The following is a 57,671-nucleotide window of genomic DNA, read 5'->3' as shown; positions in this document are numbered from 1 at the left end:
TTTGTCGACGACGGTGTAGGCCAGAAGATCCGCGTTCACCATTTCAAGAAGATCTTCATCCTCGAGATTTTCGTCCATAATCCGTATGCTTATCTCGGTCTTTCCCCGCGATTTCAAATCGGCATTCAGTTTTGAAAGATGCTCGAAATAGCTGCTTGTCTCCCGCACGGCGACCTGTCTGCCCGAAAGGTCATCGAGATCGACGACGCTTTCGGCAGAAGGTCCCATCACCAGAATTTCGCTTGCTTTGTCGTAAACGGGAACGGTGAAATCGACCTGCTCGAGCCGGGCCGGTGTTATTGTGAGGTTTGCCATCACCACATCACCCAGTCCGTCATTCAATGCATAAATCAGTTCGTTGCGGCCAACCGGGATGAACGCGATGCGCACACGGTCGAGTTCTCTCTTGGCTCCGGCATTGAGCGCCGTCTCGAGCGCAGTGCCGAACTCGACTGCAGTGCCATACTGTTTGCCCTGATCAATGAAATAAATCGTCTTGCTATAAGGAACAAGAATTCGAATGAGCCGCCTCTGCTTCATCCCGTCCAGATCAAGAATGTGGCTTGAGAGGAACTTTGACTCGGCCAGGGCCGGCGCGGCGATGGACAAACAAGCGATCCCGATGAGACCCAGAACAAGCCGGCTCAATGCGTTGCTGAATGCCATTGCTACCCCGCCCATATCAGAATTCATCGACCTTGGTTCAACTTTCCCCGGCTTTCGCGGCATCCGCCGCCTTCTTGCGGTGGATCGCATCGTTCGTGGCCGCTGCGGCGACACTGCCTGAATGATCGTCACCCGCAACCTGCACGGTCGGCGAGGCAAATTCGATGCCGGTCGCTGTAAATGCATCGCGTATCATGGCGTAAGCCCGTCGCCTGATGGTTGATTGATGCCCGGGTTTGGTCATCATGGCGAAGCTCAGATTAATGCCATAGTCGCCGAATGCCTCGACGCCCTTCATCTTCACCGTCTCGATGATTTGCGGACCAAATTCCGGATCTTCCAGGAGCGTTGCGCCCACGGTCTTGACCACCTTTTTGACCTGCGCAATGTCGGTGTTGTAGCTGACTGAAATCAGGAACTTGTCGATGACCCAGTCGCGGCTCATATTCTGGACCGCACCAAGCATGCCGAACGGAACCGTGAAGATCGGGCCACGGTGATGGCGCAGCTTGACCGAACGGATGCTGAAGGACTCTACGGTGCCCTTATAGCTCCCGCTCTGGATATATTCACCGACGCGAAACGCGTCGTCCATCATGTAGAACACGCCGCTGATGACATCCTTGACGAGCGTTTGGGAGCCAAAACCTATTGCAACACCAAAAATTCCTGCACCGGCAATCAGCGGTCCGACCTCCACACCGAGCCCCGAGAGCACCATCATGATGGCAATAACCGCGATGAGTACCGCGAGGAAATTGCGCAGGATCGGCAATAGGGTCAGCAGTCTGCCGCTGCGCGCCAGTTCCGCGGCATCGCTGCTTGTTTGCCGGGCCCTCTCAAGCCGATGGTTTATGGAGCTTTTGGCGACGTGCCACAGCATGTCCGCAACAAGAAGAATAATAACACCGCTGAGGACGCCGCGGATCGCTTTGCTGGCCGCGGCATCTTCGGTCAGAACTGTCGGATGCAGGCGCACAACCATGGCGAGCCAAATTACGGCAAGTGTTATGATGAGGGCTCGCGCACCGCGATCGACCAAAACTTCGAAAACCGGTTTGCTCTCATCCGCATGATACTGGTCAAACACGGTTTTAACGATTGCACTGGTCGCTCTCAATATGCCGGGCAGGACTATCGCGTAGATGCCGAGCCACAGCAGAATGTTCATGCCCGCGATCCAGAAGAACCACAAAATGCAAAAGGAAGCGACGAGCAGCCAGCCTCCCGTGCCCATATCCCTGGCGTCACGACGAGGCCCGGGGCGATGCCAAACGGCTTCCACCGCTACGGCCAGCAATCCGATACCAATGCAATAGACGATCAGGCTCTTTGTGTCGGCCGGTATCGCCAGCGCCGCCAGAACGCCGGCTGCAGCCCATCCGGCGAACAATATGATTGTAAAAGCGCTGGTGCGACGGCTCCAGAACCGGGCAGAGATATCCTCCATCGGAAGAAGCCGGATGTGGGCCTCGCCTTTGGCAGGCGCGAGCAGGAGTTCGCTCAGGCCAATGATCATCCGGCATCCGATCAACGCCAGCAACAGTGGGACGACGAGAGCATTGAACAGAGGCGGCAATGCCAGGATCAGAAAACCGCCGAAGCTTACAATGCTGAAAACAGCAATCGGGGCAATTTTTACGAAGGCCGCCTGTGCCAAGTCTTCGTGAAAGATCACCTTGTCGTCCGGCGGTTGGTTTGAGTTCGATCCCGCTGTATTTTTTACCCATTTCCTGAAAAGAACCTCCAGGCCCATCCCGCAGAAAATGGGTATCAGGAGTAAAAACGCTGCGGACCAGAAGCCATATTCGCTGACCTTGGCAGCCAGGATTCTGCCTGCGTTCAGCAGATCGCCGGGGAGAGCCGGAACGGCATGAATCACCGCACGAAGATGTTCACGTATGCCATTGGTCCAAAGCGTAAAACCGCTTGGAGCGCCATCGATGGCAGGTGCAGGTACTGTCTTCGGTTTGGTGGCAAGCCATGCACGGATTTCCGGATCGTCGAGCAATTTGATCAGTTGCTGGACCTTTTCAGGCGGCAATGCCGCCGCCGCGGGCTGTGCGGCACTGTTCGACCCGGAGGCAAACCATGCGGCGAACATCAATCCGACGATCAGGCAGAGATGGATGGCAGTCCTTTGAATTGCAATGATGTGCATCACGACCACTCCGACCGTGCGCCCCGGACAGTTGCCGCAACGGCCTTCGCCATTTGTAAAAGCGGATATACACCTGAACCGACCATTGCCGCCCCCCCACTGCGCCACACTCCCTGGCTTGATGCCAATCGGCTCAGAACGGCACGCCCCCAAGGTAATACGTGGAAAATTACGGACGCACAGGTCGTTCTAGGTCATTGGGATCAAGCATTGGCTCGGCAGAACGCGCGAACCAATTCTGTCTGGATTGTTGGGATAAATCAGAGGCCACGTCAAAGTTGTTACAGTTACATTGTTGCATTACCGGAGTGCTCAAAGCATCTTCTTATCAGTAACTTATGCGAGGTAACGGATGAAACGTATAGCCCAGGGCCTTTGTCTCCTCGTCGCTCTGACAGACGTTGCTGCTGCACAGTCATTGCAGGTGCGCATACTTGAGCGCCAGACAGCGCGCGCAATACGGGCGGCAGGATTCTGGTGCAACAAGATCAGCGACGCAAGAATCGATCACGTCCTGTCGGCAGCAGGCCCCACGATTGTGCTGGTAACGTGTGACGACAAGACAAGGTTTGCCCAATACAAATTGACAATGACCCCAGACGATAAAATCTCGAAGATCGAAGTTTGGAACTGATTTCAGCCGCCAGATTTCCGGCGGCATAACGGAAGCGTTGAAGCAGCGCCGGTCCAGGCGCTCCGCCGCCGATGTGTCCTTACCCGGTTGCGAAGCGAGCGTCCGTCTTATTCGGAAGCAGCCAGCTGCGTTTTCGGCTTGTGCTGGCCAATCGGTATGGAGAAAGTGATATATCCTGCATCGCCTTCTGCCCGATTGTCCGCCGCAAACTCATGGAAATATTTCAACCGCGCCGCAACCGGTGTTTCTCCGACCTCGAAATTGTATCCCACGGTTGCGCCAATGGCCGCGACACGCCCTTCAAAGCCGCCAAGCACCGCGCCCGCGCCGCTATCGCCTGATATCTGGTCATAATAATATCCGGTCAAACCTGCAGAGAACTTCGGCGAGAAGGTTTTGGAAACTGCCCATTCAATGTGAAGCTCGTCACCCGTACGATAATTCGTTGCAGGGTTTTCAGCGTTGAATGTAACGCCTATCGCGCCGGAGATGTCGATTCCCGATGTGGGATCTATCCAGGATGCCGCGGCATAGAGGTCCGCCCCCCAATGGTTGAACGAGAGATTTGCCAGCGCGCCATCATGATAATCGCCGATCGGAACATTGACCATGACGCCTGTTTGCCAATGGAAGTTACCATGGTGCCATCCGATCATTCCGCTGATAACGGGGTCGCCAACGGTGAATATGTCGTCAGACTGGCCCCGTTGGATTGCAGTGCCAAATCGCGGACTGACAATATCAAGCTTTGCAGACGCGCTCTTGTATCCCACCGGCACAGTTGCCGAAAGGCCGAAGTTCCCGCCCAAAATCTCCCAGGGTGTCACCCATATCCCAGTGGGCAGTTCTACAGCCACCGATCCATCAACATCACCGACGACCTTGCCACCCGTCGGAAGACCACGGCCGCCACCGAGGCTTCCGGAGTATATATAAATGTCATTCTGGAAATAGATTCCAGGAGGCGGAAGCGCGCCGGCGGCAGGGCCGCGTGAACCGAGAAGGTAGAAGCCTGCCCCGCCTTCTGCAGCAAACGCCGCGCCGGCGAAAGCCAGCGAGAGCGTTGCTGAAACCGCGACGATCCGCTTTAACTTTTGGTGTGACCACATTCGTACCGGAACGGTGAAGACCCTGTGTACAGTCATTTTAACAGCTCCAATACTGGCAGTTTCCAATACCCATCAACCGCCTTTGGTTTGCGGCCACGGCAACGCGAACAATGAAGCAACAGCCGCGCGTCGTTCATGAATGCATGAGCGGCTGAGTTGGCCGCAAGGGCAAGTACGTAACAGTTAATTTGTCGAACTAACGAGAGGAGACGTTGTGTCCAGTGCTCCCCCTTGGGGCCACTGAGGCAGCGCAAGCCCGGCCTTCATCAGGCCGGCACCAAGGTTGTCTACAAGGACCGGCGCGTACTGGCGGGCGGCCATTTCGGCGCGAAAAGTCGTCCAGAATTGCCGGTCACGCGATTTGAGACGGGCTGCAACCTCGCCAACCGTTGCCGTATCGCCAACTTGCGCTGCAGCCGCCAACTCAAGAATATTGGCAACATAATCGTCCGAACGGCCCATTTGCTGCACGCGTAAAAGCGCTTCCGCAAATTCACCCCGCCGATATGCGTCGAGGGCCAGGGTCAGACCTGCGTCGCTGTGCGGAACATCATCGATCAGGCCTGCCTTGATCGCCAGTCCAGAACCTTCGGCCCATCGCCCCGCGGCAAAGAGCATTGCACCCAATCGGGCCGGGATGGCGCTATTTTGCGGATTAAGCGCCATTGCCCGATAGCCGGAGACGAAGGCCGCTTCCGTTTGACCATTGCGGAATTGTGCCAGCATTTGCGCGTAGTTGCTCAGCTCCGACATTGGCGCAAGCGATACGGATTTGTTTGCAAGGAGGAGTGCGCGTTCCGTCGAATCATTGGCAATGTCCGGCGCGGTCGACTCCAGCAAAAGTACCGCCAATTGGGCATTCACGTCGGCATCGTTCGGGGCGACACTGAGCGTGGATTCAAGACAGGTCCTGGCTTCCCACATTTCATTGCCATTGTGCTGTTCGATGGCGACAGCAGCGCGAAGTATACACCCGTTCCCAATGGTCGGGGCTGCCAGTTCCCGCGTCAGTTCCGTGCTGTTGATCACGCCCCGCGCGCCGGCAAAGCGATTGGCCAGATTGGTCACAAGTTCGCGGCGCAAATCTTCATTGGTTTTATTGCCGACAAGAATCTTCTCCACCCCGGATCGCAAAGCCTCGCCGGTGGCCGGATTGACGACCTGCCACCAGACCGCGCGTTCGCTCGCAGTGGAATGATATTTCAGCTTCACATGGTAACGGCTCATGCGCCGGTCCGACGTAAGGAAGGTCACATCTGCCGTCTGCCTCGAAACATCCCGGCCCAAGGCTTGCGGCTGGTCAGGCGCGGACAGTTTGAGCGTATGAAACTGCGACAGGGCAATCATCAGATAGTCGCGAATGAAAACGGCCTCGCCATCGGACGGATCACCGGCGAGTTTCATCTCGATCGCAACATTCGGTTTATCGGAATAGATGGGCCCCCGCGCCAGGAAAGCCCAAAGGCCAAGGCATCCGGCAGCGATCGGCAAACCGAGCAGCAGTAAATTTCGCAGGGAAACGACTTTCGCAGGTTTAACGACATGGGGTGCATCGTCTTTGACCGCGGCATCCTCTGCCTGACTGGCGCCGCTTGCCAGCTCCGCTATTCTTGAGAAAACGGGGATGTATCGCCCCCGCGGCAATTCAATGTGCACGCTTCCAATGTCCGTGCGCGCCTCGTAATACTGAACCAGCGACGCACGAAGGCGCGTGGCTTCTATTCTGACGATGGGATCGGTGGAGGGATCGAAACTGGACGGACGGCCGAAAACATCAACGGCGATGGTATAGGCCTTCACCGAGGCTGAGTTGCCTTCGAAAACCGCGTTGGCGACGTATTTCAGAAAGTTCCTGTTGCGCTCCGTGGAATGAAACTGTGCATCCGATAGAAGCCGTTCCAGCTCTACTTTGGCATCTTCATCGGTTACTCCTGCGGGTTTCCGCGCGTCGACAACCTCGTCAACGTTCATTGCACTCATCCCCCATGAAAAACAACAAAGTACAGTTAGAGTGTATTTTATACTTGCGGTATAGGGGGAAACCCTTGGTTCAAACAGTGAATTCCCTTAATATTCAAACGAAACAATATAATTCTTAATTACAGCGCACGCCGCCTAATCATTTGTAATTACTCATCGCCAATTTCAGCAGCAAAACCTAGATCACATCATTTTTGATTCACTGAGGCGCACATCTTGATGACTTCTTCTTCAAGTTCCGTGCAAAGATCTTGGTACTCCGCAATCAATTTGATATCGCTTGATCCATTCCTTCGCAACAAATCCAGCATAGAGCTTGCGTCGTTGTATGCCTCGCATAAACTCAGCAATGTGGCATTCCGCGCACTGAGAACCTGGAGCTTGCCGCGCAACGCGGGCAGCTTGAGCATCAGTTTCCACAGTCCCCGCCGTTCCGATACCTCCGACATGGCTTTGTCTGGTCTCGCTCCCTTTGATGACCCTCCAATTATCGCGTCTGGATGAGACGTCGAAGCAGCCCGTTGTTTTCCGGCGGCTTTGTCATCCAATGCAATGAGGAGTGGCAATGCGTGGTGGTCAACACCCTGGTCGTGTTTCACCGGCGTCAATTTCCGGCGTGCTCTTGGCGAATGCTTGAAGCCATCTTCGATATCCTGGAGCGATCAGCTAAGTACGTAACGGTTACAAGACCACCGCGTCTCGCTTGCCCTTTGCCGTTCCGGCATCGCCTTCGATACAACGCCGGGCGTCAGATCTCGTCTTCCGAACGGCGTCATCGTCGACTGCCTCCATCCGTATCAACAGACGCGTATGCGCGATTGTTGTGTTCGGAAACGCCCGGATCGGGATTTGTTACTGTAACGTACTTCAGTCAGCCCTTCTTCTTCTTGATGCTGCACTCGATGCATGTGGAGGCGAGACAGGATGACCGTGGCAGTTCAACGGGAAGATGTAAGCGAGCCGTCGATATCCGAGGACGGTCTTGTCTGGATAGCTGGCAAGACCTTCACCATGGGTTCCGACAAGCACTATGCCGAAGAAGCTCCAAGCCACCCGGTCCGGGTCGACGGCTTCTGGATCGACGCCGCACCTGTCACCAATAGGCAGTTCGGGGAATTCGTTGCAGCGACTTCCTACGTTACGCTTGCGGAAAAAGCGCCAGATCCGAAGGACTATCCCGGGGCGTTGCCGCACATGCTCAAGGCAGGGTCGCTCATGTTCGATCCTCCCAGCGAACCGGTCACCAGCTCGGACATAAACCAATGGTGGACCTTCAAATTCGGCGCCGACTGGAGACACCCATACGGGCGCAAAAGCGATTTGAAACGGAAACTCGATCATCCGGTCGTCCACGTTGCCTGGTGCGATGCCAAGGCCTACGCCGACTGGGCCGGCAAGGATCTGCCGACTGAGGCTGAATGGGAACTTGCCGCGCGCGGTGGGCTTGACGACGCTGAATTTGCCTGGGGCGACGAACTTACACCGGACGGCCGACTGATGGCGAACACCTGGCAAGGTATTTTTCCCCACCACAACCTTCGCTCGAAAGGAAACGACCGGACCTCCCCCGTCACGAGCTTCCCGCCGAACGGATATGGTGTCTACGACATGATTGGCAATGTTTGGGAATGGACGAGCGATTTCTGGTCGACGCGCCATCCCGAACCTGCAGCCAAGGCGTGCTGCATCCCTGTCAATCCCCGCGGCGGAGCGATCGAAATGAGCTATGATCCGCGGCAGCCTGCAATCCGGATACCGCGAAGGGTCCTCAAGGGCGGCTCGCACCTTTGTGCCCCGAATTACTGCAGGCGTTACCGTCCGGCGGCCAGACACGCCGAGCCGGAAGACACCTCCACCAGCCATGTTGGCTTCCGGTGCGTCAAGCGCCCTTGATTGCCTAGAATGGAGCACTCCATGATCAGACTTGCCAGGCTCGCCGGGCTGTTCGCAGCCATTCTGATTGCCGCTGTCCCAACACTGGCGCTCAGCCAGGATGCGCTGCCTTCGTGGCGCGAAGGCCGCGCGAAAGCTGCAATCGTCGCATTCGTTCAAAAGGTGACGACGGAGGGAACGAGTTTCGTTCCGGTTGCGGATCGCATTGCCGTTTTCGATAATGACGGAACCCTCTGGTCCGAGCAGCCATACTATTTTCAGCTCGGTTTCATGATCGATCGCGTCAAGGTTCTCGCTCCGGAACATCCGGAATGGAAGGAGAAGGAACCATTCAAATCCATCCTGGAAGGCAATCTTGCAGGCCTGGCCAGCGCGGGCGAAAAGGGCATTGTCGAACTGGGTATGGCAACGCATGCGGAGATGACAACGGACGAATTCTCCAAGATCGTTACCGATTGGTTCGCGACGGCAAGACACCCAAAGTTCAAGCGCCCTTACAATGAAATCACGTTCCTGCCGATGCGCGAACTTCTCGACTACCTGCGGGACAATGGTTTCAAAACCTACATCGTCTCTGGCGGCGGTGTCGAATTCATGCGTCCGATGACGCAGAAGATGTATGGAATTCCGCCGGAACAGGTGATCGGCAGCAGCATAGAAACCAAGTACCTCCTGGAGGGCGACACGCCCGTCCTCACGCGTGAACCGAAAATCGACTTCATCGACGATGGCGCAGGCAAACCCGTCGGCATCAACAAGTTCATCGGTCACCGCCCGATCTTCGTCGCGGGGAATTCCGACGGCGATTACGAAATGCTGCGTTGGGCAACGGCAGGCGACGGCCCTCGATTTGGGATGATCGTGCACCACACCGACGCAGACAGGGAATACGCCTATGATCGCGACTCTCACTTCGGCAAGCTCGACAAGGCTTTGACAGAAGCCGGCACCCGCAACTGGCTGCTCGTCGATATGAAGGCCGATTGGGGCAGGATTTACAGCTTTGAAGATCAATGATCTATTTCGGCACGGAAAACGTCAGCAACCCGCGGCATCTACTGGAGGGAATTGATGAACTGGATTCATGAAGTTTTTCGCCAATCACCTGAAATCGCGCTTTTCCTGTCGCTGGCCGGCGGTTACGCGATTGGTAAGATCCAGTTCGGCAAGTTCCAGTTGGGCGGCGTTGCAGGGTCTCTGCTCGTCGCGGTTTTGATCAGCCAGGTCGGAGTCTCCGTTGACAACGGGGTCAAGTCGGTTCTCTTCGCACTGTTCATCTATGCGGTCGGTTTTGAAAGCGGCCCGCAATTCTTTCGCTCGTTAGGCCGCCAATCCCTGCGCGAAATTGCCATGGCTGTCGTTCTCGCCGTCAGTGGTCTTATTACCGTTGTGGTGCTTGCGCGGATGTTTGGTCTCGATAAGGGGCTGGCAGCGGGCATCGCATCCGGCGCGCTCACGCAATCCGCTATTATCGGCACGGCAAGCGCGGCCATCGGCAAGCTTGGTCTGGCAGCAGACGAGGTGCAGAGACTGCAAGGCAATGTGGCTGTCGGATATGCGGTCACCTACATCTTCGGTTCTTTCGGCGCCATCATCGTCTGCGTCAATATTCTGCCAAAACTCATGGGCCGCAGCATCAGAGACGATGCGATCAAAGCGCAGGCAGCGCTGCTGGCTGGCGCACAGATGTATGGCCCGGGAGAACACCCGGCTGCACCCGATCTTGTTGGCCGTATCTATCGTGTGGGCAAGGCAGCAGGGCGGACCGTTGCTGAGGTTGAGAATGCCGGCGCGAGCGACGCGACGTTTACAATCGAACGGATCAAGCGAGCCGGCGCACTGATCGGCGTGCAACCCAATCTCACGCTTCTGGCCGACGATATCATCCTTGTTGTTGGCAGACGGGCCGGTGTCGTGAATGCGGCCGAAGCAATCGGAACCGAATTGCAGTCGTCCGAGGGCATGGATATCGTTGTCGTCACACGCGACGTGACAATCAACAGCCCGGCATTCATCGGCAAGACCGTGGGCGAGATCAAGGAGGCCGCGACAGCGGATTTGCGTCACGGCATCTACGTGACGGGCATCAAACGTGCCGACAAACCCCTGCCGCTTGATCCCGACACCAGAATTGAGCCTGGCGATGTCGTCACTCTCTATGGCACGGATCAGGATTTGCAACGCGCTTCCAGATCGATCGGCACGGTCATTCTGCCGAGCGACAAGACGGATTTCGTCTTCCATGGATTGGGCCTGGTTGCCGGCCTGCTTGTCGGCCTGATTGTCCTTCGTATCGGCTCCATACCGTTGACGCTCGGCAGCGGCGGCGGCGCTTTGCTGTCCGGTCTTCTCTTCGGCTGGTATCGCAGCCGAAACCTCGCGATCGGCAATATGCCGACCGGCGCATCGACGCTTCTGCGCGATCTCGGGCTGGCAGGTTTTGTTGCGGTCGTGGGACTTCAATCCGGCCTGCAGGCGGTGCAAACGATCGCAACGAGCGGCCTTTCCATTTTCCTCATCGGCGTCGTTGTGACGATCCTGCCGTTGATCATCACCATGCTGTTTGGCCGCTATGTCCTGAAATATGACAATACAGCTATTTTCGCCGGTGCCCTTTCCGGCTCACGCAGCGCCAACCCGGCCTTCGGGGAAATTCTCGACAAGGCTGGAAATTCCATTCCCACGGCACCCTTTGCCATAACCTACGCCCTTGCCAACGTGTTCCTGACCCTGCTCGGCCCTCTGGTCGTCGCATTTGCTTGAGGAGACAATCATGCCCCGCACCGATTACAGCCAATACGCCAAGCTCAGCCCCTTCGAATTGAAGGATGCCCTTATCAAAGTTGCCTCAGCGCGGGAAAACCGGTTGATCCTCAATGCCGGACGCGGCAATCCGAACTTCCTTGCAACTTTGCCGCGGCGCGCCTTTTTCCGCCTCGGCTTGTTTGCGGTTGCCGAAGCAGAATTGTCCTTTTCCTATATGCAGAATGGCGTTGGCGGCCTGCCGAAAATTGAAGGGATCGAAGCCCGTTTCGAGCGGTTCATTTCCGAGCATCGCGCGCAGCCCGGTGTGGTTTTTCTGGGACGCGCCCTCAGCTATGTGCGTGACCAGCTTGGCCTTTCAGCCTCCGACTTCCTGCACGAGGCTGTCGAGGGGATTCTCGGCAGCAACTATCCGGTGCCGCCGCGCATGCTTCGAATAAGCGAAGAGATCGTCAAGCACTATATCGTCAAGGAAATGATCGGCGGGTTCCTGACCTCAAGCGATATCGATCTGTTCGCGACCGAGGGCGGAACGGCTGCGATGACGTACATCTTTAACTCGCTGAAACAGAACAAGCTCATTGCGGCCGGCGATAAAGTCGCAATCGGCATGCCTGCCTTTACCCCCTACATCGAAATACCTGAACTGAACGATTATCGGCTGAAGCAGGTTCACATCAATGCCGATCCCGGTGCGGGGTGGCAGTATTCCGACGAAGAACTGGACAAGCTTCTCGACAAGGACATCAAGATCTTCTTCTGTATCAATCCAAGCAATCCTCCATCGGTCAAGCTCGACACCCGGAGCCTGGAACGGATCACAAAGATCGTCACGGAAAAGCGCCCCGATCTGATGATCCTTACGGATGATGTCTACGGCACCTTTGCCGATGACTTTAAATCTCTCTTTGCCACCTGCCCGGCCAACACGTTGCTGGTTTATTCATTCTCCAAATATTTCGGCGCAACCGGCTGGCGTCTGGGCGTCATTGCGGCCCAGCAGGGAAACATCTTTGATGCAAAACTGAAGGCCTTGCCAAAATCGGACCGCAAGGAACTGGAAGAACGGTATTCGACATTGGTGCCCGATGTGTCGAAGCTCAATTTCCTCGACCGGCTGGTTGCCGACAGCCGCACCGTGGCGCTGAACCACACCGCCGGCTTGTCGACACCCCAGCAGATCCAGATGGTCCTGTTCTCGCTCTTTGCGCTCATGGACGAGAGCGATGGCTACAAGGCGGAGCTGAAGAAGCTCATCCGCCGCCGCGAGGCCGCCCTTTATCGTGAACTCGGCCTGTCACCCCGGCCGGACGAGAACGCAGTCGACTATTACACATTGCTCGATCTCGAAGACATTACCAGAAGACTATATGGCGATGCCTTTGCCGATTGGGTCAAAAAGAATGTCGCGCCCACCGAGCTCCTGTTCCGCATTGCCAACGATACCGGCATTGTCCTTCTTCCAGGCAGCGGTTTCGGCACGCGTCAACCCGCAGGGCGTGTGTCGCTGGCCAATCTCAATGAATATGAGTACGCCAATATCGGACGTTCACTCCGCCAAATGGCGGACCAGATCTACGCGGACTTCACGAAAAAACCGAAGAAATAGACCTTATTCAGCAAACGGCGATCTCGCTACACCTAGCCAGGCACCTGTACCGAGATCGTCGTACCCTGTTTGTTTGTCGAGATATCGAGCGTGCCGTTCAACGGACGAAGACGCGCCTCCATGCCGGACAGGCCAACACCTATGCTAACGCGCTTCCGTCGTTCGATGCCGACACCATTGTCTCTCACCGTCAACGAAAGGCGCGAATCTGTCGTCGTGCTGTTCCGGACGAGCCTGATGACAGCTTTTGTCGCCTTGGAATGCCGGTAGATGTTGGTCAGGGCTTCTTGCACAATGCGAAAAAGCGCAAGTTCGACACCCGCCGGCGGCCGTTTTACGCCAAGAACGGGATCGACCCGCAACTCGATGTCCATGCCGCTTCGTTCCTCAAATCCTCCGATGAGGAGCTCCAAAGCATTCGGCAGCCCGGATTCATCCAGCATGGGAGGATGCAGCAGATAGGAAAGCGTCCTCAATTCATTGTTGCTGAGCGAAATCAGTTGGGCCGTGCGGGACAATGCCGACGACGATTCCGTGTTAAGCTCTGGCAGGGTGGATCGAAGATTTTCCAGTTCCATGGCCGCGCCAGTCAGATGCTGACCTGTCGAATCGTGCAGGTCTCTTGCAATGGAACGCCGCTCTTCATCCTGCGAAACGAGAAGCTTTTCGCCAACCTCCCGGAGCGATTGGTTTGAGCGCAGCAAGGCGATTGAACGACTGCGCGCGAGCCATGCCGTCGTTATAAAGGCAGCCAATGCCGTCCCCAATACCAGGCTGTAGATGCGAACCGATTGCCGCCAGCCCTCCATCAGGGCGTTCTCATCAATTCCGTATGTTACATAAAACGGGAAGTCGAGAATTTTTCGGTAAGCGACGATGCGGTCGATGCCTTCCGACGACGTAACATGATGAACTTCGCCCGACTCCGGGTTCCCCGCAATTGCCGCCGCAAACCATGCCGGCGCGGCCGCACTCCCCTCCCAGAACGGAACATTCACCACGACGTCGCCGTTCACACGCAGCAATTGGGTGGCATCCGTTTGGGAGGCAGCGCCATTGAACAATCTTGAGAAATAATCGATGGGCATTGTGATCAATATCAAGCCATCGAACGTGCCGTCGGGACGGCGCACCGCTTTGCTCATGGTCAAAGACGGCTTTCCATACACGCGGCCAATCAACGGTTCGCCCATGAACGTAACGTCGGATGTATCATCCCGATGGAAACGGAAGTAATCCCTGTCGGATACATTCAGGGACTTTGCCGGAAAGCCTTCGCTGTAGGATACAAGCATACCCTCAGCGTTAACCAGCGCAATAACGCCGGAGTGTTTCAAATACTGTTTTTGCGTTGCCAAATGTTGTGAAACCCGCGCTGAACCGGCAATTTCAGCCCAGGGGATCGCACCGACTTCAGTCGTAATGTCGTTCAGCACCATGTCGTTGGCTTCCAGAATCTTGCTGACATAGGCTTCAAGCAAAGCTGTTTTCTGGCGCAACTCGATTTCCGCCTGGGAGATTATCCTTCCCCGGCTTTCAATAGCGCCGACGACGAAAACCATGACGATAACAAAAACGCTTAACAGCATAAAAAAGCCGTAAGACGACAGCGGCAATGCCGACGTATCGGCGTGAGTGCCGTTCGAGAGCGCGTTTCCGCGTGGAGCTATCAAGCCGCAACGTCGAAGCAGATCGGGTATCAGTTTAACGCTCCAGCGGTCGCCATGTCTGCGCAATATCCTCAATTGTCATATCCGAACAAAATCATGGGAGCTTTCGTGATTCGATGTCCCTTGCTGGCTCTATAAAGTAGATCTATCCGTATATGAAAATATTACATTATAAAGCGGCGGCGTTAATCAGCACAAAATTTATTATGAAGTCTATACATAATTAAGCTGATAGCCCTTACTGGTGAAAAAGCCACATATTCCAGTAAATACAAAACAGTACCAACCGAAATTTACTGCCACAAAAGCAATATCCCTAATTGTGGGTTGGCAGGAATCCGTACTGTCTTCCCATCTCCGGAGCGAGATGGATTACCTTCGCGCTTCAACCGGTTCCCAGCTCTTGTCGGGAACGAGGGTCGTGTCGCCGGCCATTTGCCGGACGCGCTGCGAATGGTCGCACTCACCCGCAGCGCGCATCTTCTATTTCTTCACCGCGGTAAAAGTCCCGAGGTTGAAGAGCTGGACCCGGCGGTTGTCTGCCGCTGTCGGATTGGACCCTTCAATCGGATATTCCTGTCCGACACCGACCGCAAACAGCCGTTCAGGCTCGATTGCAAACGTCGTTGCAAGGGCGTCTTTGATGGCGTCCGCTCGTTCCTGGCTGAGCTGAAGATTATGCTTGGCGTCACCGGTCGAACTCGTGTGTCCGACTATGAGGAACTTGTACTTCAACAGGTTGGGATGGTGGAGTGCATCGGCGAGCAGTCCGATTGTCCGGTAGGAGCGCGGCTCGATCGCAACGGAGTTGTTGTCAAAATTGAGCTCGACGAGCATCTGCGGAAGTTTGCTGACCTTCTTCCAGTTCGGCAGCGTTTGCAGGTTCTGTCCGGGGTTGCCCAGCGCCTCCTGCCGAAGCAGTTCGACATCGATGATTGGAGCGGCTTTCGTGACCTTGCCAAGGCTGGCGGTGATCCGCTGCTGGGTCACTTCCTGCGCAAAGGCGCCGATGGGCTGGAACATGATACCGGCTGCGATGATGATGCCAAGTCGACGAGCGGACATTGTCTTTTCTCCTGTGGGGCGCATGGTTCACCGCCATCCGGCGTTGGTGATTGCCTGATTGCATTCGCCGCTGACGATCTTCTGTGTCTTGATCAGGCAGGACAGCTGGTAGCCGTCGCCCTTGATACCGCGGCAGTGCCGGGCGATGTCGCCCTTGCAGACATTGAAGTAAGCGGTCTGGGCCTCCCGGCGCTGCCCGATGGAACCGGCCACCGCGTTGAACGATGACGTACATTTCGGCGAAATCTTCGCAGCGTTCTTTGCAAGACAGTTTGCAATGACCCCGTTGCCAAGGTTCAGGCCGGCACAGAACTTTTTGATATCCGGACCGCAGTCATTGGCAAGCGTCGTTACGGCATCGCCATAGCTGATAGTCTCGGCACGCCCGGCGGCGCTCAGTGCAAGAAAGGCGATGACGGCCGCCCCACCCAAAACGATAAATCTGTTTGACATGTCTCGATCCTATCCACTCAGTTTCGCGTGCAGTCCATAGGTTGATCCGGTGCTCCGGTTCATCGGCTGGCCGTAGCGATGATGGCGTGCGACATGGCTTCCAACGATCACCAGCAGCTTCAGATATTCCAAGCTGAACGAAGCAAAATCGCGCGATGTGCGAAAGTACGTAACCGTAACAGCAAGCGTAGGTGAGAGATTGCATCGGGTGCGAAGCGATCCCGCAACACGGGCGGATCTTTGCGCTATGGCTTCGGCCGGCCGCTGGGGAACAGGAAGGTAATTCCCGATTTTATGCCCCACTCCGGCGACTGATCCGGTCCTTCAATCCAATATTTTCCGCCGATCGAAAGGCTCACCGTCTGCTCGCCGATCTTGACAATCTTGGAAAAGGATAAGGAGGCCGGGAGGCTCCAGTTGTCACCGGTCCAGTCATAGGACGCGTCCAGGCTGGCGGATATCGTCCGGCCCTTGCCGATATGCCACGCGATGAAAGGCTGGACCTCCGACTGGTTGACATCGGGCCTTCCGGATGACCCAAAGAGCGACCACATGTGATCGAAGGACGCTCCGGTCGTCACATTCTCGGTTTGAAGCAGCAGCAGTCCGGATGGCCCCGCCGAAAACTTGCCGGAGCCGAACATGGCATTGGTCGCGGTGGGGAACGACAGCTGTGGTCCGAATGCCCAGATAAACGCCCCGTGCGACGAGGGGGTGAACGACAGGTTCTGGCTTATATCCCCCAACCCAAAACGGCTGGCGTCAGGTCCTGCCGGGTCGGAATAGGCAAATGGTATGTCCGTGTGCGAGATGAGATTCCAGTCCGCATTGAGCGAGAACGGGATCACGGGCTCGATGTCCAAGGTCTGATAGAAGCCGTGACCGGCACTACTGTTCGCAAAATCACTGTCACCGTGAACCGGAACACTGATCATAAACGAAGCAGGATTTGACACCTTTTTCGCCAGTTCGTCAGCGTCATCGGCATGGGCACTGATCTGGGCCGTGACAAATCCGGACACCAGCAGAACCGTTGCTGACAAAGAGTGTCGAATACGCATCATTATCAGCCCTGCACCTGAATCCTGGGATAGTCCCCGTTTCACGGTTCAGGTTGCCATCCGTCCGCCCTCGGTGAAAAGTACGTTACGGTTACGCTCAAATCCCGAGCGCGACGGTTCGGTTGAATGTGTAATCGTAACGTACTTCGGAGGCTCATGCCTGCTGCACGATAATCCCAACCTTTTCCGGTTCTCGAGCGGAAGGGCTGGGCGTTCGGTGTCGGTCCCCTGTTCAGTTTTCCCACCACAAGCGAGGATCGCTTCGGCAGCGGCAAATGGCAGACAGGTGCGGCGGGCGCGTTTGTCGTACTGCGCGACTGGAAGGTCTTCTTCGGGCTGACGTTCTCCTATTCACCGGATAAGTTCATCAAGAAGCAATAGCGGCTGCCATACGGCGCAAGCCGGCTTGGAAAAACCCGCCAGCCGGGAGCTGGCGCCCCCCCCTTGCCCGATCCACAAAGCGGTGGCGTAAACGTCCGCCTCCCTGACAAGCGTACTTTCCGCTAAATGGACCGGCTTTTCAGATTTATGCATAAATCAATGACTTCGCTCTCGATTTCAGAGCAGATGGTTTCATACTCCTTGATCAGGTCTGCATTTGACCTTGGATCACGGTTCAGTTCGTCAAGGGCAGTCGTCGCATCATCAAACGCGTCGCATAGTCCCACAAGTGCCTTATTTTTCGCGCTCTCCATTTGCAGCTGCCCCCGCATCGCGGGCAGCTTCAGCATCAATTTCCAAAGTCCTCGCTGTGCCGACGCCATCTGAATCACTTTCGTCTGACCCGCCCCTATCAGTCAGGCATGCTCCAGCGAGCAGCCAGGCTGATACATGATGTATCGGCAAAAATAATATGGCAGTACGTTACGGTTACTTATCCGGACGATACACATCGATTGAATGTAACAGTTACGTACTCACATCCGGACAACGCCATGAATATCCTTCCGCAATCAAACGCGGGGAGCCATTCATGAAATTTATCGCCCTTATGACAGCCGTTGCGGCCAGTATTCTCTCCGCTACCTGTTCTTTTGCTCAACAACATGAGGATGTGAATGCTGCCAACAACCCGCTCACGCCCAAAATAACGATCAATTTGCATGATTACTATGTTCCCGAGCTTTCCGGGTTGCCGGGCAACCGGTATGCCAATCAGTTCCTGCTGCGCGGCCTGATACCATCAGACATGTTCGGCGCTCCGCAGTTGCTCCGGTTCACGCTGCCTGTGGCGACAGCGCCTGAATTTCCGGCGGGATACAGCACGGGGCTCGGCGATCTCACGCTGATGGACCTTTTTCTGGTCCCCGGAAAAAAAGTGTCGTTCGGCTTAGGCCCTCTCGTCGTGCTGCCGACCGCCACGGATGACGTGCTTGGATCGGGCAAATGGCAGGTCGGTGCTGCAGGTGTTGTTGTCGCTCCGCAGACCTGGGGGTTGATCGCCGGACTGGCCACCTATCAAACCTCGTTTGCCGGCCCGGATAGCCGTGAGGATGTTTCCCTTGCGACATTCCAGCCGATCGTCAATTTCAATCTGAAAGATGGCTTCTATCTCCGCTCCACGGCCACCTGGAACTTTGATCTGGAAAGCGGAAACTACTCGATCCCTGTCGGGCTCGGCGTCGGCAAGGTGTTCCAGGTCAACGACAAGGTCACGATGAATGCGTTCGTCGAGCCTCAGTATACGGTGTTCGACCATGGCGCCGGCAATCCCGAGTGGCAGGTATTCGCCGGGGTCAATTTTCAGTTTGCGCTCGGGAAATAAAATCCAATCGTTACTTCATGCGTGTCAGCCGCTTTGCCGCGGCAAACCACGGTTGGCCGCGCTCTGAGCCTCATTCGTAACAGTAACGTACTTCCGGCAACTTCAAGGGTACGAAACGGTGCTTCCACCCGCGCTTTGCGGCCGGTTCACCAACCTTACCGGGAGACCACGACGTGAGCCACACCACAATCTGCAACAGGAGGTTGAATCATCATGACAGCTGACCCCGAGCACAAGCGCGCGTCCCTGTGGAGCGCCTGCATGCCGCGAGGAATCAGAGCCAAAACAGTGCTTTTGGCAACCGCAGCGGCCTTTACCGCCATCTCGTTCTCGCAATGGCAGGGCACGCAGCCTGCATATGCGCAAGAGGCGGCCAAACCCAACATTCTTGTCATATTCGGTGACGACATCGGCCAGTCCAATATCAGTGCTTACACGCGTGGGCTGATGGGCTATCAGACCCCGAACATCGACCGCATCGCCAAGGAAGGCATGATGTTCACGGACTATTATGCCGAGAACAGCTGCACTGCAGGCCGCTCGTCGTTCATCACCGGCCAATCACCCTTGCGCACGGGCCTCTCCAAAGTTGGCGCGCCCGGCGCTCCTGTTGGCCTGCAGGATCGGGACATCACTATTGCCCAAGCCCTCAAGCCGCTCGGCTACAACACGGCCCAGTTCGGCAAGAACCATCTTGGTGACAAGGACGAATACCTCCCGACGAACCACGGCTTCGACGAATTCTTCGGCAATCTCTATCACCTGAATGCTGAAGAGGAGCCGGAACGCCCGTACTGGCCCAAGGACCCGAACGATCCGTTCGTGAAAAACTTCTCGCCGCGCGGCGTGCTGAAGGCGACCGCCGACGGCAAAATCGAAGACTCCGGCGCGCTCACCACCAAACGTATGGAGACGATTGACGACGAAACGACGGGCGCTGCCATCGACTACATCAAGAAGCACGGCAAGGAAGATAAGCCGTTCTTTGTGTGGATGAATACCACCCGCATGCATGTCTTTACCCACGTTCGCGAAGAATACCGCGGCAAAAGCGGTATGCCCGGCAACGAATATGCCGACGGCATGTGGGAGCATGACCAGGATGTTGGCAAGCTCCTGAAGACGCTTGATGACGAAGGCCTCACCAAGAATACGATCGTCGTCTATGCCACCGACAACGGCCCCAACATGTTCTCGTGGCCAGATGCCGCAATGAGCCCGTTCCGAAGCGAAAAGGATTCCAACTGGGAAGGCGCGTTCCGTGTGCCGGCGATGATCCGCTGGCCCGGTAAAATCAAGCCCGACAGTGTGAGTAACGAGATATTCTCGGGATTGGACTGGTTTCCCACACTTCTCGCAGCGGCTGGCGATAAAGACATCAAGGATCGCCTGTTGAAAGGCACAGACATCGGCGGAAAAACATTCAAAGTGCATCTCGATGGGTACAATCAATTGCCGTACCTGGAAGGGCAACAACCCAAGGGTGCGCGCAACGAATTTTTCTATTTCGACGATGATGGGCAACTCGTCGCTATTCGTTGGGATAACTGGAAAGCCGTCTTCTGCGAGCAACGTGCACCGGGTAATCTCAACATCTGGCAGGATCCACTGATTTGCTTGCGGGTGCCAAAGCTCTTCAATCTGCGCATGGATCCGTATGAACGGGCCGATATCACCTCCGACCAGTACAATGATTGGCTGACTAAGAATGTCTATCTGACCGCCATCGCCACGATGAAAGCGTCAGAATTCCTGCAGACGTTCATCCAGTATCCACCAAGCCAGAAGCCTGCGAGCTTCAGCGTCGATCAGGTCGAAAAGGCTGTCCATAAACAGATCGATTCGATGTTCGAGAAAGCTGCGGAACAAAAGAAAGCCAAATGATCCTGGAGAGGCCGCCCCTGGCGGCCTCTTCCTCTCACTATGCAAGGAGGCTTCCTGATGACCGCCAATGCGGACCTGCAGCCGAACAGGCACTTTCGCGACAACGCAAGCGACATGGCTGAAAGCCACGCTGCCGTCGGCGCATCGCTCTATATTGCCATGTTGCTGCTGTTTCTCTCCGGTTTCTCGTCTCTGGTATTCCAGGTCGTATGGATCAGGCAGTTGTCGCTTGTCGTCGGCGTGGATGTCTATGCCGTGACGGCGGGGGTTGCGGCCTTCATGGGAGGGCTGGCGCTTGGCGGCATTGTATTCGGCAGACAGTCCGACAGGCACGCGAGGCCGCTTGCTCTCTATGCCGGGCTCGAAGCGGCAGTGGCGTTCTGCGGCATTGGTTTAACAATATTACTTTCACATTATGCGCTGCCATTCGTGAAGCTCGAGACGTTCTCGCCGGTTATCGCCTGGTCGACCGTCTTCATTCTTATCGGAATTCCGGCCGTCCTCATGGGCGGCACGCTACCGGCTCTGATGCGATCGGTGACATCGATCAGCAACAATATCGGTTCGGCTGGCGGTCGCCTCTACGCCGCCAACACCGCCGGTGCGATTGCGGGCACGCTCGCTGCCGCGTTCATATTGATCCCTTCATTGGGTATTTCGGGTGCAGCCTATGTCGCCGCCGGCTGCAGCATTGCCGCTGCCGCGGGATCGTGGGCCATTCCCCGACGCGCGCCTCCCGCGGTGCAGGCCGTGCGGAATTCCCAGCCCCACACCGGCGACGTGCGTCTCGCACTCGCGCTTTATACTGTCGCAGGCGCGGTAGCCCTCGGCTATGAGGTTGTCTGGACCCAGTCCATCGTTCAATTCATGAGCACCCGAAGCTTTGCCTTCGCCATTGTATTGGCAACTTACCTGTTCGGGCTTTCCATCGGTTCTGCTGTGATGGCAGGCAAAATCGATCGTTTGAAAAACCTTTGGAGCACGCTGGGTCTTCTCCTCTCCGGAGCCGGGCTTGCCGCCCTGATCTCGACAGCACTGTTGGGAAACTGGATCGTTACGGCACAATCGCTGGCGGAATACTGGGTTCTGAACCTCACCGGTAATCAACTCGCCGGAATGTCCGCCAGGTTCACCATAGCTGCATTCACGACCGTGCTGCCCGCCACCGTCCTCCTGGGTGCGGCATTTCCGGTGGTGTTGAAAATTGTGGCACAGGATGGCCGCACGGGCCGCAGCGTCGGACTTGTCAGTGCCTGGAACACCCTGGGAAGCATAGTCGGAACGGCACTGACAGGATTTTTTCTGATCCCAAGCTTTGGCTTTATCGGTTCGCTCGGGCTTCTCGCTGTCATTGCGACAGCAATTGGTATCATCGCCGTCTACCGGAATATCGCTGCCGTTGCCTGGCATCGCGCTGCAGCATTGGCGTTTTGCGCCACCGCCGTGGCCCTCACCTTTCTGCTGCCCTCGACACGCTTTGCGGATCTCCTGGCCCAATCGCGTGGCGGCAAGCTGGTGTTTTACGAAGAGGGCCTCGGTGCGGCGGTGGCTGTCCTCGAGCAGGGAGGCGACAAGAAGTTCAGGAGACTTTACATTCAGGGCGTTTCCAACACCGGGGATTCATTGCCGTCACTGCGCTATATGCGGCTTCAGGCGCTGATACCTTTGATCAGCATGCAGCAGCAGCCGCAATCGGCGCTTGTCATCGGGTTGGGCACCGGAATCACGGCGGGTGCCGTGCTCACCTATCACGGCCTCGAACGGAGGGTCGCAGCCGAACTTCTGCCGGCCGTCACGCGGGCGACAAACCTGTTCGCCGGAAACAATCACGTCGCATCCGATCCACGACTGGATATCCGTCTGCGCGACGGAAGGCGTGAACTGCTTGCAAGCGCCGACAGGTACGATCTGATCACGCTCGAACCCCCGCCCCCGTCAGCAGCGGGCGTGGCAAATCTCTACTCGACAGACTTTTATCGCCTCGCATCTTCCAGGCTGCGAAGCGGCGGGCTGGTGGCGCAATGGCTGCCCCTTCCCACCCAGAATGACGAGGACACCCGGTCCCTGGTGCGCAGTTTCCTCGATGTGTTTCCGCATGTCGGGCTGTGGACCACCGAACTTCATGAAATGATGCTGGTCGGTTCGCAGGAACCGCTGCGTTTCGACCTCCCGCGCATGCAGGCCCGGTTCGACCAGCCCGATGTCAAACAGGCCCTTGCGGAAGTGGGCGTGAATTCCCTTGCCGGACTGATGGCGACGTGGGTAACCGACCGGGCCGCACTTGAGACTTACGTCGGCGATGCCGTAGCGGTTACCGACGACTACCCGCGCATCGAGTATGGCTCCTGGGTGCGCCCCGACTCGTTCGCGATCACGCTTCCCAAACTCATGGACCTCGCAAAGGAGCCTGTCATCGATGGCGCAAGCGCCGCGTTCACCACGGCGATGCAGGAGGAGCGCGGCAAACTCCACACGTTCTACAGAACGGGCCTGAGCGCCTATAACGGCGACCGTGCGGGGTGGCAGCGCAATGCCGCGCAGTTGCGCGGAGGCGTCGCCGGGAATGCGTACTACTCATGGTTTTTCGGCGGAGCGACGGAATGACCGCACGTGACGACATTACACTCCTTGGCAAACACATCGGCGAGTCCATCATTGGCCAGCAGGCGATGGTTGAACGCCTGTTGCTTGGCCTCCTGGCCAACGGCCATCTTCTCGTCGAAGGCCTGCCGGGGCTGGCAAAGACAAGAGCAATCAAAAGCCTGGCGAAGAATCTTGATGCTTCACTGTCGCGCGTGCAGTTCACGCCCGATCTGCTGCCGGCCGACATAACCGGATCGGAAATCTATTTCAGCGAAGGCGGCAAGGGCGAGTTCAAATTTCAACAGGGCCCCATCTTTGCCAACCTTATACTCGCCGATGAAATCAACCGCGCACCGGCCAAGGTCCAGTCGGCCCTGCTCGAGGGGATGGAAGAGCGGCAGGTAACGGTGGGAGGCAAGAGCTATCCCCTTCCCGATCTTTTCATGGTGATGGCGACGCAAAATCCGATCGAACAGGAAGGCACCTATCCTCTTCCCGAAGCCCAGCTTGACCGCTTTCTCATGCATATCGAAGTCGGATATCCGGATGAGACGTCCGAAGCAGCGATCATGCGACTGGTGAGAAGCGAGGAGAACGCACAGGCGAAAACCGCCAAATCCGCCCGGAAAATCAGTGCCTCCGCGGTATTCGATGCCCGCAAGGCGATTGGCAATGTAACCGTGACCAAGGCTGTTGAGGATTATATGGTGGCCCTTGTATTTGCCACGCGCTATCCGCTGAAGCTGGACAAGGATCTGGCCAAGTGGCTGCAGGTGGGCGTGAGCCCGCGCGGGGTGATCGGACTGGACAAGGTTTCGCGCTCATACGCCTGGCTCAAGGGGCGCGACTATGTCACGCCCGACGATGTCAAAGCCATCGTTCACGATGTATTCCGGCATCGGCTCATCCTTTCCTACGACGCGCACGCCGCACGTATATCACCTGATGCCGTGATCGACCGGATCGTCGAACTCGTGGCTGTGGCTTGAATGCCATGGTCACGCGTCCCGCTCACGTGCAGAAAACCACAAGCGGCGTTTATGTCACCGTCGACGATCTGGCCAAGCTGGAGATGGTGGCCCGCAACCTGACATTTCTGCAGAAGACCACCGTGCAGCAGTCTTTGGTCGGACGGCACAACTCAAAAATGCGCGGCCGCGGGCTGACCTTTGAAGAATTGCGTGAATATCACGCGGGCGACGATATCCGCACCATCGACTGGCGGGTTACGGCCCGGACGGGAAGGCCATTCGTGCGGATTTACGGCGAGGAAAAGGAGCGCCCGGCGCTTATTGTCGTCGATCAGAGAACAAACATGTTCTTCGGCAGCCGCCGCTCGATGAAATCCGTGACTGCGGCGGAAGCCGCGGCGCTTTGCGCATGGCGCATATTCGGTTCCGGAGACCGTGTCGGCGGCTTTGTCTTCAACGACGAGAGAATTGATGAACTGCGGCCTCACCGCAGCCGCGAAGCAATTTTCGCCCTGTCGACCAGAATATCCGCGATGAATCAGGAATTGACGGCGGATATGCCGGCAAGACGGTCCAGTGGACAGCTCAATGCCGCTCTCCAGGCGGTCGCCAGCGTGGCGGATCACGATCATCTGATTGTCATCGTCAGTGATTTCGACGGCCATACCGACGCGACCAAGGACATGCTGCTGCGGCTCGCGACGCACAACGATGTGCTGGCAATCCTGGTCTACGATCCTTTTCTGCTTCAACTCCCAACCAGCGGCGGGATCGTTGTCAGCGGGGGCTCCACGCAAGCCGAACTGGCGTTCCAGCGGCCCCAGATGCGAAGCGCGATCGGCGAATTCGCACGTCAACGCGGACGCAACCTTCTCGCCTGGCAAGTCGAACTCGGACTGCCGATGCTGCCGGTTTCATCCGCCCAGGAAACCGCGCCGCAATTGCGCAGTCTGCTCGCGCAGACGGCATGGCGACAGCGGAGACGGTGAGATGGCCGAACTCGCGCCAATGCCCGATGACCTCACGAACACTGCGCTGAAAACGCTCGCAGACATTGCGCTCCCCCCTGACGTGTCGTGGATGCCGCAAACCTGGGGCTGGGCCGTGCTTGCCGGTGCCATCTGCCTTGCGCTTGGATGGAGCATTTGGCGATGGGCAAGGCGGTGGCGGAGGAACCGTTACCGCAGGGAAGCGATCAACTGCTTACGACAGATGAGCATGGCCGACCTTCCCGGACATGTGCCGGTCATCTTGAAAAGGACCGCGCTTGCCGCGTGGCCGCGCCAACAGGTGGCCTCACTGACGGGAAAGGAGTGGGTGACCTTCCTGGAGCGCGCGGCACCCAACCACAGCCTGGACCCCGAGCTTGCCCGTTTCATTGCGGAACTGGAATATGTGTCCGCGCATGCGGCATCGGGCCCGGATGCTTCGCAGTTGAGGCAAGCAGCCATCCGCTGGATCGGAAAGCATCATGTATCAACTTGATTATCCCTGGCTGCTTGTCCTGCTTCCCTTACCGCTGCTGATCTGGTGGATTGTGCCGCCTTACAAGGAACAGACCACTGCGGTCCGCATTCCCTTCTTCGAAGAAGTCGCCCGCGCGGCTGGCGTTGTTCCGACCACGGGATCGCTGGTTTCGCAACGGTCAGTCCTGCAGACGCTATCCGCAAGCCTCGCCTGGATACTGATAGTCCTTGCGCTTGCCCGTCCGCAGTTTATCGAGCCGCCGCTGCAGAAGACGCAACCGCAGCGGGATCTCATGCTTGCTATCGATTTATCCCAGTCCATGGACACGAAGGATTTCCGCGAACCAAACGGCACCCTCGTGCCTCGCGTCGAGGCAGTACGCAAAGTTGTTGCTGATTTCGTGTCGAAACGGCAGGGCGACCGGATCGGTTTGATAGCTTTCGGTGACGCGCCCTACCCGCTTGCCCCGTTCACGATGGCCCATGCCACGGTTCAGACGATGATATCGGATTCGCTTCCCGGGATGGCTGGACCGAGAACAGCTCTCGGCGATGCGATAGGGCTCGCCATCAAAATGTTCAATGATCCGAACATTCCGGAAAAGGTGCTTGTGCTTTTGACCGACGGGAATGACACCGCGAGCAAAATGCCTCCCGCAAAAGCCGCCGATATCGCCAAAACAGCCAAGATTACCGTCCATACAATCGGAATTGGTGATATGAATGCGGTTGGCGAGGACAAGCTGGACGTGGCCATGCTGCAGAAGATCGCTGACGCCACCGGCGGCCGCTATTTCTTCGGGCAGGATTTGAAAAGCCTGGAAAACGTCTATGCGACCTTGGACCGGATAACGCCTGCCACGCAGAAAATTCTGTCCTGGCAGCCGCGGACCGAGCTTTTTGTCTATCCGCTCGGCGCTGCTCTGGTTCTCCTGGTGCTATTTCATGCGCTCGCATGGTTGGGAACGGAATTCAGGAGGCGCCGGGAATTACCCGGTGGAGCGCAGTCATGATCGCCGACTTCCACTTCCTGCGGCCGTGGTGGCTGACCGGCATTCCGGCGGCGATGCTGTTCCTTTGGCTGGCGGCGCGGCAAGGTGACATGAGAATAAAGTGGCGCGGCATGATTGTACCGGAATTGCTCGATCATCTGATTTCCGGCAGGGAACATCGCGGCGGCATCCGCCCCTATCATTGGATGGCAATGCTGATGGCCATATCGGCAATCGCGCTGTCGGGGCCGACCTGGCAAAAGGAACTGCCGCCGTTTGTGCAGGATGCCGCCGCCCTTGTTGTCGCAATCGACCTCTCGCGGACAATGGATGCGATTGACGTGACACCGTCGCGGCTGGAAAGGGCCAAGCTGAAGATTGACGACATACTGGCATTGCGCCCGGCGGCCAGGACCGCTGTGATCGCCTATGCAGGATCGGCTCATCTCGTGCTGCCGCTGACGGAGGACGCTTCGCTTATCCGGACCTATGTGAATTCCCTGGTCACGCCCATCATGCCGGTCGGCGGCCGGAACACCGCGGCCGCGCTGGAACTGGCAGAAAAAACGCTGGCCGATGAAGAAGCATCCGGCACGATCCTTTTAATGACCGACGGTATCGATTCCGGCTCACGTGCAGCTGTTCAATCGAAGCGGCGAAGCGGGCTCGTCATTCTCGGCATCGGCACTGCGCAAGGGGGTCCGGTCAAGACCGCCGACGGCAGCTTTGCCAATGATGCCAATGGCAACCGCATCTTTGCCAAACTCGACATTGATGCTTTGAGAGAGTTGCGCAACAGCGAAACCAGCGTCGCCACCTACACGGCGGACGACAGCGACGTGCATTGGATTGCCCAACACATCCGGACGCATTTTGAACAGCGGTCGGATGCCGGCCAAACCCGGTGGCGGGATTTCGGTTGGTGGCTGACGATCCCGATCGCCCTGCTTGCCGCTTTCACGTTCCGGCGTGGCGGGGGCATCCGATGGACGGGGGCCATCCTTGCCTTCCATATGATCACCAGCACGGATACGGCTCGTGCCGCTGACAACTGGTTTGTCGACGCTTGGCTCACCCGAGACCAACAGGGCCGCCTTGCCTATCAACGCGGGGATTTTCCGGACGCTGCCGAAACATTTGCCGATCCGGCCTGGAAAGGAGCGTCGCTATACCGTGCCAGGAAATTTGACGAGGCGATAAACGCATTCGCACGCGAAAACACGCCCGAAAGCTGGTTCAATCAAGGCAATTGCCTCATGCAGCTTGGAAAATATGATGCGGCTGTTGCCGCATATGAAAAAGCGCTGGCGGTGCGCAAGGACTGGATAGCGGCCAAGGGTAACCTTGCCGTTGCCGAGCGGCTTGCAGCGCGCAAAAAGAAGGATGAGAGCGAAGAGCCACGGGATCCGGATGACGATCCGGATCAGATCCAATTCGATGAAAAGGGTAAACAGGGGAAAGAGGGAGAGGTCGATATCGCGGAACAGGCGGCGGATATCTGGATGAAGAACATTGTGGTCAGCCCGGCACAGCTGCTGGCGCGGAAATTTGCACTCGAAGCGGCGCGGGGTGCGAAATGAGAATCCTTGCTGCAGCCTTGCTGGTGTTGTTCTGGCATCATACCGCTTTCGCCGCCGACCCTTTTGTTGAAGCGACCGTTGCCACGAAGGGTACCCTGGTCGCCGGTCAACAGATCCAGATCGACATCGATGTCTTCGTGCCGAATTATTTCACCGCACCGCCACAATTTCCCGCGGTCGATCTTCCAAATGCGATTGTCACACTCTCCGACGGGCGCGCCCAGAACCTCAACGTCGTCAAGGACGGAGCGCAATATTCGGGAATCCGCCGTACGTATCTCGTCATTCCGCAATTGGCGGGCGACTACACATTGCCGACCGCAGACATAGAATTCGGCTACGCCGCCGTGCCGGGTCAGTCGGTCACGGCGAAAGTGTCGCTTCCGCCCGCGAGGTTTCATGTGAATGAAGTGCCCGGCAGCGGCAACGCCGGACCCATCCTTGTCGCGACCAGTCTCGAGCTGTCACAGACCTTGGACAGCGACGCCGGCAAACTGACAGTCGGCGACACCCTGGTGCGAACCGTGTCACAAACGGCCGGGGGAACGCAGGCAATGATGTTGCCTCAACCGCATTTTGAAACGCCGGCCGGGGTCAGGATGTACGTCAAACCGCCGCGTTTGGAGAACGGCATCAAGGGAGCCGGTAACGGATCCGGCAGCAGGCGGACCGACAGTGTCACTTACGTCGTAGAGCGCGAAGGCAGCCTGATCATTCCGGGCCTTTCCATCGACTGGTACGATACGGGCAAAACCAGTCGCCAGCAGGCCAGGCTTTCCACCATTGCGCTCACTGTGAAGGCGGCTCCCGCGACGACGAATGCAATCATTCCGGATACGCCGGCACAACCGCAATCGTCGCGTGTACCTTCGCTGCGTACAATAGTGCTTGCCGGGATAATCTTGTCTGCAGCAGCTTTGGCCACCTGGTTGTGTTGGATCGCATTGCCGCGCCTGTTCAAATGGATGGATGCGCGCCGAAAGATGCTTGAACGATCGGAACCCGCCAGGTTCCGGCAGCTCTATCTCGCCTTGAACTCGGACGATCCGTCTGCGGCCTATGCCGCTCTGGGAACCTGGACGACAAGTGCCGGATACAAGAGCATTGCGGCCTGGGCAGCCGCTACACAGGATCAGGAAATTCTAAAATCACTTGAGGCTTTTGAAGCGGATTTATACCGTTCGGATACTGTGGTGAACTCCAAAATCACTATGAATGAACTGGCTTCCGCCATTTTCTCGTGGCGTGACGGCAACGGCAGGCGGCTTGACGTGAAGCACGAGAAGCCAGCACTGCCACCGCTCAACCCCTGACGCGCGAAACTCTTCGTCTCAGTCGGAATCTTACGAATCTCACATGCTCTGTTCACACGAAATGCCGCCGTCCCTGATCACGATTGTGACGTGAAGACGCAGCTCACTTTATCCCGACATGGATGATCCATCCAAAGGGCGCCAGCGTATGAGGCAGAAAGGAAACTTTCATGCTCAAATACGTCATCGCCTATCTCTCGACAGCGGCGCTGTTTCTTGCGGTCGATTTTGTCTGGCTCAGCATCATGGCAAACGGCTTCTACCGCAACCGGATTCCCGATGTCATTGGCACACAGGCCAACTATCCCGCGGCAATTGCCTTCTATCTGATCTTTGTCGCGGGTATCGTGATCTTCGCGGTCAGCCCCGCATTGGAAAACGGCCGCTGGACAACCGCTCTCGTCTATGGGGCGCTTTTCGGCTTCACGGCCTATGCGACCTATGATCTGACCAATCAGGCGACACTCAAACAATGGTCCACGACGGTGACGATTGTCGATATGGGCTGGGGCACCTTCGCATCGGGTCTATGCGCAACCCTCAGTCTTCTGTTCACACGGTGGTGGCTGGCCACGGTTTGACAGGCGACTTATGTCCTCGCACTCCGCCTTTGAAGTGGGGATGCCGGAAAGCCTGACAGCGCGCCGGTCATGATCTGTCGTTCCCCCCATGCCCAAGAATGAAATCAACGGTATCGCGCAGCGTCGGCGCAATGAAGCGGATCGGCGATCCCATCGCTCCGATAATGCCGATGTGACCGACACCCGGATAAAGCTTCGTCTGGACCGAAGACCCGACAGACCGCAGTTTCTTCGCAAGCGCCATGCTGTTGCGCGGATAGACAACATCGTCGCTCTGCCCGTGCAGCAGGAGTACCGGCGGATTGCCGGGTCGAACCTGATTGACCGGCTGCGTTGATTCTGGCGTCCGCGCCGGGCTGAAAATGTCGGCCACGATTTTATCGTCGAACGGCAGAAAATCATACGGTCCGGAAATACCGACAAACCCCTGCAGATCACGCGCCGGATCAAGCTTCTGCTCGCCAAGCCACCTCTTGTCCAATGCCAGCATGGCGGCGATGTAGGCGCCGGCCGAATGCCCGATGAGATAGATTTTGTTGGGATCTCCGCCATAGGTCCTACCGTGATCCTTAGCCCAGCGGACCGCGGCAGCCCCATCCTGAAGGAAGGCCGGGTAACGCACGCCAGGATACAGCCGGTAATCCGGAACCACCGTAACGATACCTCGGGCGGCCAGCGCCGAAGCCACAAAAGCGTATGTTGCCTTATCCCCGCTTTGCCAGGTGCCGCCGTAAAAGAAAATTGCCATGGGCGCCGCGCTGATATTTTTGGGCTCGTAGACATCAAGCGCCTGCCGGGGATCCCCGCCGTAGCCAATGTTCCGGGTAACAGACGCTCCGCCCGATGACGTCGTGATATCGAGCATTTTTCCGGCCGAACATCCAACCAGCGTTACAACCGTCAAAAGTGTCAGCAGCTGACGCAACACGTTAAAATCCAAGCAATGGTTGAACGAGGCGGCCGAGCACACTCTTCAATTGCAAACGCCCATCCACCACGGCCAGACAGATGCATTCTTCGTCAGGCCCCGCCTTGGGCTCATGTTCAAGACTGGCATCGGCGACAACTAGATCGCCCGGATAATAATCACCCAGCGCATCGTGCAACGTCCCCTTGAGCACCAGCGTGTATTCGACACCTCTATGGGTGTGTTCCGGCAGCACCATTCCGGGCTTCGCGCGCAGCAGCATCGGCCGATTGCGGGGCGCACCACCTCTGCCAATCGAACTCCACTGCACGCCCGGCGCCAGGAACTTCCATTTGCCCATGTCATATTGCTCCAACGGTGACGGCAGAACCAGACCATCCGGCAAGGCGGCAAGATGCCGGACCTGCGGCGTGACCGGCAAGGATGATGGCGTATCAAGACGCGCAAGAACCTGTTCCAGGGCATCTGCTGCCATTTCCGCAACGGGCACATCCTCGAGCGCCATACCACCCACCGCCTCGAACTGCCGCACGCGGTCGGCACTGTCCGGGCAGAGCGACAAATGTGCCGCGACAACGAGCGCCGGTCCCTGGGCAAGACTGCCCGCGGCATAGGCCATCAGAATTTCATCGGAAGGGCGATGGGTCATGTCAGCTCATTCCTCGCCCAGCAGGTTTCTGAGATGCTGCATCGCCAGACGCAACCGGGATTTGACGGTTCCGAGCGGCAAATCCAGCGTCCGGGCGATCTCACTGTGCGGCTTGTCGTCAAAATAGTGCAGTTGGATGACGCTCATCTGTTCTGGCGATAATTTCTGCATGGCCGTGCGCACCAGCGTTTCGCCTTCCAGCCGCAGCAGCATCTCTGACGGAGAAGGTTCAAAATCCGGTTCATGTTCTTCCATGAGATGCGCCGCGGGATAACGCTCGCGCCGGATCGCATCGACCCTCAGGTTTCGCGCAATCGTGAAAATCCAGGTGGAAGCGGATGCTTTGGCAGGATCGAACAGAGATGCCTTGCGCCAGAGCATCAGCATAGTTTCCTGCGCCAGTTCCTCGGCCTGTCCCGGCGCCATGCCGCCGCGCATGAAAAACCCTTTGATACGCGGCGCATAATAGCCGAAAAGTTCGGCGAAAGCCGCCTTGTCACTGCGCTGCGCGATACGAAGGATTTTTGCGGAATAATCGGCCGGCCCGGTCATTGTCTGAACGGTACGCCTGATTGCCGGCTTTGTTCCGGCATACGAAAACCGACCGCGTCCAAAACGCTGCCATATCCTGTGGAAATCGCCGAAGGTAAAGGTTGCGAGGCCATTCATACCGCTCAATACGCAGATGCGCCGCAATCGGATCAGCACCGAAACTAATCCTGATCCAATTCCGTATTTCCACCGTATGCACTGATGCTGCAAGAAACAACGTCTGATCATCCCGATCCGTGTTGTTTCCACATGATGAGTACGGGAGAACATCGTTGAAAATTGCTGTCATAGGATCGGGTATTGCGGGCATGTCCGCCGCATGGCTTCTTTCCCAGAATCATGACGTGACCGTTTTCGAACGGGAGCTGCGCGTGGGTGGTCACAGCAATACATTCCTTGTCGGCCAGACAGACAGAAGCCCCATTCCGGTTGATACCGGTTTCATCGTTTTCAATGAACATACCTATCCGAATCTGACTGCCCTGCTCGACCATCTCGGCGTGGAAACAGCGGCGTCGGACATGTCCTTTGCGGTATCGCTCGACGACGGCAAGCTGGAGTATTCCGGCACCGGATTCAGCGGCCTGTTTGCCCAGCAGCGCAACCTGTTCAACCCGCGTTTCTGGATGATGCTGCGCGATCTCCTGCGCTTCTATCGCGAAACTCCGGCCCACGCGGGCAAACTCGGTTTGCTCGCTCTGGGTGAATTTCTGGAACGGGAGGGATATGGCCGCGCCTTCCGCGACGATCACCTCCTGCCCATGGCAGCCGCCATCTGGTCGGCGCCGGCATCGGCATTGCTCGAGTATCCAGCGGAGGCGTTTATCCGCTTTTGCGATAATCACGGCCTGCTGAAACTGGCCAACCGGCCGCTATGGCGTACCGTCAAGGGCGGCAGCCGCGCCTATGTCGATCGCCTCACGGCAGGTTACAGGGACCGCATCCAGACCGGATGCGCCGCCGCATCCATCCGTCGCGGCAGAGACAGCGCCGCGGTAACCGACATCCATGGTGTTACCCGGGTTTTCGATCACGTTGTCCTGGCCGGCCACGCCGATGAATCGCTGGCTTTGCTGTCCGACGCGACACCCCTGGAAGCCAATCTTCTTTCCGCGTTCCGCTATTCGGTGAACCATGCTGTTCTGCATGAAGACGACACACTCATGCCCAAACGGCGTGCCGTCTGGTCCAGCTGGAACTATCTGGGACAGCGCCGGGAAGCTGCCGGTCCGGGCCACCAGCTGTGTGTGACTTACTGGATGAACCGATTGCAGCCGCTCGAAACCGACCGTCAGTTCTTCGTCACGCTCAATCCGCAGCATCAGCCGGATGCGCAAAAAATCCTGCACCGGGAAACCTATACCCACCCGATTTTTGACGGAGCGGCGATGCAGGCGCAAAAACAGCTCTGGCAGATGCAGGGACAGCGCAGCACCTGGTACTGCGGCGCCTATTTTGGCGCGGGCTTCCACGAAGACGGATTGCAAGCGGGCCTTGCGGTGGCGGAAGATCTCGGCGGCGCGCGCAGACCCTGGAAGGTTGCCGATGAATCCGGGCGCATCTATCGCCAGAGCCGCCCCGAACCAATCGGGGTCGCGGCATGAATGCCTTCCGCTCGGCGATCTACACTGGCAGGGTTACCCATAGGCGCCTGCGCCCCAAACAGCATTTTCTGCGTTACCGCATGTTCTACATGCTGCTCGATATTGACGAGATCGAAGGTATCGCGCGCGCCAGCCGGTTGTTCTCCCACAACCGGTTCAATCTCTTCGGTTTCTTCGATGGCGACCACGGCTCCAAGTTTGATTCGGCAGCGCGGTGTCCTGACCTGCGCGGTTATGTGGAGGACCATCTGCGGGATGCCGGCATGGTGCCCGATGGTGGGCCCATCAAGCTGATGACCATGCCCAGAATACTTGGCTATGTGTTCAACCCGCTGAGCGTCTATTTCTGCCATGATAGGAACGGCAGGCTGAAGGTACTGATCTACGAGGTCAACAACACGTTCGGTCAGCGTCACAGCTACGTTTTTCCGCTGGGCGATACGGACGACGGCAAGCCGTTGCATCAGGAATGCGGCAAGGAATTCTACGTTTCGCCCTTCATGGAGATGGCGCTGGACTATGATTTCACCATCACCCGGCCAGCCGATACAGCATCGGTTGTCATCAACGCGAGCGACAGGGACGGGCTCATCATCGCAACAGCCTTTTCAGGCAAGCGGCAGGAATTCAGCGACGGCCAGTTGCTGAAACTGTTTCTCGGCTATCCCCTGCTGACTCTCAAGGTCATTGCAGGCATCCATTGGGAAGCCCTATGGATCTGGGTCAAGGGTGTCAAATGCAGACCCCGGCCGCGGACGCCTGTTCAAACCCGGACAATCATTCCGCGCCGAACGGAATCGGATACACAGTTCTCAAAATAACAGGCATACATGACTGAACAGCAATCATCGGCCACCCGTTTCCCCGTCATTGTCCTCTTCAGAAACGATCTGCGGATCAGCGACAATCGTGCCCTGTATGCAGCCGCAAACACTGGTAAACCAGTCATTCCCGTATTCGTTTGGGATGAGGGGGACACCGAAGCATCACGGCCTGTTGGCGGCGCGCGCCAATGGTGGCTGCACCACTCACTGGCTGCACTTTCAGCGTCGCTCGGGGTTCTTGGCGCGAACCTTGTTCTCAAACGCGGGGCGACGCAGACTATTGTTGATCGGTTGCTGGACGACACAGGCGCCGACATGGTTCTGTGGAACAGGCGGTACGATCCCCCTGGCGTGAGGACGGACACCAGCCTCAAATCCGAACTCACCCGCCGTGGCATATCGGCAGAAAGCTTTGACGGGCATCTCCTGCATGAGCCGTTCTTGTTCAAAACCGGCACAGGCGGGTTCTATCGCGTCTATTCGCCGTTCTGGCGGGCTTTGACGGCAGGTCCGGAACCACGTGACCCGGTTCCAGCACCGCGAACGCTGGAGCCATATCATGAATCGATGGATTCGGAGCGCCTGAACGACTGGGCGCTTCTGCCTGAAAAACCCGACTGGGCGAAGGACTTTGCCGAGGATTGGACACCGGGGGAAAACGGCGCACAGGAAAAGCTTGCCGCCTTTCTCGGCGGCGCTATTGGCGGCTACGATCATGATCGGGACAAGCCTGCCATCGAAGCAACCTCAAGGCTTTCCCCCCATCTTGCCCACGGTGAGATCACACCGTTCCAGATATGGCATGCCCTGAAATCACCAAGCCTTGCACGGGATGGCAAGGATGTGGATAAATTCCGCCGGGAAATCGGCTGGCGGGAATTTTCCTACCATCTGCTGTTCAACAATCCCGCGCTTGCGACGAAGAACTACAATGCATCGTTTGATGGCTTCGCCTGGCAGAACAAGGCCGATGATCTCAAGGCATGGCAACAGGGCCGGACGGGTTATCCGATCGTCGATGCCGGCATGCGCCAACTCTGGAAAACAGGCTGGATGCACAATCGGGTCCGCATGATCACCGCATCATTTCTGATCAAGCATCTGCGCATCGACTGGCGCAAGGGCGAAGCGTGGTTCTGGGATACGCTTGTGGATGCCGACCCCGCCAGCAATGCCGCCAGTTGGCAATGGGTTGCAGGATCGGGTGCAGATGCCGCGCCTTATTTCCGGATTTTCAATCCTATGTTGCAGGGCGCCAAGTTCGATTCATTGGGCGCCTATGTGCGGGAATTTGTTCCGGAGCTGAAAAATCTTTCCGACAAATATCTGCACGCACCTTGGCTCGCACCCGAGAACATTTTGAACGAGGCGGGCATTGTTCTGGGCCAGAACTACCCTCATCCCATCGTTGACCATCAAGCAGCGCGGCAACAGGCGCTGGTTGCCTATGCGAACACCCGTAAAGATTCTCCCGGCCATTAGCACGCTTCTTCCCCGTGAATGTCCCCTTATTCGATCCCCGCTGAAACTAATTTGAAAAGCCGCTCGTAACTCCGGCGCTTCCCAATCAAAGGGAAAAAACAGTGGAGAGAGAAATGTTCACCAATTCCATTCGCCTGGTTGCACTCGCATCTGTGTTGATTTCGGGAGCCGCGTTTGCGGAGAATCCCATGGTCGGCGGTGCACCCATGTACGAAAATAAAAACATCATTGAAAACGCCGTGAACTCCAAAGATCACACCACACTCGTCGCAGCCGTCAAGGCAGCAGGGCTTGTCGAAACTTTGCAGGGCAAGGGTCCCTTCACTGTCTTTGCACCAACCAATGCAGCATTTGACGCGCTGCCCAAGGGCACGGTCGAAACCTTGCTGAAACCTGAAAACAAGGACAAGCTTACCAAGATTCTGACCTGCCATGTCGTCGCCGCCAATGCGGATTCGAAGGCCATCATGAAGATGGTCGATGATGACAAGGGCGCGCACCCGGTCAAGACCGTTGGCGGTTGCGTGTGGACCGCAAAATACAAGGGCGACAAGCTGACTTTGACCGATGAAAACGGCACGGTTGCCAATGTGACGATCGCCAACGTCAAACAGTCAAACGGTGTCATTCACGTCATCGACAAAGTTCTGTTGCCCAAGATGTAAATCCGTTTCCGGTTCCCGGTACGAAGGGAACAGTCGGCTGGCCCCTGCTAATGTGATATGAATAGGGGCCAGTTTCAACGGACGGCAGGAAAGGACAATCCCATGGTAAAATATGGTCTCTATGTCTCGCTTGAAGCAAAAGCAGGCAAGGAAGATGATGTGGAGTCTTTCCTCATTGCAGGGCTGGCCATCGTCAACAAGGAGCGTGATACGGTGTCGTGGTTTGCTGTGCGCAGCGGTCCATCGTCATTCGCGATCTTTGACACATTCAACACTGCCGGTGCGCGCGATGCACACCTTGCCGGCGATCTCGCCAAGCTGCTGATGGGACGGGCCGACGAACTCTTTGCCACGCCACCCGATATTCGGATGGTTGATATTCTGGCATCAAAACCGTCGGCCACCTGAAAATCGGTTCAGGCCCCAATATTTCTCAAGTTTCTGAGCGCACCTGTTGTAGGCCCAATGGGCACGACGGTGATGTTTGAGCCATTCTGGCAGAACAGCATATGAAAACCTGATCGCAGCGCATAGAATGGAAAAACGGACAGGAGATGAGCCGCATCTTGAATGCGCCTGATGGAGGAAACGAAAATGCCCCTGAGAGTTTTTTCCATCATGCAGAACAAATACGCGAGGTGTCTGGCTCTGGTCATGACGATCCTGATCGGCTCGAACGCGTTGCTCTGTGCCAGCGGATTTGCTTTCGAAGGCAAGACGACCGGTCTCGCCGATGCGACAATTGCCATTATCCGCCATGGAGAAAAGCCGGACAGCGGAACAGGTCTCTCTCCGGCTGGTGAAAAACGGGCGCAGGCCTATAGCGCGTATTTTCAGCACCTGACGCTCGACGGCCGTCCATTCCGGCCCGACACGCTGATTGCGACCGCAGATTCCAAGAACAGTGCCCGCGAACGGCTGACCCTGGAGCCTCTGAGCCAAGCGCTGGGGCTGCCTATCGATCTGCGATTCGGCAACAAGGATCTGACCGGCCTTACCAAGGCTTTGAGAACCGAGCCGCACGGCAAATCGGTGCTCATTGCCTGGCATCACGGCACACTCTCGCAGCTCATCGAAGCATTGGGGGGCGATCCGTCGACGCTGTTACCCGGCGGGCAATGGCCCGACGATGTTTTCGACTACATGGTTGTGTTGCGTTTTGACCACAAAGGAAAACCGATACCCGGTTCTGCCGAGCTCATCCATGAGGACTTCGCCAATCCGCCCGGGCAGATCGGCGCTATGACGTCTCATTGACCGGTTGTTCCCTGCGCCAAGGACAGCCGGGATCCGTCCGGTTATTTTTCTGCAACCTTGAAAACTAGCGAGTCACGGTAACGCGCCCCTTCATGTTGGGATGAAAGCGGCAATAGAAGTCAACCGACCCTGCCTGCTCAAGCTGGAGCGTTGCCGCTTTGCCCGAGGTGATCACGACATCCCATCCGCCTTTCACTGTTGCCGTATGATCCACGATATCCTTGTTGATCCATTCGATGCTGTCGCCAATTTTTGCGGCGATGACGGCTGGGGTAAACACCATTTTCTCGATCGTGACCCGTATTGTTTCCGCCCTGGCAGGAATGGACCCCATACCCAGTATCAGGACAATCGAGATCCATGCCTTGAGTTGCGACGCCATCGGTCTGCCCTATTTGAGCCCGGCCGCAACATGTTCGGCGTGCTGTTCATGTCCCTGGAAGATTTTTAGTCCAGTTTCCAGCAGGCTTTTAAGCTCAGCATTTTTTGCTGAAGGAATGAGCAAGGTTTCAAGCGCGCCATTGACCTGCTTGTGATAGGTCACCTCGTTGGTTACATAGGCCTTGTCAAAGGCGGTACCGTCGAACTTGTCCAGCTTGGCGCGTTCGGCGGTGGCCGCCTTGACGAGCGAACGGCTGGTATCGTTGTCCTCGGGCGTGACCTTCAGCTTTTTGACCAATGCGAGAGCTTGCGTGTTGACCGCTTCATGATCGCGCACCATGTCCCTGGCAAATGCAACAACGTCCTTGTTTTTTGATTTGGCAATCGCCTGTTTCGCAGCTTCGATATCGATGATGCCCGCCGTATAGGCAATGTGCGCAATTTGCGGGTCGGTTGGCTTGTCTGCCGCATGAGCGAGCGAAGCGCTGCCCAACAGGGAAAGAACAGCCAGGGCCGTCATTGTTCGAGAGAACATAATACCTCCTTCACCCGGAGGAATATCCGGGTCGTTTTTTTCAACTGACAGCCATTTGATGTGGAACAGCGAAAAAGGTTCCCCGAGCTCACTCGATGAAGCCGAGCTGCTTCATGACTGCGGCTGTCAAGCGGGCGCAGCGCTGTCCAGCGAATGGAAAGGCATCCACCAGGACCGGGCCAATCTGGTCGTCCAACTGTTTGCGTACGAGCGCACGAGCACGATGCAGACGTGTCTTGACCGTCTCCACTCTGATCCCGAGCACCTGCGCTGTCTCCTCCTGACTGAGCCCCTCGATCACGCGCGCGATAAAAACAGTCCTGTACACGTCGGGAAGAGCATCGGTTGCCCGTTCAACCATTTGCAAAATCTGCCGCTGTGCCATTAACCGCTCCGGGTCTTCACCTGTTTTAATGGGAAACGGAATGATCCGCGTGTCTGAATTCCGGCTCGTCGAAGCCGCAAGATCCGGCGCACGCCGCTTTTTGCGCAAACGCCCCAAAGCTTCATTGACGACAATGCGGGAAAGCCAGGTTGCGAGTGAGGATTCACCCCGGAACTGGTCGAGATGAGAGAAGGCGGAGCAATAGGCTTCCTGAACGATATCCTCGGCTTCGCTGTCATCCCGAATGACGCCGCGGGCAATTCGGTAAAGCCGGCGATTATGCGTCCGCATTATTATGCGGAAAGCATCGGCATCCCTGATCAGCGCACGCCGAACAAGTTCGACATCGTCCCCATGACCGGATGGGGACTCTGTCTTTGCCGGTAATACCATCATCCTGAACTCCTCTGGCCATCATAGATGATATTTGCGGCAAAAGGTTCCCGACATCTTGGGCTTCAGATCAATATGGGCCGAGACATTGAAGCAGCCTGAATGCTTCCAGGGCCGGCACGGAGCAAGATATCGATGTGATGGACATCAGCCCGCCAGATGATGCGTTAAACAGCCGACTTCAGCGCAACTCTCTTTTCAAGCGCCGCCGCATCTTCCTTTCGCTCACTGTAGCGATCGGTGAGATAGCCGGAGACATCACGCGTCAGCAGCGTGAATTTGACCAATTCCTCCATCACATCGACAACGCGGTCATAATAGGCGGATGGTTTCATGCGGCCGTTTTCATCAAACTCCTGATAGGCCTTGGCGACTGACGACTGGTTCGGGATCGTGATCATGCGCATCCAGCGGCCGAGCACCCGCATCTGATTGACCGCATTGAACGACTGCGATCCGCCGGACACCTGCATGACCGCCAGCGTCCGCCCCTGCGTGGGGCGGATCGCGCCCATGGCTAGGGGTATCCAGTCGATCTGCGATTTCATGACGCCGGTCATCGCACCGTGCCGTTCGGGACTGGTCCATACCTGCCCCTCCGACCAAAGCGAGAGGTCGCGCAGCTCCCGGACTTTTGGATGATCAACCGGCGCATCGTCAGGCAAAGGCAGGCCAGCCGGATCGAAAATGCGGGTTTCCGCCCCGAAATGCTCCAGCAGACGCGCTGCCTCCTGGGTCAGAGAACGGCTGTAGGACACTTTTCGGAGGGAGCCGTAAAGCAGAAGGATGCGCGGACGGTGCGCCGAGAATGATGCAGACAGCTTTTCAGCGTCCGGAATGTGCAGGACGCTCGACACGGCATTGGGCAAATCAGACAATGCGCTTTCCCTCACTGTCGATGACGACTTCGCCGTCTTCCTTGGCGAACGCACCTTTTTGCGGGCTCGGCAGGATATCGAGGACCGCTTCGGATGGCCGGGCAAGACGCACGCCCTTTTCCGTAACGACAAAGGGGCGATTGATCAGGATCGGATGGGCCTCCATGGCGTCCAACAGCTGCTCGTCATTCAAGGACAGATCATTCAGTCCCAGTTCCGCATAAGGCGTTCCTTTTTCGCGGATGGCCTCGCGCACGGTCAGCCCTGCCCTGCGGATCAAGTCTTTCAATTCCTGTCGGGCGGGCGGCGTCTTCAAATACTCGATGACGGTCGGTTCAATGCCTGCATTGCGTATCAACGCCAGGACATTGCGGGAGGTGCCACAGGATGGATTGTGATAAACGGTGACGGTCATCAGACGGTCCTTTCTGCTTTGGCCATGATCGCATCAGACCGGACGCGTTCAAGCATTGCGTTTTCCTCGGGCGGGCAACAGGGAACAATGTCGGCGATGAGCGGCGCGCAAATGTCCGGGTGGCCCGCGCAGCAATCCTTCAGGAGATAGTTGATGGCGGCGCGCAGCTTGCCGAAATTGGCTCTGTAGATAATGGAACGGCTCTGGCGCGCCGAAGCGATCAACCCGGCGCGTGACAGGATCGCGAGATGTGTCGACATGGTGTTCTGAGGAACATCGAGAATACGGGCGATTTCCCCGGCAGCGATCCCCTCGGGCTCATGCATCACGATCAGCTTGAACGCATCCATGCGCGAGGGTTGCGCGAGAGCCGAAAAGGCTCCAATGGTGTTTTCTTTTTCCATATATCCAGATTTATAGATATATTGAATCAGTGTCAAGAACAGCACCCTGCCACGCACGAACTCCATCGCTCAACGAGGCCATGGCATGCTTCAGCAATTCCTGCCGGAAAGGATCGTTCGATGTTACCGCGCGTCCCGTTTCGCCTGCGCCACCTTTGCCGCAGCCCGCAGCCGCCCGCGCTCCATTGGCCGAATTAAGCTTCCAACCTTGGAGTTTTCGATGACCCGCAAACCTTGATGCGCGTGACGCGTGTTCAGCTCAGCGGCGTCTTTTCTTGCGCCTTGCTTCATGTTCAACGCCTTGCGGGCATTTTCAATCAGTTCGATGCTTGCCGTCAATCGACGGCGGCGTTCAATTTCATTGTTGAGACGACGCATCGCCATGGCGAGGACCGCAACCTTCAATTGAGAACCGTCATCTTTGGTCGACGCAGTTGCACCCTTCGGCGCCGCTTTGCCACGCATTTCGCGGCGACGGCGATGCGCCTGCGTTTGGGCTTTGTCCCGCTGCCCACGCAACAGCTTGACCAAATTGGCCAGTTCCGCATCGTTCAAGTCCTGCAGCTCAGGATGGTGCGATTTATCGACGAGGACTCGCTCTTCCGCACTCAAAGCGCGCGCTTCTTCCTTACGTGAAATGGCCATGCTGTTTTCTCCCATTCTTATCGTTCGCATGAAGCGAATGTGTCGAAATGCGCAATCTTCGGATCAAATCAAAATACAAAACAACGCCGCCTTATTGCTGCATAATGCCTCCCCGTTTTTGGAATATTTTTCACTTCAATCTTTAATTTTCACCCAATTCAATTTAATGTACTTCAACGAATACTTATATATCCGACAGACACAAAGTCAAAAGGATCATCGTGAAAGACGACCGGAATGACACATTGAAACATAATGTTCTGCTTGTCGAATTGTCAGCCAAATTGGCGGCGGCTTATGTTCGGCGCAGTTCGATACCCTGGACTGAATTGCCAAAGATCATTACGGAAATTCACGCCGCGCTTGACAAAGTTGCGCTTGAACATGCGCCGCTTCCTCTAGCGCAAAAGGCTGCACCAGCCGTCAATCCGAACAAATCGATATTGGCCGACTACATCATATGCCTGGATGACGGAAAGAAGTTCAAAACGTTGAAGCGACACATTATGAACGAGTATGGATTGACGCCGGAAGCCTACCGCGAAAAATGGAGCCTGGACTCCTCTTATCCGATGGTTGCACCCAATTATTCGACCAGGCGCTCTGCTCTGGCAAAAGAAAATGGTCTTGGCCGAAAACGAATGGGTTTATAGTCGGGACCTGCAGCTTTATCTGTCTGAAGCGCCAATACCGGACCGCCAGCCACACCATTTCCCCCGTCGAAACATAACTGAATATATGGCGTGGTGATTCAGGTCGCCGGAAATGGGCCAATCGGGCGATGTTATCGCTGAACATTCCGGCTCGAATCCTGATCGTCGAGGATGATCGCGATATCGCGAGCATGCTTGCGGAACGACCCCATTCTATGGCGATGCCCCCGGTGCTGTCATCGGGGGTGGCCGGGAAGCGCTGACGGCATCAATCGGCGTTCTGCACGCCCTTTGTCGCGGCAAGAACGCGTTCTGCACCATCCTCGATGACCCCGCGCATGGCCTTTTTGGCAGCGCTCACATTGCGGTCCCTGATCGAATCGGCAATGGCCCTGTGGCGCGCCACCGAATAGCTGTGGCGCTCGGGATTCGGGATCGGCGAGCTGATCGTGAACGTGGTCACCAAGGCCACCTCGATCAGCGCGCTGATCGAGCGCATGAAGGGATTGTGGGACGCATCGGCAATGGCAATATGAAATTGCAGGTCGCTGTCAACGAAACTGGATGCGGCTTGGCCCGCCTCACCCATCCTGTCGACCCATTTATAGAGTATTTCAAGCTGAGCGGCCGTTCTGCGGCGCGCGGCGAGGCCCGCCGCTTCGGGTTCGAGCGCCAGACGCATTTCCAGAAGGCTCGACAGGAATTCCGGCGTGGGGCCGGCCTCGAAATGCCAGACCAGAATGTCCGGATCGAACAGATTCCAATGCGAGCGCTCGAGCACACGTGTGCCAATCTTGGCGCGCGGCTGAATCAGGCCTTTGGCCGCCAGCGTCTTCAGTGCTTCGCGCAGCACCGTCCGCGATACGCCGAAGCGCTCGAACAGCTCGGCGTCACCCGGCAGAATGCTGTTCTCCGCGTAGTCACCGCTGATGATGCGCAAGCCGAGCGCGCGCATGACGTGGCCGTGATGCGTGTGCGAATGGCCTGCCGTCCGGAAATCGTAATTTGTAAGGTCGTTGCGTGGCAAATCACCCCCCACTGGTTGCCGTTGTTCTCTTCAGTGACAGGAACACCAATATGCGTTGCAAGGCAATGAACGAGAAGAGAAGGACACCGACAACGATTTTTGTCCACCAACTGGACAGGGTTCCATCAAAGACGATGTAAGTCTGGATAATCCCCTGGATGATCACGCCGATGAATGTACCGGCGATATAGCCGACGCCCCCGGTCAGCAATGTCCCCCCGATCACCACTGCCGCGATGGTATCGAGTTCGACGCCGACGGCGGCGAGCGAATAACCCGCAGAAGTGTAAAGCGAAAAGACAATTCCGGCGAGCCCCGACAGGAAGCCCGACATCGCATAGATGCCGATCGTGGTCCTGGCAACCGGCACGCCCATCAGCTCGGCCGACGTGCGGTTTCCGCCCACCGCATAGATGTAGGAACCGAACTTGCTGAAATGCGCAACGACGATACCGACCAAAAACACCAGCACCATGAGGCAACCGATGAAGGTCAGCCGTCCGCCGCCTGGCAACCGGTAGAACAGCCCCTGCAATGCCGTATAGAACGGGTGATCGATCGGGATTGAATCCGTTGTCATCACGAAGCACATGCCCCGTGCCAGAAACATGCCAGCCAGCGTGACGATGAAGGACGGCACTTCAAGGTAATGGATGATCGCGCCCATGCTTGCCCCGAAAGCCGTGGTGATCAAAAGCGCAATTGCAAAGGCAATCAGCGGATGAACGCCGTAATGCGTGATGAGGACGGCCAGAAGCACGCCGGTAAAGGCAATCACCGATCCCACAGAGAGGTCAATGCCGCCGGAAAGAATGACGAACGTCATGCCGACAGCGGCAATTCCCAGAAAGGCATTGTCCGTCAGCAGATTGCCGGCAACACGGGTCGAGAACATCGCCGGAAACTGGAAAACACAGGCAGCATACGCAATGAGGCAGATGAGCAGTGTGGCACAAAGGGGCAAAAGGCGTGTGTTCATTGTCTCTTTCCCCCCTTTGAGCGGAATTCCCCCTTGAGAAATGCCCAGCCGCCCAGGGATGAAAATGACTGCGCCAGCAGGATGACAATGATGACCAGCGCTTTCAGGATGAGATTGTATTCGGGCGGGAAGCCGGACAGCAATATCCCCGTGTTCATCGCCTGAATGATGACTGCGCCAAGCGCCGACATGAGAATGGAAAAGCGGCCGCCAAACAGTGACGTCCCGCCGACGACAACCGCGAGAATTGCATCCAGTTCCAGCCAGAGACCCGCATTGTTGGCATCGGCACCGCGAATATCCGCGGCAATGATGATCCCGGCCAGTGAAGCGCAGAACCCGCAAAACCCGTAGATGACGAGCAGCAGCAGTTTGCTGTTCAGTCCGGCATAGCTGCTTGCGCTTCGATTGATGCCGATCGATTCGATCAGCAGCCCGATTGCCGTGCGCCGGACCACGGCAATCGCCAGGACGAGAAGCGAGACCGCGATCAGGATGGGCATGGGAATGCCGGTAAAGGAGCCCGTCCCAAAGAAGATCAGGCCGGGCTCGGTGAAGGTGACAATCGAACCCTCGGTGATCAGCTGCGCAATGCCGCGGCCAGCCACCATGAGGATCAAGGTCGCCACGATGGGTTGCAGGTCGAAATAGGCGACGAGAATGCCGTTCCACAGGCCGCACGCCAGACCCGTGCCGAGGGCGGCAACAATGACGACAGGCAGGGGATAACCGGCGACGGTCATCGTTGCGGCCAGCGCGCCCGAGACGGCCATGACAGCGCCGACCGAAAGATCGACACCGCGGCTGGCGATGACAGCAGTCATGCCGATCGCCAGAATGATCACCGGAGCCCCGCGATTGAGGACATCGATCAGGCTGCCGAACAGCCGGCCGTCCTGAAGGCGTATTTCGAAAAATCCGGGAAATGCCAGATAATTGAGAAACAGGATGAGCATCAGCGAAAGCAGCTGCGGCATGGCTTTCGTCAAGGCTGCAGTATTCAGACGGATCATGCAGGGGCCCCTTCAGATTCAGCAGCAATCATCTGCATGATGTTTGATGTCGTGATATCGTCACCGGAAATTTCGCCGCGATGCGCGCGATCCCGCAAGACAACCACACGGGTGCTGTAGGCAACGATTTCCTCAATCTCCGAGGAGATGACAAGCAGCGCCATGCCATCGTCGCAAAGCCGGTTGATCAGCGCGATGATCTCCGCATGCGCGCCCACATCGATACCGCGCGTCGGCTCGTCGAGAATGAGAAACCGGGGATTGGTTGCAAGCCAGCGGGCAAGAATAACCTTCTGCTGGTTGCCGCCGGATAGAAATTTGATCGGCTTCTCAATATCCGTGGTGCGGATATCGAGCGCCTTGACGAATGTGTCGGCCAGGCCGATCTGCTCACGGCTCGACAGTCGGTTGAACCAGCCTTTCTGGGCCTGCAATGCCAGGCAAATATTCTCGCGCACGGAAAGGTCGCCTATGATCCCGTCGGACTTGCGATCTTCCGGGCACAGCCCGAACCCGCAGGCCACGGCGTCCTGCGGTGTGCGGATGAGCACGGGACGTCCGTCTATGCGGATATGCCCCGTGTCCGCGGCGTCGATTCCGAACAGGATTTTGGCGGTCTCCGTGCGTCCCGATCCCAAAAGCCCGGCCATCCCGATCACTTCACCTTCACCAATATCGAGATCGAACGGCGCAATGCTGCGGCTGCGTCCAAGTCCCTTGAAGGAGAACGGCTTGATGGCGGGGACCGGCCGGTCATGGCGCGTATTGTGCGTTGCGACCGCCAATGCCCGTCCAAGCATCAGGGAAACCAGATCGATCTTTGGAAGTTCCGCAGTCAAAGCGCTGCCGGCCAGCTTTCCATTGCGCAGGACCGTGACCCGGTCACAGATTTCATAGACCTGATCGAGGAAATGTGTAATGAAAACAATACCAAAGTCGCGGGCGCGCAACTGGCGGAGTATGGCGAACAGGATTTCGGTCTCATGGCGGTCAAGACTGGCGGTCGGTTCATCAAGGACAAGAACGCGCCCCGACATATCGACAGCGCGGGCGATTGCCACGAGCTGCTGCACCGCAACGGAATAACGGGACAAATCGGACGAAACATCCAGATGCAAGTCATATTGCGCCAGCAATTCCCGCGCCTGTTTTTCCATCAGCTTGCGGTTGACGAAACCGAACCGCATTGGCTGGCGCCCGATGAAGAGATTATCGGCAACGGACATATTGGGCAGCAGATTCACTTCCTGGTAAACCGTACCGATACCGAGATATTGAGCATGCTGTGTATCGCGCATGGCCACCGGTTGCCCGTCGATTTTGATCACGCCGGCATCCGGCTGGTGAACACCAGTCAGCACTTTGATCAGCGTTGATTTCCCAGCGCCATTTTCGCCGAGAAGCGCGTGGATTTCCCCCGGCCTGACGGTGAAATCAACGCCATCCAACGCTTTGAAACCAACAAATGATTTGGAAATGCCCTCTACCGCAAGAAGACCGGGTTTGTCCGTCATTGCGCCGTCTCCCCATCAGCGGATTTCCGATCAGTGACCAGCCGCCCCAACGGGACGGCTGGCACGGTGATCCTGATCAGTATCCCAGGCCCTTCTTTTCCTCGTAGACCTTCTTCGGGTCATCGGCCTGTGTGTAGAGCTTCGATTCCGTCTGTATCCACTTTGGCGGGGCTTTTCCGCTGTCCTTGAATGCCTTCAAGGCATCAAAGGCTGGTCCCGCCATGTTCGGGGTCAGTTCCACCGTTGCGTTCGCTTCCCCTTCGGACATCGCCTTGAAAATATCCGGCACCGCATCGACAGACACGACGAGAATGTCCTTGCCCGGCTTCAACCCGGCTTCCTTGATTGCCTGGATCGCACCAACGGCCATGTCGTCATTGTGCGCGTAGAGAGCGCAGATATTCTTGCCGCCGTTCTCCGCCTTGAGAAAGCCTTCCATGACTTCCTTGCCCTTGGAGCGGGTAAAGTCGCCGGTCTGGCTGCGGGTAATCTTGATATTGGAGGCCGAGGCGATTCCGTCCTCGAAACCCTTCTTGCGGTTGATGGCAGGACTTGAACCAACCGTTCCCTGCAATTCAACTACCTTGCAGTCCTTACCGGCCACCGCTTTGACCAGCCATTCGCCGGCAACCTTGCCTTCGTGGACAGTATCGGACGTAACCGCAGTCAAATAGAGACCGTCATTGGCTGTTTCGATGGTGCGGTCCAAAAGAATGACCGGGATCTTGGCTTCCTTGGCTTCGGCAAGAACAGTGTCCCACCCTGTCGCCACGACCGGGGCGATGAAGATGGCGTCGACACCTTGTGCAATGAAGCCGCGGATCGCCTTGATCTGGTTTTCCTGCTTCTGCTGGGCATCGGCAATTTTGAGATCGACGCCGCGTTTCTTGGCTTCGATCTTCGACACGGATGTTTCCGCCGCACGCCAGCCCGACTCCGAGCCGATCTGTGAAAAACCGACTGTCAAATCAGCCGCATGCGCAGCACCAGCGCACAACATGGCAACCGTGCTGGCAAGCAGAATTCTCTTCATGGAAATCATGACGTCTCCTCCCGAAATTGGTCAAATTTACAAGATCCTCCCAGACCTCCAGCGTATTACTATAATATAGTAATACAAATAACAAGACGGTTTTGAGTCACCACAAAGCGCCCGGTTGCGGGCAGCCGCCGAGGGAAATCAGTCACGGAAGGATAGCGAGAATGCCAAGTACCGAAGCGCGAGCGGGGCGCGTCAGCCCGACGGATTGTCATGAAACTTCGTCGGCTATCGGGATGGTTTACGTGGGCTGCGCCGACAAGGCACCCGTTGCCACCCTTGGCACGGCACTCTCGATCATGTCCGACTTGGCCTGAAAACGCAGGCCAAAGACGGCAATGAGCAGCGCGAACCAGACCGGATTGCGATTCTGGAAGAAAAGGGTGTCCGTACAGCTCGCAAAAATCACGTAGAGCCAGATACGGGAGAAAAGGCGCGTCAGATGCGGGTTTCCTCCCTGTTCTTCTGCCCGCTCGATATAAAGGATCGGCAGAATCAACAGCCAGACGAAGATGAGTATGAGGCCGGGAATTCCGGCTGAAACGAGCGTATCGACATAGCCATTGTGGGCGGTTCCCGCGTTCAACGCTCCGCTTTCGATCTGGCCGCCGCCATAAATCAGTTCAGGAGACCCCCAGAACACGTCAAAGCCGTATCCGGTGATCGGCTGGCGCGCCACCGCATTGATCGCAAGCCTCCAAATATCGGTGCGTGTCGTGAATGTCGGGTCTATTCCAAAGGAGGCCAGCATCTCGCGCACCGGCTCGAGAAAAGCCGCGCCGACCGTGACGAAGTTGATGGCGATGATTCCGCCCAGGACGATGAGAAAACGCAGCGACCGCAAACGCTCGAACAAAGCTGCGAGAACAAGTGTGGCCGGCAAAGCTGCCGAGGAGGTTTTACCACCGGTCCTGAACAGGAAGTACGTTGACAGGACGACAATGACAACGGCTCTCAGGCGCAGATGGGATGACCATGCGTACAGGCCAAAGAAGACCGATATGACCATCACGCCCGCGGTGATGTTCTTGTGCGAGAACTGACCGCGCCAATCGCCTGCCAGTTCCCGTTCGGCAAAATCACCGATATTGTGAATCGCATATTGCGGCCAGACCGTGACGCCCCAGTAGGCGAACCCCAGCATCACCAGGGTGGCCAAACTCAAAAGTGCCGCAAAATGCCGCTCCGATTTTGGCAGGAGCAGGAATATGCTCGCGTTCATGCAAACCAGAGCGCCAAGAATGGCCCTTTTCACGGCAACGTCCGGGTGAAGCGACAGGATTGAAACGAAGATATACCAGATGAAAATTGCCGAAAGCAGAGCGGCTGGCTGCAGGATCATTCGCCGGAGGGGGTGTCGCAAACCGAAGAAGAGCAGCATGGCGGAGAGGAGCAGCATCACCACCTGATAGAGCGCGTCGGAGCGCGGATCGGCGGGATTGATGACAGCGCTCAAATCGGGAAATGGAGTCGTGGTAATCCAGAATAGAAAGAATATCCCCAGAAACACAAAGGTGCGCATCAGGATCTGGCTGACCCGAATGGTGTTTTGCCCTGTATCGTCATGCCCGCCCCCACGTGCGGATGTTGATTTTCACCGGCAATCGAACCGGTGTTTTTCCTTGGAACCATCCGCCTCCCGACTATGTTTCAGATTGCGCAATGGGGTCAAGTGCAATGAATAGGCATATTGCAATGTCATTGTTCAAAAATGACGGGAGCAGTTAACTGCCATCTCAATAGTGGTCAAAGCACCGGTTTGACCCGCCCGAATGCAACGCGATTGTGGCGGTAATAATTTTCAATTCTTGCGCGACTTGAAGAAACTCATGTCCAGACACCCCGGCTGAAAAGGATTTCAATGGGAATCCTGATGCATGGACACGGCGACAACACACCGATGCGTATCGAAGACATTCAAACAATGGCTCCATTGTCCGAATTCGAAATTCGCGAATTGTTCCGGAAAATGTTGAAACTCACCGAAGATGCCCGCGGTGCGACGCCCGCCGGCCGTCATGAACTGGATGTCGTGCAAAATGTCCTGAAATTCTCGATGACGCGGCTGAAAGAACCCGACAGGCGCGGAATAGCCAACGACAATCCGGCGGAATAGCCCCATCCTCCTCCGCAGGGTTCAGAGCCCGACATCATAAAGAATTTGGTTCATGGAACGGGCTGGCTCCCTTTCCTGCACGCCGCCGATGACCTTGGCGGGAACACCTGCCACCGTTTTCCTGTTCTCGACGGATTTCAGGACAACCGAACCGGCGCCGATCTTGGAATTGACGCCGATCTCGATATTGCCAAGAACGGTGGCACTGGCACCGATGAGAACGCCATGGCGCACCTTGGGATGCCGGTCTCCGGTGTCCTTCCCCGTACCGCCCAGCGTCACGCCCTGCAGAATGGAAACATTGTCTTCGATCACGGCGGTTTCGCCGACCACGATGCCGGTGGCATGATCAAAGAACACGCCCTTTCCTATGCGCACGGCGGGATGAATGTCGACCTGCAGAACACGTGACGATCGCGATTGCAGGAAAGCAGCCATATCCTCCCGGCCCGTATTCCACAAATGATGGGCAAACCGGTGGACCTGGATCGCGTGGAACCCCTTGAGATAGAGCAGCACATGCAATGCGCTCCTGGTGGCGGGATCGCGCTCAAGGACGGCGCTGACATCCGCCTCCATTCCGGACAGCACCGCCCGGTTCTCTTTCAGCACGCCGCTGAACAGATCCCATAGTTTTTCGCTTGTCACGACAGGGCTGGCGAGAACATCCGCCAGCTGCTGGCACAGCGCATCCTCAGGATTGTCGAAGCGCAATACCGCATGCTGCAGAAACGAGGAAAGCGTCGGTTCGCGCTCGCTCACCGCCGCCGCCTCTGTAAGAATACGCGACCACAGTGCGCGCTTTTTTGAAACTGCCGTTGCATTGGTCATTGTGCACCACACTCAAAATCCGGTGATCGGCGTTATCTTGGACCCGTCACTGAAACGGGAAAACCGGAAAGCCGCCGCGTCCACCACCGGCGTGCGCCCGGTCACGATATCGGCCATCAAACGCCCGGCAGCCGGTCCTATGCCGAACCCATGGCCGGAAAAGCCCGTGGCGATGTGAAAGCCGGGGATTTCGTCGACGGCCGAAATGACAGGTATAGCATCAGGCGTGGCGTCGATATAGCCGGCCCAGCGCTGGGCGATCTCCGCCTGATTGAACACGGGAAATGCCGCTTTGAGGCTGTCGAAAAAGCGGTTCGACAGATCGAGCGATGGTTTGGGATCAAGGACCCGGTGATACTCGAACGGGCTCGCCTCATCCATTTTCCATTTGGCCGGAATGCGCGCCTCATCAAAGAAGCGGCCGCCGAAGCGAAAGGACAAGGAATCCCATTCCAGTTTCAGCGCCGGCAGGAACTGCCGCGCATAGCGGAATGATTTCGGCACGATATCGACAATGTTTTCATGGCCGGAGGCAATAGTATATCCCCCGTCCTGACGCTTGCGGATGGCAAAATCCTTGGACCAGAGCGCCGTTTCCGGGCCTCCCTGCAACGGCTTGGTGCGGATGACGGTGTTCAGCACCTTGAGTTGCGGCAGGTCGATGCCATAGAGGCCGCAAAACAGATTGGACCACGCGCCGCCGGCGAGCACCACCGCGCTGCATCCGATTGTCCCCCGTTCCGTGACAACGCCGGATATCTTGCCGCCGGTTGTTTCGATGCCCCGCACCGCGCATTCCGTGAGGATGGATGCGCCTTTGTCGCGCGCCGCTTCAGCGATGGCGGGTGCCGCCTTCTGCGGCTCAGCCCGCCCATCGACGGGCGTATACAGGGCACCTTTCAGGGGCAGATGTCCGCCCGGCAGAAGATCGTCGAGCTCCTTGCCGCTGATCATGCGGCTTTCCAGCTGATAACCTTCCAGATTCTGCAGCCAGCGCTCATTTTCCTCGTAGGATTTGTCGTCCGGCGCCGTGAACAGAATGCCGGCGCGCCTATACCCGGTATCGCGGCCAAGCCGCTGATCAAAACCGGACCACAGGCGCAGCGCCTCCGCCATCAGCGGCACTTCGCGCGGGTCACGGCGCGATATGCGCACCCATCCCCAATTGCGGCTGGATTGTTCCTGGCCGATGCCGCCTTTTTCGCACAGCGCCACCTTGAGGCCCCGTTCGGCCAGTTCGAGCGCCGTCGAGGCTCCTATGATACCGCCGCCGACAACGACCACATCCACCTTTTCCGGAAGGTCTTCGTCACCATGAACGCGCACAACATAGGGGCCAGGCATTGAACAGGTTTCCTCTCACCAACAATCGATCTTACATGTCTACCGGCGTGGCAACGCCGTGGCAGATGCTTTCCAGCCATGCCATTACGCCGCCGCCGCTGCAAGGTAGAGAAGATCGGTTTCGAGAGGAGGCATTGTTTTGCCAATGACCGCCTATCTGCGCAGGAATATGCTCAAACGAGCGTGTTTCGCGCCATGCATGCGCGAAACACATATTGTCAGATGGGTTCCTGTTTGCGGACAGGCCTTACAGAAGCTTGTCGAGAGTGATCGGCAGGTCCCGGATGCGTTTTCCCGTGGCATGAAAAACCGCGTTCGCTATGGCCGGGGCCACACCGACGATCGGCAATTCTCCCACAGCCTTGCCGCCGAGCACGGAAGCATGATGATCGGGGATACCCACGGAGATCACCTGCAGATCCGGGATATCCGCATTGGTCGCCACGAGATAATCGCCGAGATTGTTGTTGATCACGCGGGCGTAGCGCGGATCGACGACGCCCTCCTCCAGCAACGCCTGGCCGATGCCCATGATGATGCCGCCCCGCCATTGGCTTTCCGCCAGCTTGGGATTGTACAGGCGGCCTGAATCAAGCGCCGAAACCATGCGCGAGACACGCACGGTGCCGAAATCCGCATCAACCCGCACCTCGACAAAATGCGCGCACCAGCTGTGCAGGGAGTAGCCGCCTTCCGTCGGCGGCTTCATCGCCATCATGGTGGTGAAGTTGTTGTAGCGGTCCTGGGTGTTCTTCTTGTCCTCCGGCAGGGTATCGCGCAACGCCTCGACCTTTTCCTGCCCGATGACACGCATGAAATCGGCGATGGAAATATTGGGCTTTTCGCTGCGCGGCGTCGAAATCACGCCATCGGCAATGGTCATGGTATTGGTCTGCTGATCGAGAAAAGGCGAACTCGGATGATTGAGCGCGAGACCGATCAGTTCATCGCGTGCCGCGTGGGCTGCCTTGTGGACAGCGCCCGTCATCAGGTTGGCAAGTTGCGAGCCGCCGGCAACCGGCGCCCGGGGCAAGGCGGAGTCTCCGAGTTTCACGCGAACCCGGTCAACCGGAATACCCAGAACCTCAGCGGCAGTCTGGGCAAGGATCGTATAGGTTCCCTGCCCCATATCGATGCTGCTGCTCGCGACCTCCGCCGTGCCATCGGCAAGAATGCGGACCAGCGCCTCACCGGGTGTGCGCCGCACCGGATAGGTCCCTGCCGCGACACCCCAGCCGATCAGCTGGTTGCCTTCGCGCATCGAACGCGGCGCCGGCGAGCGCTTTGACCAGCCGAAGGCTTCCGCGCCTGCGGCGAAGGCCTCCCGCAGCCGGCGAGTCGACCAGGGAATTTTCGCCTCCGGATCTTCCTCGGCATAGTTCAGCAGGCGGATCTGCAGGGGATCGATGCCCACTTCATAGGCAAGCTCATCGATCGCCGATTCAATGCCGAACGCGCTGGGATTTTCTCCCGGTGCCCGCAGGGCACCCGGGGTGACCGTGTTGAGCGGAATGACATTCTGCCGCGAGCTGAAATTGGGCACCGCATACATGATCGCGGTGACAGAACCGAGCGGCTCGACCGCAACGCCGAGCATCGATGTCTCGTTGACGCCGCGCTGCACGATGGAAAGGAGTTTGCCCTCCCTGGTTGCCCCAATGGCCAATGTCTGACGGGTGGCGGGACGGCCGCCATAGGCGGTGAAGGTTTGCGGACGCGTGACCACAAGCTTCACCGGTTTGCCAAGCATCCGCGCGGCAATCGCGGCAACGGCGCCATGCGGCAGTGACAGCGCCTTCGAGCCGAAACCGCCGCCGATATAGGGCGAGATCATGCGGACATTCTCGAACGGTATGTCGAACCATTCAGCGTAGGAACGGGCCATGCCGTCGATCCACTGGCTTGGCTCCCATAGCGTGAGGCTGTCTGCCTCCCACTGCGCGATGATGCCGTGCGGTTCGATGGCAACATTGTATTCGCGCGGCGTCCGGTATTCCTGTTCGATCCGCACCGGAGCCTCGGCCAGTGCCTTCTCGGCATCGCCCCGGGACATCGTCATGCGCTCGATCGGCACCCCGTCCCCGGCCCTGGGGTCGTCGAGGCCGTAAACATGCTCCTTTTCCTCATAGGTGACCCTGATCAGGGCGGCGGCGGCCGTGGCCTGCTCCAGGGTTTCGGCCACAACGGCAGCGATGTGCTGGCCATTGAAACTCACAATCCTCGGTAGCGCCAGAAACGGACCTTCGGGGCCGGGCGTACCGGCCCATGTCGTCGCTGACTTCAGCGGCATGATATTGTCGGGCGTCAACACCAGGAGCACGCCCGGCGATGCTTCGGCAGCCTTGGCATCAACGGATGTTACGATACCGGCTGCAATCGTGCTCTGCACCGTTACGGCATAGACCAGCCCCTCGATCTGATGTTCGACGGCGTAGGTCGCACTGCCGGTGATTTTAGCGGGGCCATCGAGCCTTGACAGGCGTCCGCCGAGATTGCCGTCGGATGCATCGCCGTGTTTGGCCTTTGGATTGATGAAAGTCATGCCAGACCTCCCAGTTGCAGGACGGCGCGGGTGATCACACGCGGGGCGAGATCGATCTTGTAGTGGTTCGCGCCATGATCAGCGGCGCCTTGCATGGACAGCAGACTGGCCTGACGGACCAGCTCCGGTTCCAGCACCTTGCCGATCAATGCCGCCTCCACCGCGCGAGCCCGCCACGGCTTCGTTGCAACGCCCCCAAGGGCTATGCGCACATCGCGAACCGTCCTTCCGTCGGCATCCAGTTCCAGCCCGACAGCGGCGCTGGCGGCAGCGAACTCATAGGACTGCCGGTCGCGGACCTTGAGGTAAGTGGAGTGTCGCGCGGCGGCTGATAGCGGTATTGTCACGGACGTGATGATTTCGCCGCGCTCCATGGTGTGTTCGCGATCCGGATGATTGCCGGGCAGCAGGAAGAAGTCATCGACCGGTATTGCGCGGCTTCCCAGATGCACAACCGCATCAAAGGCAACCAGCGCGACAGCCAGATCGCCCGGATAGGTGGCAATGCAGGCGTCGCTCGTTCCCAGAACCGCGTGATTGCGGGTCACGCCGCCAAGGGCAGTGCACCCGGAGCCGGGACTGCGCTTGTTGCAGGCGGGAAAAACGGCCGCATCACGGAAATAGGGACAGCGCGTGCGCTGCAGCAGGTTGCCGCCAATGGTCGCCATGTTGCGGATTTGCGCGGAGGCCGCCAGCGCCAGCGATTGCGTGACGGCCGGAAAGGCCTCCTGCATTGCGGGATGATCGGCCACCGCGCTCATGCGGGCAAGCGATCCGATCGATGCCCGGGTCCCGTCGACCTCTATGCGGTCAAGACCAGTGAGATGCGTGATATCGATGACGGTGTCCGGTTCTGCAACCCCGCATTTGGCAAGATCAAGCAATGTGGTGCCACCGGCCAGGATCATGCTCCCGGCAAGCGCTGCGGCCGTGCGCGCCTCGTCCGCCGAACCTGCACGCAGATAGGTGAAATTCTTCATGATGCGGCCTCCGCAGCTTCACGGACAGCAGCCACGATATGGGAATAGGCCCCGCACCGGCACAGGTTGCCCGACATATATTCACGAATCTCGTTGTCTGATCCCGCATGTCCTTCGCGAATGCAGGCGACCGCCGACATGATCTGTCCCGGCGTGCAATAACCGCACTGAAAAGCATCATGCTCGAGAAAGGCTGCCTGGACAGGATGCAATTCGCCATCTTCTGCAGCGATGCCTTCAATCGTGGTGATCGCGCGGCCCTCGGCCTGAGCGGCAAGCGTCAGGCAGGCGAGCACGCGTTTGCCATCGATATGAACGGTGCAGGCGCCGCACTGTCCCTGATCGCAGCCCTTCTTGGTTCCGGTCAGACCAATATGCTCGCGCAGGGCGTCCAGCAGCGTCACACGCGGCTCGACGGCAAGCGTCTGCTCCCTGCCATTGATGTTCAGCTTCAAGTCGATTGTTCCGGTCATTCTATTGCTCCTGCTGTAGCGGATGCAGATTCAGTCGGCGGCCCGGGATACGGACACCTGCCGCCTGCCAGAAAGTTCAAAACCAGCCTATGCGTATGAGAGACATGACACCGGCACCGATTCTGCGATAAGAAGGCAAACGGACTCCACTTAAACGGAGGGGCCTCCGCTTATCTTAAGACCTTGTTGCTCGTGGTCAAGCCCACATGAGCGTGGAGCAGATTTTGGTTGCCAAGCCGCCAGAAAATTCCGAGCCAACCCCGTCGGCAGCCAAGGGCATGCGCGCCGATGCGCGCCGCAACCGGGAAAAGCTGCTCGAAGTCGCGGCAGCGGTTTTCTCGGAACGTGGCATTGAAGGCTCCCTCGAAGACATCGCGCGGCGCGCCGGTGTTGGCATCGGCACACTCTACCGTCATTTCCCGACGCGCGAACATCTCGTCGAAGTGGTTTACCGCCGCGAAGTCGAGAGTCTCTGTGCGGCAGCGGGCGAATTGTCCCTGAGCCATGCGCCGGATGTGGCTCTCGAGGAGTGGATGCAGCGGTTTGTCGGCTATATCGCTGCCAAAAGAGGCATGGCAAACAGCCTGCGCATGCTGGTCAACACGAACTCCGAACTTTTTGCCGAGAGTTCCGGCATGGTTTCCGTCGCCCTGCGCAATCTCGTGGAAGCGGCCGCACATCAGAATCTCATCCGGCGGGACATCGACAGCACAGACCTGCTGCATGCCCTCTTCACCATCTATTCCATTCCCGATGCTCCCGACTGGCATGAGCGCTCCCGCCGTTTGGTGAAACTGCTGATGGATGGTCTGCGGTGGGGTGCCGGGGCGAAACACACACCCTGAAACGGCAGTTTTTCAAGCCAAAATCCGCGCCTGGGTAACCGCTCCATCATGTTCCCGCAATCCTCGCATGCAACGATGCGCGGACAATTGGATGTGAGAAGCAATGCCTGCAGTTACAA

54 protein-coding genes (1 of these 54 running past the window's edge) are annotated in these 57,671 nt (G+C 57.4%); 23 read left to right on the top strand and 31 right to left on the bottom strand.

Translation table 11 applies throughout. The features are described from left to right. From ACP7B1_RS23230 to ACP7B1_RS23210, 5 genes are all read right to left on the bottom strand, one after another. Window positions 1–666, bottom strand: the 5' portion of a protein-coding gene (locus ACP7B1_RS23230) for a lytic transglycosylase F (protein WP_346307744.1). It extends 783 nt beyond the left edge of the window; the window shows 666 of its 1,449 coding nt (coding positions 1–666); its start codon is at window positions 664–666; its stop codon lies beyond the left edge, outside the window. A 37-nt stretch (window positions 667–703) separates the two neighbouring features. Then, window positions 704–2,980 carry a mechanosensitive ion channel family protein gene (locus ACP7B1_RS23225; protein WP_346307745.1) on the bottom strand — a complete coding sequence of 759 codons (2,277 nt, stop codon included), beginning with the start codon at window positions 2,978–2,980 and terminating at the stop codon, window positions 704–706. Window positions 2,981–3,568: 588 nt separating this feature from the next. Further along, the gene (locus tag ACP7B1_RS23220; protein ID WP_346307746.1) at window positions 3,569–4,606 is read right to left on the bottom strand and encodes a SphA family protein; all 1,038 of its coding nucleotides are present in this window, start codon (window positions 4,604–4,606) and stop codon (window positions 3,569–3,571) included. 147 nt (window positions 4,607–4,753) lie between these two features. Then, a complete protein-coding gene (locus ACP7B1_RS23215; protein WP_346307747.1) occupies window positions 4,754–6,541 on the bottom strand; it encodes a hypothetical protein in 1,788 nt (595 codons plus the stop codon). A gap of 197 nt (window positions 6,542–6,738) precedes the next feature. Beyond that, a complete protein-coding gene (locus ACP7B1_RS23210) occupies window positions 6,739–7,149 on the bottom strand; it encodes a hypothetical protein (RefSeq protein WP_346307748.1) in 411 nt (136 codons plus the stop codon). A 325-nt stretch (window positions 7,150–7,474) separates the two neighbouring features. Between ACP7B1_RS23210 and ACP7B1_RS23205 the strand changes: the two genes are divergently transcribed. From ACP7B1_RS23205 to ACP7B1_RS23190, 4 genes are read left to right on the top strand one after another with little or no spacing between them, the layout of a single operon-like run. Then, window positions 7,475–8,443, top strand: coding sequence for a formylglycine-generating enzyme family protein (locus ACP7B1_RS23205; RefSeq protein WP_346307749.1), 969 nt, complete (start codon window positions 7,475–7,477; stop codon window positions 8,441–8,443). A gap of 21 nt (window positions 8,444–8,464) precedes the next feature. Continuing rightward, the gene (locus ACP7B1_RS23200; protein WP_346307750.1) at window positions 8,465–9,460 is read left to right on the top strand and encodes an HAD family hydrolase; all 996 of its coding nucleotides are present in this window, start codon (window positions 8,465–8,467) and stop codon (window positions 9,458–9,460) included. 54 nt (window positions 9,461–9,514) lie between these two features. Then, window positions 9,515–11,206: an aspartate-alanine antiporter gene (gene aspT, locus ACP7B1_RS23195; RefSeq protein ID WP_346307751.1), complete on the top strand. Its 1,692-nt coding sequence runs from the start codon at window positions 9,515–9,517 to the stop codon at window positions 11,204–11,206. Between the two features lie 10 nt (window positions 11,207–11,216). Next, the gene (locus ACP7B1_RS23190; RefSeq protein WP_346307752.1) at window positions 11,217–12,815 is read left to right on the top strand and encodes a bifunctional aspartate transaminase/aspartate 4-decarboxylase; all 1,599 of its coding nucleotides are present in this window, start codon (window positions 11,217–11,219) and stop codon (window positions 12,813–12,815) included. Between the two features lie 32 nt (window positions 12,816–12,847). On the opposite strand, the gene ACP7B1_RS23185 is transcribed toward ACP7B1_RS23190, so the two are convergent. The 5 genes from ACP7B1_RS23185 to ACP7B1_RS23165 form a co-directional block, all read right to left on the bottom strand. After that, entirely contained in the window at window positions 12,848–14,560 is a 1,713-nt protein-coding gene (locus ACP7B1_RS23185; protein ID WP_346307753.1) for a histidine kinase, read from the bottom strand. A 408-nt stretch (window positions 14,561–14,968) separates the two neighbouring features. Then, entirely contained in the window at window positions 14,969–15,550 is a 582-nt protein-coding gene (locus ACP7B1_RS23180) for an OmpA family protein (protein ID WP_346307754.1), read from the bottom strand. Window positions 15,551–15,577: 27 nt separating this feature from the next. Continuing rightward, entirely contained in the window at window positions 15,578–16,003 is a 426-nt protein-coding gene (locus tag ACP7B1_RS23175; RefSeq protein WP_346307755.1) for a cysteine rich repeat-containing protein, read from the bottom strand. Between the two features lie 245 nt (window positions 16,004–16,248). Beyond that, a complete protein-coding gene (locus tag ACP7B1_RS23170) occupies window positions 16,249–17,067 on the bottom strand; it encodes a transporter (protein ID WP_426137279.1) in 819 nt (272 codons plus the stop codon). 500 nt (window positions 17,068–17,567) lie between these two features. Then, window positions 17,568–17,795, bottom strand: coding sequence for a hypothetical protein (locus ACP7B1_RS23165; protein WP_346307757.1), 228 nt, complete (start codon window positions 17,793–17,795; stop codon window positions 17,568–17,570). 242 nt (window positions 17,796–18,037) lie between these two features. Between ACP7B1_RS23165 and ACP7B1_RS23160 the strand changes: the two genes are divergently transcribed. The 10 genes from ACP7B1_RS23160 to ACP7B1_RS23115 all read left to right on the top strand — a co-directional run bounded on the left by ACP7B1_RS23160 (window position 18,038) and on the right by ACP7B1_RS23115 (window position 30,199). Beyond that, entirely contained in the window at window positions 18,038–18,829 is a 792-nt protein-coding gene (locus tag ACP7B1_RS23160; RefSeq protein ID WP_346307758.1) for a hypothetical protein, read from the top strand. A gap of 261 nt (window positions 18,830–19,090) precedes the next feature. Further along, window positions 19,091–20,713, top strand: a complete 1,623-nt coding sequence (locus ACP7B1_RS23155; protein WP_426137286.1) for an arylsulfatase — start codon at window positions 19,091–19,093, stop codon at window positions 20,711–20,713. A gap of 57 nt (window positions 20,714–20,770) precedes the next feature. Then, window positions 20,771–23,317 (top strand): fused MFS/spermidine synthase, encoded by a 2,547-nt coding sequence (locus ACP7B1_RS23150; protein ID WP_346307760.1) that lies wholly within the window; start codon window positions 20,771–20,773, stop codon window positions 23,315–23,317. Continuing rightward, the gene (locus tag ACP7B1_RS23145; protein WP_346307761.1) at window positions 23,314–24,285 is read left to right on the top strand and encodes a MoxR family ATPase; all 972 of its coding nucleotides are present in this window, start codon (window positions 23,314–23,316) and stop codon (window positions 24,283–24,285) included. Before ACP7B1_RS23150 ends, ACP7B1_RS23145 begins: the two co-directional genes overlap by 4 nt. Before the next feature lie 5 nt (window positions 24,286–24,290). Next, window positions 24,291–25,256, top strand: a complete 966-nt coding sequence (locus tag ACP7B1_RS23140) for a DUF58 domain-containing protein (protein WP_426137278.1) — start codon at window positions 24,291–24,293, stop codon at window positions 25,254–25,256. A gap of 1 nt (window position 25,257) precedes the next feature. Beyond that, the gene (locus tag ACP7B1_RS23135) at window positions 25,258–25,752 is read left to right on the top strand and encodes a DUF4381 domain-containing protein (protein ID WP_346307763.1); all 495 of its coding nucleotides are present in this window, start codon (window positions 25,258–25,260) and stop codon (window positions 25,750–25,752) included. Beyond that, the gene (locus ACP7B1_RS23130) at window positions 25,739–26,746 is read left to right on the top strand and encodes a VWA domain-containing protein (RefSeq protein WP_346307764.1); all 1,008 of its coding nucleotides are present in this window, start codon (window positions 25,739–25,741) and stop codon (window positions 26,744–26,746) included. Before ACP7B1_RS23135 ends, ACP7B1_RS23130 begins: the two co-directional genes overlap by 14 nt. Beyond that, window positions 26,743–28,305 carry a VWA domain-containing protein gene (locus ACP7B1_RS23125; protein ID WP_346307765.1) on the top strand — a complete coding sequence of 521 codons (1,563 nt, stop codon included), beginning with the start codon at window positions 26,743–26,745 and terminating at the stop codon, window positions 28,303–28,305. The genes ACP7B1_RS23130 and ACP7B1_RS23125 overlap by 4 nt, the downstream gene beginning before the upstream one ends. Beyond that, a complete protein-coding gene (locus ACP7B1_RS23120) occupies window positions 28,302–29,618 on the top strand; it encodes a BatD family protein (RefSeq protein WP_346307766.1) in 1,317 nt (438 codons plus the stop codon). The genes ACP7B1_RS23125 and ACP7B1_RS23120 overlap by 4 nt, the downstream gene beginning before the upstream one ends. A 170-nt stretch (window positions 29,619–29,788) precedes the next feature. After that, window positions 29,789–30,199, top strand: coding sequence for a DUF2177 family protein (locus tag ACP7B1_RS23115; protein WP_346307767.1), 411 nt, complete (start codon window positions 29,789–29,791; stop codon window positions 30,197–30,199). Window positions 30,200–30,266: 67 nt separating this feature from the next. Here ACP7B1_RS23115 and ACP7B1_RS23110 read toward each other — a convergent pair whose 3' ends face one another. Genes ACP7B1_RS23110 through ACP7B1_RS23100 form a run of 3 tightly spaced genes read right to left on the bottom strand, consistent with a single transcriptional unit; the run spans window position 30,267 to window position 32,328 of the window. Continuing rightward, window positions 30,267–31,127, bottom strand: coding sequence for an alpha/beta hydrolase (locus tag ACP7B1_RS23110; RefSeq protein WP_346307768.1), 861 nt, complete (start codon window positions 31,125–31,127; stop codon window positions 30,267–30,269). Window position 31,128: 1 nt separating this feature from the next. Beyond that, entirely contained in the window at window positions 31,129–31,776 is a 648-nt protein-coding gene (locus tag ACP7B1_RS23105; protein ID WP_346307769.1) for a ChrR family anti-sigma-E factor, read from the bottom strand. Window positions 31,777–31,782: 6 nt separating this feature from the next. Further along, window positions 31,783–32,328: a sigma-70 family RNA polymerase sigma factor gene (locus ACP7B1_RS23100; protein WP_346307770.1), complete on the bottom strand. Its 546-nt coding sequence runs from the start codon at window positions 32,326–32,328 to the stop codon at window positions 31,783–31,785. A 272-nt stretch (window positions 32,329–32,600) separates the two neighbouring features. Between ACP7B1_RS23100 and ACP7B1_RS23095 the strand changes: the two genes are divergently transcribed. From ACP7B1_RS23095 to ACP7B1_RS23070, 6 genes are all read left to right on the top strand, one after another. Then, the gene (locus ACP7B1_RS23095; protein ID WP_346307771.1) at window positions 32,601–33,932 is read left to right on the top strand and encodes an NAD(P)/FAD-dependent oxidoreductase; all 1,332 of its coding nucleotides are present in this window, start codon (window positions 32,601–32,603) and stop codon (window positions 33,930–33,932) included. Beyond that, window positions 33,929–34,753: a DUF1365 domain-containing protein gene (locus ACP7B1_RS23090; protein ID WP_346307772.1), complete on the top strand. Its 825-nt coding sequence runs from the start codon at window positions 33,929–33,931 to the stop codon at window positions 34,751–34,753. Before ACP7B1_RS23095 ends, ACP7B1_RS23090 begins: the two co-directional genes overlap by 4 nt. 9 nt (window positions 34,754–34,762) lie before the next feature. After that, on the top strand, window positions 34,763–36,238 hold the full coding sequence (locus tag ACP7B1_RS23085; protein WP_346307773.1) for a deoxyribodipyrimidine photo-lyase: 1,476 nt from the start codon (window positions 34,763–34,765) through the stop codon (window positions 36,236–36,238). 113 nt (window positions 36,239–36,351) lie between these two features. Next, the gene (locus ACP7B1_RS23080; protein WP_223615792.1) at window positions 36,352–36,903 is read left to right on the top strand and encodes a fasciclin domain-containing protein; all 552 of its coding nucleotides are present in this window, start codon (window positions 36,352–36,354) and stop codon (window positions 36,901–36,903) included. 102 nt (window positions 36,904–37,005) lie between these two features. Beyond that, complete coding sequence (locus ACP7B1_RS23075; protein WP_346307774.1) at window positions 37,006–37,311, top strand: antibiotic biosynthesis monooxygenase; 306 nt, start codon at window positions 37,006–37,008, stop codon at window positions 37,309–37,311. Window positions 37,312–37,473: 162 nt separating this feature from the next. After that, window positions 37,474–38,160: a flagellar basal body-associated protein FliL gene (locus ACP7B1_RS23070; protein ID WP_426137277.1), complete on the top strand. Its 687-nt coding sequence runs from the start codon at window positions 37,474–37,476 to the stop codon at window positions 38,158–38,160. A 64-nt stretch (window positions 38,161–38,224) separates the two neighbouring features. Here ACP7B1_RS23070 and ACP7B1_RS23065 read toward each other — a convergent pair whose 3' ends face one another. The 7 genes from ACP7B1_RS23065 to ACP7B1_RS23035 form a co-directional block, all read right to left on the bottom strand. Next, window positions 38,225–38,542, bottom strand: coding sequence for a cupredoxin family copper-binding protein (locus tag ACP7B1_RS23065; RefSeq protein ID WP_346307776.1), 318 nt, complete (start codon window positions 38,540–38,542; stop codon window positions 38,225–38,227). Between the two features lie 9 nt (window positions 38,543–38,551). Continuing rightward, window positions 38,552–39,076: a DUF4142 domain-containing protein gene (locus ACP7B1_RS23060; protein WP_346307777.1), complete on the bottom strand. Its 525-nt coding sequence runs from the start codon at window positions 39,074–39,076 to the stop codon at window positions 38,552–38,554. A gap of 88 nt (window positions 39,077–39,164) precedes the next feature. After that, a complete protein-coding gene (locus ACP7B1_RS23055; protein ID WP_346307778.1) occupies window positions 39,165–39,857 on the bottom strand; it encodes an RNA polymerase sigma factor in 693 nt (230 codons plus the stop codon). 164 nt (window positions 39,858–40,021) lie between these two features. Continuing rightward, a complete protein-coding gene (gene arsH / locus ACP7B1_RS23050) occupies window positions 40,022–40,723 on the bottom strand; it encodes an arsenical resistance protein ArsH (RefSeq protein ID WP_426137285.1) in 702 nt (233 codons plus the stop codon). A gap of 1 nt (window position 40,724) precedes the next feature. After that, window positions 40,725–41,147 carry an arsenate reductase (glutaredoxin) gene (gene arsC / locus ACP7B1_RS23045; protein ID WP_346305151.1) on the bottom strand — a complete coding sequence of 141 codons (423 nt, stop codon included), beginning with the start codon at window positions 41,145–41,147 and terminating at the stop codon, window positions 40,725–40,727. Continuing rightward, complete coding sequence (locus ACP7B1_RS23040) at window positions 41,147–41,551, bottom strand: helix-turn-helix domain-containing protein (protein ID WP_346305152.1); 405 nt, start codon at window positions 41,549–41,551, stop codon at window positions 41,147–41,149. The genes arsC and ACP7B1_RS23040 overlap by 1 nt, the downstream gene beginning before the upstream one ends. Window positions 41,552–41,674: 123 nt before the next feature. Beyond that, entirely contained in the window at window positions 41,675–42,196 is a 522-nt protein-coding gene (locus ACP7B1_RS23035) for a hypothetical protein (protein WP_346305153.1), read from the bottom strand. A 221-nt stretch (window positions 42,197–42,417) separates the two neighbouring features. On the opposite strand from ACP7B1_RS23035, the gene ACP7B1_RS23030 reads away from it, so the two are divergent. Then, window positions 42,418–42,849 carry a MucR family transcriptional regulator gene (locus ACP7B1_RS23030; protein ID WP_346305154.1) on the top strand — a complete coding sequence of 144 codons (432 nt, stop codon included), beginning with the start codon at window positions 42,418–42,420 and terminating at the stop codon, window positions 42,847–42,849. A gap of 268 nt (window positions 42,850–43,117) precedes the next feature. Here ACP7B1_RS23030 and ACP7B1_RS23025 read toward each other — a convergent pair whose 3' ends face one another. The 6 genes from ACP7B1_RS23025 to ACP7B1_RS23000 all read right to left on the bottom strand — a co-directional run bounded on the left by ACP7B1_RS23025 (window position 43,118) and on the right by ACP7B1_RS23000 (window position 49,943). After that, window positions 43,118–43,876, bottom strand: a complete 759-nt coding sequence (locus ACP7B1_RS23025) for a FadR/GntR family transcriptional regulator (RefSeq protein ID WP_426137276.1) — start codon at window positions 43,874–43,876, stop codon at window positions 43,118–43,120. Window position 43,877: 1 nt separating this feature from the next. Continuing rightward, window positions 43,878–44,855 carry a galactofuranose ABC transporter, permease protein YjfF gene (gene yjfF, locus ACP7B1_RS23020; RefSeq protein WP_223615809.1) on the bottom strand — a complete coding sequence of 326 codons (978 nt, stop codon included), beginning with the start codon at window positions 44,853–44,855 and terminating at the stop codon, window positions 43,878–43,880. Beyond that, on the bottom strand, window positions 44,852–45,865 hold the full coding sequence (locus ACP7B1_RS23015; protein WP_426137284.1) for an ABC transporter permease: 1,014 nt from the start codon (window positions 45,863–45,865) through the stop codon (window positions 44,852–44,854). The genes yjfF and ACP7B1_RS23015 overlap by 4 nt, the downstream gene beginning before the upstream one ends. Beyond that, a complete protein-coding gene (locus ACP7B1_RS23010; RefSeq protein ID WP_346305158.1) occupies window positions 45,865–47,382 on the bottom strand; it encodes a sugar ABC transporter ATP-binding protein in 1,518 nt (505 codons plus the stop codon). Before ACP7B1_RS23010 ends, ACP7B1_RS23015 begins: the two co-directional genes overlap by 1 nt. Before the next feature lie 76 nt (window positions 47,383–47,458). Next, window positions 47,459–48,415 (bottom strand): galactofuranose ABC transporter, galactofuranose-binding protein YtfQ, encoded by a 957-nt coding sequence (ytfQ, locus tag ACP7B1_RS23005; protein ID WP_426137275.1) that lies wholly within the window; start codon window positions 48,413–48,415, stop codon window positions 47,459–47,461. 247 nt (window positions 48,416–48,662) lie between these two features. Beyond that, a complete protein-coding gene (locus ACP7B1_RS23000) occupies window positions 48,663–49,943 on the bottom strand; it encodes an O-antigen ligase (protein WP_346305368.1) in 1,281 nt (426 codons plus the stop codon). 351 nt (window positions 49,944–50,294) lie between these two features. Here ACP7B1_RS23000 and ACP7B1_RS22995 point away from each other — a divergent pair, with 351 nt between their 5' ends. Beyond that, entirely contained in the window at window positions 50,295–50,537 is a 243-nt protein-coding gene (locus tag ACP7B1_RS22995; RefSeq protein WP_346305369.1) for a hypothetical protein, read from the top strand. Between the two features lie 21 nt (window positions 50,538–50,558). Here the strand turns inward: ACP7B1_RS22995 and cysE are convergent, their stop codons facing one another. The 5 genes from cysE to ACP7B1_RS22970 form a co-directional block, all read right to left on the bottom strand. Further along, on the bottom strand, window positions 50,559–51,368 hold the full coding sequence (cysE, locus tag ACP7B1_RS22990; RefSeq protein WP_346305370.1) for a serine O-acetyltransferase: 810 nt from the start codon (window positions 51,366–51,368) through the stop codon (window positions 50,559–50,561). Between the two features lie 12 nt (window positions 51,369–51,380). Beyond that, window positions 51,381–52,712 carry an NAD(P)/FAD-dependent oxidoreductase gene (locus tag ACP7B1_RS22985; RefSeq protein WP_426137274.1) on the bottom strand — a complete coding sequence of 444 codons (1,332 nt, stop codon included), beginning with the start codon at window positions 52,710–52,712 and terminating at the stop codon, window positions 51,381–51,383. Window positions 52,713–52,959: 247 nt separating this feature from the next. Beyond that, a complete protein-coding gene (locus ACP7B1_RS22980) occupies window positions 52,960–55,254 on the bottom strand; it encodes a xanthine dehydrogenase family protein molybdopterin-binding subunit (RefSeq protein WP_346305372.1) in 2,295 nt (764 codons plus the stop codon). Next, window positions 55,251–56,234 carry a xanthine dehydrogenase family protein subunit M gene (locus ACP7B1_RS22975; protein WP_346305373.1) on the bottom strand — a complete coding sequence of 328 codons (984 nt, stop codon included), beginning with the start codon at window positions 56,232–56,234 and terminating at the stop codon, window positions 55,251–55,253. Before ACP7B1_RS22975 ends, ACP7B1_RS22980 begins: the two co-directional genes overlap by 4 nt. Beyond that, window positions 56,231–56,707: a (2Fe-2S)-binding protein gene (locus ACP7B1_RS22970; RefSeq protein WP_346305374.1), complete on the bottom strand. Its 477-nt coding sequence runs from the start codon at window positions 56,705–56,707 to the stop codon at window positions 56,231–56,233. The genes ACP7B1_RS22975 and ACP7B1_RS22970 overlap by 4 nt, the downstream gene beginning before the upstream one ends. Window positions 56,708–56,913: 206 nt before the next feature. On the opposite strand from ACP7B1_RS22970, the gene ACP7B1_RS22965 reads away from it, so the two are divergent. After that, the gene (locus ACP7B1_RS22965; RefSeq protein ID WP_403181356.1) at window positions 56,914–57,552 is read left to right on the top strand and encodes a TetR/AcrR family transcriptional regulator; all 639 of its coding nucleotides are present in this window, start codon (window positions 56,914–56,916) and stop codon (window positions 57,550–57,552) included. Window positions 57,553–57,671 lie beyond the last annotated feature (119 nt).

The organism is Phyllobacterium sp. SL163 (genome assembly GCF_049896885.1).
Taxonomy (GTDB): domain Bacteria; phylum Pseudomonadota; class Alphaproteobacteria; order Rhizobiales; family Rhizobiaceae; genus Phyllobacterium; species Phyllobacterium calauticae.
The sequence above is the reverse complement of the archived record's forward strand: the minus strand, read 5'-3'. Positions and strand labels throughout refer to the sequence as shown.

Excerpts from the sequence above, each read along its gene's own strand:
- ACP7B1_RS23220 (WP_346307746.1), bottom strand. The coding sequence starts at position 4,606 with ATGACTGTACACAGGGTCTTCACCGTTCCGGTACGAATGTGGTCACAC.
- ACP7B1_RS23215 (WP_346307747.1), bottom strand. The coding sequence starts at position 6,541 with ATGAACGTTGACGAGGTTGTCGACGCGCGGAAACCCGCAGGAGTAACC.
- ACP7B1_RS23205 (WP_346307749.1), top strand. The coding sequence starts at position 7,475 with ATGACCGTGGCAGTTCAACGGGAAGATGTAAGCGAGCCGTCGATATCC.
- ACP7B1_RS23200 (WP_346307750.1), top strand. The coding sequence starts at position 8,465 with ATGATCAGACTTGCCAGGCTCGCCGGGCTGTTCGCAGCCATTCTGATT.
- aspT (WP_346307751.1), top strand. The coding sequence starts at position 9,515 with ATGAACTGGATTCATGAAGTTTTTCGCCAATCACCTGAAATCGCGCTT.
- ACP7B1_RS23190 (WP_346307752.1), top strand. The coding sequence starts at position 11,217 with ATGCCCCGCACCGATTACAGCCAATACGCCAAGCTCAGCCCCTTCGAA.
- ACP7B1_RS23180 (WP_346307754.1), bottom strand. The coding sequence starts at position 15,550 with ATGTCCGCTCGTCGACTTGGCATCATCATCGCAGCCGGTATCATGTTC.
- ACP7B1_RS23175 (WP_346307755.1), bottom strand. The coding sequence starts at position 16,003 with ATGTCAAACAGATTTATCGTTTTGGGTGGGGCGGCCGTCATCGCCTTT.
- ACP7B1_RS23170 (WP_426137279.1), bottom strand. The coding sequence starts at position 17,067 with ATGATGCGTATTCGACACTCTTTGTCAGCAACGGTTCTGCTGGTGTCC.
- ACP7B1_RS23165 (WP_346307757.1), bottom strand. The coding sequence starts at position 17,795 with ATGCTGAAGCTGCCCGCGATGCGGGGGCAGCTGCAAATGGAGAGCGCG.
- ACP7B1_RS23160 (WP_346307758.1), top strand. The coding sequence starts at position 18,038 with ATGAAATTTATCGCCCTTATGACAGCCGTTGCGGCCAGTATTCTCTCC.
- ACP7B1_RS23155 (WP_426137286.1), top strand. The coding sequence starts at position 19,091 with ATGCCGCGAGGAATCAGAGCCAAAACAGTGCTTTTGGCAACCGCAGCG.
- ACP7B1_RS23150 (WP_346307760.1), top strand. The coding sequence starts at position 20,771 with ATGACCGCCAATGCGGACCTGCAGCCGAACAGGCACTTTCGCGACAAC.
- ACP7B1_RS23145 (WP_346307761.1), top strand. The coding sequence starts at position 23,314 with ATGACCGCACGTGACGACATTACACTCCTTGGCAAACACATCGGCGAG.
- ACP7B1_RS23140 (WP_426137278.1), top strand. The coding sequence starts at position 24,291 with ATGGTCACGCGTCCCGCTCACGTGCAGAAAACCACAAGCGGCGTTTAT.
- ACP7B1_RS23135 (WP_346307763.1), top strand. The coding sequence starts at position 25,258 with ATGGCCGAACTCGCGCCAATGCCCGATGACCTCACGAACACTGCGCTG.
- ACP7B1_RS23130 (WP_346307764.1), top strand. The coding sequence starts at position 25,739 with ATGTATCAACTTGATTATCCCTGGCTGCTTGTCCTGCTTCCCTTACCG.
- ACP7B1_RS23125 (WP_346307765.1), top strand. The coding sequence starts at position 26,743 with ATGATCGCCGACTTCCACTTCCTGCGGCCGTGGTGGCTGACCGGCATT.
- ACP7B1_RS23120 (WP_346307766.1), top strand. The coding sequence starts at position 28,302 with ATGAGAATCCTTGCTGCAGCCTTGCTGGTGTTGTTCTGGCATCATACC.
- ACP7B1_RS23115 (WP_346307767.1), top strand. The coding sequence starts at position 29,789 with ATGCTCAAATACGTCATCGCCTATCTCTCGACAGCGGCGCTGTTTCTT.
- ACP7B1_RS23105 (WP_346307769.1), bottom strand. The coding sequence starts at position 31,776 with ATGACCCATCGCCCTTCCGATGAAATTCTGATGGCCTATGCCGCGGGC.
- ACP7B1_RS23100 (WP_346307770.1), bottom strand. The coding sequence starts at position 32,328 with ATGACCGGGCCGGCCGATTATTCCGCAAAAATCCTTCGTATCGCGCAG.
- ACP7B1_RS23090 (WP_346307772.1), top strand. The coding sequence starts at position 33,929 with ATGAATGCCTTCCGCTCGGCGATCTACACTGGCAGGGTTACCCATAGG.
- ACP7B1_RS23085 (WP_346307773.1), top strand. The coding sequence starts at position 34,763 with ATGACTGAACAGCAATCATCGGCCACCCGTTTCCCCGTCATTGTCCTC.
- ACP7B1_RS23080 (WP_223615792.1), top strand. The coding sequence starts at position 36,352 with ATGTTCACCAATTCCATTCGCCTGGTTGCACTCGCATCTGTGTTGATT.
- ACP7B1_RS23075 (WP_346307774.1), top strand. The coding sequence starts at position 37,006 with ATGGTAAAATATGGTCTCTATGTCTCGCTTGAAGCAAAAGCAGGCAAG.
- ACP7B1_RS23070 (WP_426137277.1), top strand. The coding sequence starts at position 37,474 with ATGCGCCTGATGGAGGAAACGAAAATGCCCCTGAGAGTTTTTTCCATC.
- ACP7B1_RS23065 (WP_346307776.1), bottom strand. The coding sequence starts at position 38,542 with ATGGCGTCGCAACTCAAGGCATGGATCTCGATTGTCCTGATACTGGGT.
- ACP7B1_RS23060 (WP_346307777.1), bottom strand. The coding sequence starts at position 39,076 with ATGTTCTCTCGAACAATGACGGCCCTGGCTGTTCTTTCCCTGTTGGGC.
- ACP7B1_RS23055 (WP_346307778.1), bottom strand. The coding sequence starts at position 39,857 with ATGATGGTATTACCGGCAAAGACAGAGTCCCCATCCGGTCATGGGGAC.
- arsC (WP_346305151.1), bottom strand. The coding sequence starts at position 41,147 with ATGACCGTCACCGTTTATCACAATCCATCCTGTGGCACCTCCCGCAAT.
- ACP7B1_RS23040 (WP_346305152.1), bottom strand. The coding sequence starts at position 41,551 with ATGGAAAAAGAAAACACCATTGGAGCCTTTTCGGCTCTCGCGCAACCC.
- ACP7B1_RS23035 (WP_346305153.1), bottom strand. The coding sequence starts at position 42,196 with ATGGCCATTTCACGTAAGGAAGAAGCGCGCGCTTTGAGTGCGGAAGAG.
- yjfF (WP_223615809.1), bottom strand. The coding sequence starts at position 44,855 with ATGAACACACGCCTTTTGCCCCTTTGTGCCACACTGCTCATCTGCCTC.
- ACP7B1_RS23010 (WP_346305158.1), bottom strand. The coding sequence starts at position 47,382 with ATGACGGACAAACCCGGTCTTCTTGCGGTAGAGGGCATTTCCAAATCA.
- ytfQ (WP_426137275.1), bottom strand. The coding sequence starts at position 48,415 with ATGAAGAGAATTCTGCTTGCCAGCACGGTTGCCATGTTGTGCGCTGGT.
- ACP7B1_RS23000 (WP_346305368.1), bottom strand. The coding sequence starts at position 49,943 with ATGCGCACCTTTGTGTTTCTGGGGATATTCTTTCTATTCTGGATTACC.
- ACP7B1_RS22995 (WP_346305369.1), top strand. The coding sequence starts at position 50,295 with ATGCATGGACACGGCGACAACACACCGATGCGTATCGAAGACATTCAA.
- cysE (WP_346305370.1), bottom strand. The coding sequence starts at position 51,368 with ATGACCAATGCAACGGCAGTTTCAAAAAAGCGCGCACTGTGGTCGCGT.
- ACP7B1_RS22985 (WP_426137274.1), bottom strand. The coding sequence starts at position 52,712 with ATGCCTGGCCCCTATGTTGTGCGCGTTCATGGTGACGAAGACCTTCCG.
- ACP7B1_RS22980 (WP_346305372.1), bottom strand. The coding sequence starts at position 55,254 with ATGACTTTCATCAATCCAAAGGCCAAACACGGCGATGCATCCGACGGC.
- ACP7B1_RS22975 (WP_346305373.1), bottom strand. The coding sequence starts at position 56,234 with ATGAAGAATTTCACCTATCTGCGTGCAGGTTCGGCGGACGAGGCGCGC.
- ACP7B1_RS22970 (WP_346305374.1), bottom strand. The coding sequence starts at position 56,707 with ATGACCGGAACAATCGACTTGAAGCTGAACATCAATGGCAGGGAGCAG.
- ACP7B1_RS22965 (WP_403181356.1), top strand. The coding sequence starts at position 56,914 with ATGAGCGTGGAGCAGATTTTGGTTGCCAAGCCGCCAGAAAATTCCGAG.